This window comes from Pseudomonas sp. P9_2 (genome assembly GCF_034008255.1).
Lineage (GTDB): Bacteria > Pseudomonadota > Gammaproteobacteria > Pseudomonadales > Pseudomonadaceae > Aquipseudomonas > Aquipseudomonas synxantha_A.
On the sequence record NZ_CP125376.1, the window covers coordinates 6,038,075 to 6,094,395 of the forward strand.

The 56,321-nt window shown below is 59.8% G+C and carries 53 protein-coding genes (2 of these 53 running past the window's edge); 27 read left to right on the forward strand and 26 right to left on the reverse strand.

The window, feature by feature from the left end; translation table 11 throughout:
- The 3 genes from ubiG to QMK52_RS26485 form a co-directional block, all read left to right on the forward strand.
- Window positions 1–216 carry the end of a bifunctional 2-polyprenyl-6-hydroxyphenol methylase/3-demethylubiquinol 3-O-methyltransferase UbiG gene (gene ubiG / locus QMK52_RS26475; protein WP_003172645.1) on the forward strand. It extends 483 nt beyond the left edge of the window, so 216 of the gene's 699 nt are visible here — the last part of the coding sequence; the start codon falls outside the window, past its left edge; the stop codon is at window positions 214–216.
- Window positions 217–220: 4 nt separating this feature from the next.
- Window positions 221–892 (forward strand): N-acetylmuramic acid 6-phosphate phosphatase MupP, encoded by a 672-nt coding sequence (gene mupP / locus QMK52_RS26480; RefSeq protein WP_320403664.1) that lies wholly within the window; start codon window positions 221–223, stop codon window positions 890–892.
- Between the two features lie 177 nt (window positions 893–1,069).
- The gene (locus QMK52_RS26485) at window positions 1,070–1,810 is read left to right on the forward strand and encodes a YciK family oxidoreductase (protein ID WP_005786287.1); all 741 of its coding nucleotides are present in this window, start codon (window positions 1,070–1,072) and stop codon (window positions 1,808–1,810) included.
- Window positions 1,811–1,927: 117 nt separating this feature from the next.
- Here the strand turns inward: QMK52_RS26485 and QMK52_RS26490 are convergent, their stop codons facing one another.
- From QMK52_RS26490 to QMK52_RS26515, 6 genes are read right to left on the reverse strand one after another with little or no spacing between them, the layout of a single operon-like run.
- Complete coding sequence (locus tag QMK52_RS26490) at window positions 1,928–3,442, reverse strand: ABC transporter substrate-binding protein (protein WP_194440331.1); 1,515 nt, start codon at window positions 3,440–3,442, stop codon at window positions 1,928–1,930.
- 31 nt (window positions 3,443–3,473) lie between these two features.
- The gene (locus tag QMK52_RS26495; RefSeq protein ID WP_320403665.1) at window positions 3,474–4,445 is read right to left on the reverse strand and encodes an ABC transporter ATP-binding protein; all 972 of its coding nucleotides are present in this window, start codon (window positions 4,443–4,445) and stop codon (window positions 3,474–3,476) included.
- A complete protein-coding gene (locus QMK52_RS26500) occupies window positions 4,442–5,398 on the reverse strand; it encodes an ABC transporter ATP-binding protein (protein ID WP_320403666.1) in 957 nt (318 codons plus the stop codon). The genes QMK52_RS26495 and QMK52_RS26500 overlap by 4 nt, the downstream gene beginning before the upstream one ends.
- Window positions 5,395–6,252, reverse strand: coding sequence for an ABC transporter permease (locus QMK52_RS26505; RefSeq protein WP_005786281.1), 858 nt, complete (start codon window positions 6,250–6,252; stop codon window positions 5,395–5,397). Before QMK52_RS26505 ends, QMK52_RS26500 begins: the two co-directional genes overlap by 4 nt.
- The gene (locus tag QMK52_RS26510) at window positions 6,249–7,196 is read right to left on the reverse strand and encodes an ABC transporter permease (protein WP_005786280.1); all 948 of its coding nucleotides are present in this window, start codon (window positions 7,194–7,196) and stop codon (window positions 6,249–6,251) included. The genes QMK52_RS26505 and QMK52_RS26510 overlap by 4 nt, the downstream gene beginning before the upstream one ends.
- Window positions 7,197–7,199: 3 nt before the next feature.
- Entirely contained in the window at window positions 7,200–8,087 is an 888-nt protein-coding gene (locus tag QMK52_RS26515) for a proline iminopeptidase-family hydrolase (RefSeq protein ID WP_005786278.1), read from the reverse strand.
- A gap of 183 nt (window positions 8,088–8,270) precedes the next feature.
- Here QMK52_RS26515 and QMK52_RS26520 point away from each other — a divergent pair, with 183 nt between their 5' ends.
- Both QMK52_RS26520 and QMK52_RS26525 read left to right on the forward strand, forming a co-directional pair.
- A complete protein-coding gene (locus tag QMK52_RS26520; protein WP_122733262.1) occupies window positions 8,271–9,035 on the forward strand; it encodes a LuxR family transcriptional regulator in 765 nt (254 codons plus the stop codon).
- Between the two features lie 90 nt (window positions 9,036–9,125).
- Complete coding sequence (locus QMK52_RS26525; protein ID WP_320403667.1) at window positions 9,126–10,058, forward strand: proline iminopeptidase-family hydrolase; 933 nt, start codon at window positions 9,126–9,128, stop codon at window positions 10,056–10,058.
- A 100-nt stretch (window positions 10,059–10,158) separates the two neighbouring features.
- On the opposite strand, the gene QMK52_RS26530 is transcribed toward QMK52_RS26525, so the two are convergent.
- Window positions 10,159–11,661, reverse strand: a complete 1,503-nt coding sequence (locus QMK52_RS26530; protein ID WP_320403668.1) for a nucleobase:cation symporter-2 family protein — start codon at window positions 11,659–11,661, stop codon at window positions 10,159–10,161.
- Window positions 11,662–11,818: 157 nt separating this feature from the next.
- On the opposite strand from QMK52_RS26530, the gene QMK52_RS26535 reads away from it, so the two are divergent.
- On the forward strand, window positions 11,819–12,652 hold the full coding sequence (locus QMK52_RS26535) for a nucleoside-binding protein (RefSeq protein ID WP_320403669.1): 834 nt from the start codon (window positions 11,819–11,821) through the stop codon (window positions 12,650–12,652).
- Between the two features lie 127 nt (window positions 12,653–12,779).
- Here QMK52_RS26535 and punC read toward each other — a convergent pair whose 3' ends face one another.
- Complete coding sequence (gene punC / locus QMK52_RS26540; protein ID WP_005786270.1) at window positions 12,780–13,964, reverse strand: purine nucleoside transporter PunC; 1,185 nt, start codon at window positions 13,962–13,964, stop codon at window positions 12,780–12,782.
- Between the two features lie 122 nt (window positions 13,965–14,086).
- On the opposite strand from punC, the gene punR reads away from it, so the two are divergent.
- A complete protein-coding gene (gene punR / locus QMK52_RS26545; RefSeq protein ID WP_320403670.1) occupies window positions 14,087–15,001 on the forward strand; it encodes a DNA-binding transcriptional activator PunR in 915 nt (304 codons plus the stop codon).
- A gap of 25 nt (window positions 15,002–15,026) precedes the next feature.
- Here punR and QMK52_RS26550 read toward each other — a convergent pair whose 3' ends face one another.
- Window positions 15,027–16,196, reverse strand: a complete 1,170-nt coding sequence (locus QMK52_RS26550; RefSeq protein WP_194440326.1) for an aspartate aminotransferase family protein — start codon at window positions 16,194–16,196, stop codon at window positions 15,027–15,029.
- Between the two features lie 102 nt (window positions 16,197–16,298).
- On the opposite strand from QMK52_RS26550, the gene QMK52_RS26555 reads away from it, so the two are divergent.
- Complete coding sequence (locus QMK52_RS26555) at window positions 16,299–17,204, forward strand: LysR family transcriptional regulator (RefSeq protein ID WP_005786265.1); 906 nt, start codon at window positions 16,299–16,301, stop codon at window positions 17,202–17,204.
- Here the strand turns inward: QMK52_RS26555 and QMK52_RS26560 are convergent.
- Window positions 17,182–17,823 carry an HAD family hydrolase gene (locus QMK52_RS26560; RefSeq protein WP_194440325.1) on the reverse strand — a complete coding sequence of 214 codons (642 nt, stop codon included), beginning with the start codon at window positions 17,821–17,823 and terminating at the stop codon, window positions 17,182–17,184. The genes QMK52_RS26555 and QMK52_RS26560 overlap by 23 nt on opposite strands.
- 214 nt (window positions 17,824–18,037) lie before the next feature.
- On the reverse strand, window positions 18,038–19,231 hold the full coding sequence (fabV, locus tag QMK52_RS26565; RefSeq protein ID WP_194440324.1) for an enoyl-ACP reductase FabV: 1,194 nt from the start codon (window positions 19,229–19,231) through the stop codon (window positions 18,038–18,040).
- Window positions 19,232–19,508: 277 nt separating this feature from the next.
- Between fabV and QMK52_RS26570 the strand changes: the two genes are divergently transcribed.
- The 4 genes from QMK52_RS26570 (at window position 19,509) to QMK52_RS26585 (ending at window position 22,675) form a co-directional block, all read left to right on the forward strand.
- Window positions 19,509–20,333 (forward strand): aspartyl/asparaginyl beta-hydroxylase domain-containing protein, encoded by an 825-nt coding sequence (locus tag QMK52_RS26570; RefSeq protein WP_320403671.1) that lies wholly within the window; start codon window positions 19,509–19,511, stop codon window positions 20,331–20,333.
- A gap of 148 nt (window positions 20,334–20,481) precedes the next feature.
- On the forward strand, window positions 20,482–21,855 hold the full coding sequence (ppnN, locus tag QMK52_RS26575) for a nucleotide 5'-monophosphate nucleosidase PpnN (protein ID WP_005786258.1): 1,374 nt from the start codon (window positions 20,482–20,484) through the stop codon (window positions 21,853–21,855).
- 170 nt (window positions 21,856–22,025) lie between these two features.
- A complete protein-coding gene (locus tag QMK52_RS26580; protein WP_032892812.1) occupies window positions 22,026–22,283 on the forward strand; it encodes an AbrB/MazE/SpoVT family DNA-binding domain-containing protein in 258 nt (85 codons plus the stop codon).
- Window positions 22,280–22,675 (forward strand): type II toxin-antitoxin system VapC family toxin, encoded by a 396-nt coding sequence (locus QMK52_RS26585; RefSeq protein WP_320403672.1) that lies wholly within the window; start codon window positions 22,280–22,282, stop codon window positions 22,673–22,675. Before QMK52_RS26580 ends, QMK52_RS26585 begins: the two co-directional genes overlap by 4 nt.
- Before the next feature lie 129 nt (window positions 22,676–22,804).
- On the opposite strand, the gene QMK52_RS26590 is transcribed toward QMK52_RS26585, so the two are convergent.
- Both QMK52_RS26590 and QMK52_RS26595 read right to left on the reverse strand, forming a co-directional pair.
- Complete coding sequence (locus QMK52_RS26590) at window positions 22,805–23,134, reverse strand: YXWGXW repeat-containing protein (protein ID WP_005786252.1); 330 nt, start codon at window positions 23,132–23,134, stop codon at window positions 22,805–22,807.
- 170 nt (window positions 23,135–23,304) lie between these two features.
- The gene (locus QMK52_RS26595) at window positions 23,305–24,201 is read right to left on the reverse strand and encodes a LysR family transcriptional regulator (RefSeq protein WP_320403673.1); all 897 of its coding nucleotides are present in this window, start codon (window positions 24,199–24,201) and stop codon (window positions 23,305–23,307) included.
- Between the two features lie 99 nt (window positions 24,202–24,300).
- Between QMK52_RS26595 and QMK52_RS26600 the strand changes: the two genes are divergently transcribed.
- Window positions 24,301–24,972 (forward strand): NADPH-dependent F420 reductase, encoded by a 672-nt coding sequence (locus QMK52_RS26600; RefSeq protein WP_320403674.1) that lies wholly within the window; start codon window positions 24,301–24,303, stop codon window positions 24,970–24,972.
- Window positions 24,973–25,036: 64 nt separating this feature from the next.
- Here the strand turns inward: QMK52_RS26600 and mqo are convergent, their stop codons facing one another.
- The gene (gene mqo / locus QMK52_RS26605) at window positions 25,037–26,683 is read right to left on the reverse strand and encodes a malate dehydrogenase (quinone) (protein ID WP_320403675.1); all 1,647 of its coding nucleotides are present in this window, start codon (window positions 26,681–26,683) and stop codon (window positions 25,037–25,039) included.
- A 482-nt stretch (window positions 26,684–27,165) separates the two neighbouring features.
- Between mqo and QMK52_RS26610 the strand changes: the two genes are divergently transcribed.
- A complete protein-coding gene (locus QMK52_RS26610; RefSeq protein ID WP_320403676.1) occupies window positions 27,166–28,353 on the forward strand; it encodes an MFS transporter in 1,188 nt (395 codons plus the stop codon).
- A 328-nt stretch (window positions 28,354–28,681) separates the two neighbouring features.
- On the opposite strand, the gene QMK52_RS26615 is transcribed toward QMK52_RS26610, so the two are convergent.
- Together QMK52_RS26615 and QMK52_RS26620 are read right to left on the reverse strand one after the other, a co-directional pair.
- Window positions 28,682–28,900, reverse strand: a complete 219-nt coding sequence (locus tag QMK52_RS26615) for a hypothetical protein (RefSeq protein WP_320403677.1) — start codon at window positions 28,898–28,900, stop codon at window positions 28,682–28,684.
- A 145-nt stretch (window positions 28,901–29,045) separates the two neighbouring features.
- Window positions 29,046–29,336, reverse strand: a complete 291-nt coding sequence (locus QMK52_RS26620; protein WP_320403678.1) for a DUF6124 family protein — start codon at window positions 29,334–29,336, stop codon at window positions 29,046–29,048.
- A gap of 292 nt (window positions 29,337–29,628) precedes the next feature.
- On the opposite strand from QMK52_RS26620, the gene QMK52_RS26625 reads away from it, so the two are divergent.
- The 4 genes from QMK52_RS26625 (at window position 29,629) to tal (ending at window position 34,101) form a co-directional block, all read left to right on the forward strand.
- A complete protein-coding gene (locus QMK52_RS26625; protein ID WP_320403679.1) occupies window positions 29,629–30,789 on the forward strand; it encodes an ATP-binding protein in 1,161 nt (386 codons plus the stop codon).
- The gene (locus QMK52_RS26630; protein WP_320403680.1) at window positions 30,786–31,286 is read left to right on the forward strand and encodes a hypothetical protein; all 501 of its coding nucleotides are present in this window, start codon (window positions 30,786–30,788) and stop codon (window positions 31,284–31,286) included. Before QMK52_RS26625 ends, QMK52_RS26630 begins: the two co-directional genes overlap by 4 nt.
- Window positions 31,287–31,421: 135 nt before the next feature.
- Window positions 31,422–32,417 carry a tRNA dihydrouridine(20/20a) synthase DusA gene (gene dusA, locus QMK52_RS26635; protein WP_320403681.1) on the forward strand — a complete coding sequence of 332 codons (996 nt, stop codon included), beginning with the start codon at window positions 31,422–31,424 and terminating at the stop codon, window positions 32,415–32,417.
- 757 nt (window positions 32,418–33,174) lie between these two features.
- Entirely contained in the window at window positions 33,175–34,101 is a 927-nt protein-coding gene (tal, locus tag QMK52_RS26640) for a transaldolase (protein ID WP_014717528.1), read from the forward strand.
- 199 nt (window positions 34,102–34,300) lie between these two features.
- On the opposite strand, the gene rssC is transcribed toward tal, so the two are convergent.
- From rssC to QMK52_RS26655, 3 genes are all read right to left on the reverse strand, one after another.
- Window positions 34,301–34,783: an anti-sigma factor antagonist RssC gene (gene rssC, locus QMK52_RS26645; protein WP_003172602.1), complete on the reverse strand. Its 483-nt coding sequence runs from the start codon at window positions 34,781–34,783 to the stop codon at window positions 34,301–34,303.
- Window positions 34,783–35,964: a two-component system response regulator RssB gene (gene rssB / locus QMK52_RS26650; protein ID WP_005786210.1), complete on the reverse strand. Its 1,182-nt coding sequence runs from the start codon at window positions 35,962–35,964 to the stop codon at window positions 34,783–34,785. Before rssB ends, rssC begins: the two co-directional genes overlap by 1 nt.
- Window positions 35,965–36,296: 332 nt before the next feature.
- Window positions 36,297–36,986 carry a VacJ family lipoprotein gene (locus QMK52_RS26655; RefSeq protein WP_005786208.1) on the reverse strand — a complete coding sequence of 230 codons (690 nt, stop codon included), beginning with the start codon at window positions 36,984–36,986 and terminating at the stop codon, window positions 36,297–36,299.
- Window positions 36,987–37,181: 195 nt separating this feature from the next.
- On the opposite strand from QMK52_RS26655, the gene QMK52_RS26660 reads away from it, so the two are divergent.
- Window positions 37,182–37,790 (forward strand): HAD family phosphatase, encoded by a 609-nt coding sequence (locus QMK52_RS26660; RefSeq protein ID WP_320403682.1) that lies wholly within the window; start codon window positions 37,182–37,184, stop codon window positions 37,788–37,790.
- 110 nt (window positions 37,791–37,900) lie between these two features.
- Window positions 37,901–38,167: a DUF4404 family protein gene (locus QMK52_RS26665; RefSeq protein ID WP_005786202.1), complete on the forward strand. Its 267-nt coding sequence runs from the start codon at window positions 37,901–37,903 to the stop codon at window positions 38,165–38,167.
- A gap of 76 nt (window positions 38,168–38,243) precedes the next feature.
- On the opposite strand, the gene queF is transcribed toward QMK52_RS26665, so the two are convergent.
- Window positions 38,244–39,074: an NADPH-dependent 7-cyano-7-deazaguanine reductase QueF gene (gene queF, locus QMK52_RS26670; RefSeq protein ID WP_005786200.1), complete on the reverse strand. Its 831-nt coding sequence runs from the start codon at window positions 39,072–39,074 to the stop codon at window positions 38,244–38,246.
- Window positions 39,075–39,140: 66 nt separating this feature from the next.
- Complete coding sequence (locus QMK52_RS26675; RefSeq protein ID WP_122735645.1) at window positions 39,141–39,662, reverse strand: plastocyanin/azurin family copper-binding protein; 522 nt, start codon at window positions 39,660–39,662, stop codon at window positions 39,141–39,143.
- Between the two features lie 158 nt (window positions 39,663–39,820).
- On the opposite strand from QMK52_RS26675, the gene QMK52_RS26680 reads away from it, so the two are divergent.
- Both QMK52_RS26680 and QMK52_RS26685 read left to right on the forward strand, forming a co-directional pair.
- Window positions 39,821–40,501 (forward strand): heavy metal response regulator transcription factor, encoded by a 681-nt coding sequence (locus QMK52_RS26680; protein ID WP_005786195.1) that lies wholly within the window; start codon window positions 39,821–39,823, stop codon window positions 40,499–40,501.
- Window positions 40,498–41,844, forward strand: coding sequence for a heavy metal sensor histidine kinase (locus tag QMK52_RS26685; RefSeq protein WP_320403683.1), 1,347 nt, complete (start codon window positions 40,498–40,500; stop codon window positions 41,842–41,844). The genes QMK52_RS26680 and QMK52_RS26685 overlap by 4 nt, the downstream gene beginning before the upstream one ends.
- Before the next feature lie 117 nt (window positions 41,845–41,961).
- Here QMK52_RS26685 and QMK52_RS26690 read toward each other — a convergent pair whose 3' ends face one another.
- Genes QMK52_RS26690 through QMK52_RS26700 form a run of 3 tightly spaced genes read right to left on the reverse strand, consistent with a single transcriptional unit; the run spans window position 41,962 to window position 45,208 of the window.
- A complete protein-coding gene (locus QMK52_RS26690) occupies window positions 41,962–43,206 on the reverse strand; it encodes a lipoprotein-releasing ABC transporter permease subunit (RefSeq protein WP_320403684.1) in 1,245 nt (414 codons plus the stop codon).
- A gap of 60 nt (window positions 43,207–43,266) precedes the next feature.
- Window positions 43,267–43,950 carry a lipoprotein-releasing ABC transporter ATP-binding protein LolD gene (gene lolD, locus QMK52_RS26695; protein WP_019818240.1) on the reverse strand — a complete coding sequence of 228 codons (684 nt, stop codon included), beginning with the start codon at window positions 43,948–43,950 and terminating at the stop codon, window positions 43,267–43,269.
- 7 nt (window positions 43,951–43,957) lie between these two features.
- Window positions 43,958–45,208 (reverse strand): lipoprotein-releasing ABC transporter permease subunit, encoded by a 1,251-nt coding sequence (locus QMK52_RS26700; RefSeq protein ID WP_005786187.1) that lies wholly within the window; start codon window positions 45,206–45,208, stop codon window positions 43,958–43,960.
- A gap of 94 nt (window positions 45,209–45,302) precedes the next feature.
- Between QMK52_RS26700 and QMK52_RS26705 the strand changes: the two genes are divergently transcribed.
- Window positions 45,303–45,881, forward strand: a complete 579-nt coding sequence (locus QMK52_RS26705; RefSeq protein WP_194440310.1) for a PilZ domain-containing protein — start codon at window positions 45,303–45,305, stop codon at window positions 45,879–45,881.
- Between the two features lie 44 nt (window positions 45,882–45,925).
- Window positions 45,926–46,648: a glycerophosphodiester phosphodiesterase gene (locus QMK52_RS26710; protein WP_003172585.1), complete on the forward strand. Its 723-nt coding sequence runs from the start codon at window positions 45,926–45,928 to the stop codon at window positions 46,646–46,648.
- A gap of 42 nt (window positions 46,649–46,690) precedes the next feature.
- Here the strand turns inward: QMK52_RS26710 and sthA are convergent, their stop codons facing one another.
- Both sthA and QMK52_RS26720 read right to left on the reverse strand, forming a co-directional pair.
- Complete coding sequence (gene sthA / locus QMK52_RS26715) at window positions 46,691–48,085, reverse strand: Si-specific NAD(P)(+) transhydrogenase (RefSeq protein WP_005786183.1); 1,395 nt, start codon at window positions 48,083–48,085, stop codon at window positions 46,691–46,693.
- 426 nt (window positions 48,086–48,511) lie between these two features.
- Window positions 48,512–49,975, reverse strand: a complete 1,464-nt coding sequence (locus QMK52_RS26720; RefSeq protein WP_032803369.1) for a glyceraldehyde-3-phosphate dehydrogenase — start codon at window positions 49,973–49,975, stop codon at window positions 48,512–48,514.
- Window positions 49,976–50,315: 340 nt separating this feature from the next.
- On the opposite strand from QMK52_RS26720, the gene mfd reads away from it, so the two are divergent.
- The 3 genes in view from mfd to QMK52_RS26735 are tightly spaced (at most 11 nt apart) and all read left to right on the forward strand, a layout consistent with a single transcriptional unit that may run on beyond the window.
- Entirely contained in the window at window positions 50,316–53,765 is a 3,450-nt protein-coding gene (gene mfd / locus QMK52_RS26725) for a transcription-repair coupling factor (protein ID WP_320403685.1), read from the forward strand.
- Window positions 53,766–53,776: 11 nt separating this feature from the next.
- Window positions 53,777–54,343 (forward strand): CsiV family protein, encoded by a 567-nt coding sequence (locus tag QMK52_RS26730; RefSeq protein WP_320403686.1) that lies wholly within the window; start codon window positions 53,777–53,779, stop codon window positions 54,341–54,343.
- A 9-nt stretch (window positions 54,344–54,352) separates the two neighbouring features.
- Window positions 54,353–56,321, forward strand: the 5' portion of a protein-coding gene (locus QMK52_RS26735; RefSeq protein WP_320403687.1) for a DEAD/DEAH box helicase. The gene runs 722 nt beyond the window's last position; the window shows 1,969 of its 2,691 coding nt (coding positions 1–1,969); it begins with the start codon at window positions 54,353–54,355; its stop codon lies off the right edge, out of view.

Here is a 56,321-nt window from a genome sequence, read left to right on the forward strand (position 1 = left end):
ATCATTGGCGCCGAATACATCATGAAGCTGCTGCCGCGTGGCACCCATGACTTCAAGAAATTCATCCGCCCCTCCGAGCTGGGTGCGTGGAGCCGTCAGGCCGGGCTGACCGTCAAGGACATCATCGGCCTGACCTACAACCCGCTGACCAAGCACTACAAGCTGGCCAGCGATGTTGACGTCAACTACATGATCCAGACCCTGCGCGAGGAGTAAGCCTGTGAAGTTGCGAGCGGTTCTCTTCGACATGGACGGTACCTTGCTGGATACCGCACCGGACTTTATCGCCATCTGCCAGGCCATGCGCGCAGACCGCGGCCTGGATCCGATCAACCCGCAGCACATCCGCGATGAGATCTCCGGCGGTGCGCGGGCGATGGTTGCCGTGACCTTTTCAATGGACCCTGAATCACCCGGCTTTGAAGAGCTGCGCCAGGAATTCCTGGAGCGCTACCTCAAGGACTGCGCGGTGCACAGCAAAGTGTTCGACGGCATGGCCGAGTTGTTGGAAGACATCGAGAAGGCCAAGCTGATCTGGGGTGTGGTCACCAACAAGCCCGTGCGCTTTGCCGAACCGATCATGCAGCGGCTGGGCCTGGCCGAGCGCTCGGCCGTGCTGATCTGCCCGGACCACGTGAAGAACAGCAAGCCGGACCCGGAGCCGATGATTCTGGCGTGCAAGCTGCTCGACCTCGACCCGGCGAGCGTATTGTTCGTGGGCGATGACCTGCGTGATATCGAATCCGGCCGCGATGCCGGTACGCGCACGGCGGCGGTCACCTACGGCTATATCCACCCGGACGACAACCCGCGTCACTGGGGCGCTGACGTGGTGGTGGATCACCCGCTGGAATTGCGCAAGGTGCTGGATAACGCGCTGTGCAGTTGCTGATTGTTCGAAGATCTCAACAACAATGAGATCAATGTGGGAGCTGGCTTGCCTGCGATAGCGGTCTGCCAGCCAGCACATCTGCCGACAGGTACTCCGCCATCGCAGGCAAGCCAGCTCCCACAGGAAATGGATTCCACTTTGAGTGGTGTATCACCTTGAATTTTGTCGAGGCTATTTATGTTTGATTATTCTGCCCCTCCAGAACTGCTCAAAGGCCGGGTCATCCTGGTCACCGGCGCCGGCCGCGGGATTGGCGCAGCAGCGGCAAAGACCTATGCCGCCCATGGCGCGACCGTGCTGTTGCTGGGCAAGACCGAAGCCAACCTGGCCCAGGTATATGACCAGATCGAAGCCGCCGGCCAGCCGCAACCGGTGGTGATCCCGTTCAACCTGGAGACCGCCCTGCCCCATCAATACGATGAGCTGGCAGCGATGATCGAAAAAGAATTCGGCCGCCTCGACGGCCTGTTGCACAACGCCTCGATCATCGGCCCACGCACGCCGATCGAGCAGTTGTCCGGCGAGAATTTCATGCGCGTGATGCATGTGAACGTCAACGCGATGTTCATGCTGACCAGCACCTTGCTGCCGCTGCTCAAGCTGTCCCAGGATGCATCGGTGGTGTTCACCTCCAGCAGCGTCGGGCGTAAGGGGCGGGCGTATTGGGGGGCTTATGGTGTGTCCAAGTTTGCTACCGAAGGCTTGATGCAAACCCTGGCCGATGAGCTGGAAGATGTAGCGGCAGTGCGCGCCAACAGCATCAACCCGGGCGGTACACGCACGAGTATGCGAGCCCAGGCGTATCCCGGTGAAAACCCGATGGAGCGGCCAGCACCGGAAGAGATCATGCCGGTGTACCTGTACCTGATGGGGCCGGACAGTGCCGGCATCAATGGACAGGCATTTGATGCGCAGTAAGCCCTGACACACTGCAAAAAATGTGGGAGCTGGCTTGCCTGCGATAGCGGTGGTGAATGTTCCATCGCCATCGCAGGCAAGCCAGCTCCCACATTGCTTTGTGGTGTTGTTAAAAACTCAGTTTTTGACCACTTCCTCCAAGGTGAAGCGCCCCAGCGGGTTCTGCAGGAAGTTACTCACATTCTTGCGTGAAATATTGATGTACGGGCTGTAGTACAGGTCAATCCAGTTCACATCCTGTTTCGCCAGTTTCTGCAACTCGACATACATCTGCTCACGCTTGGCCGGGTCTGCCTCGACTCGCGCCGCAGCTACCAGCGCCTTGACCTTGTCGTTCTTGTAGCGGGTCATGTAGTTCTGGTTGGTGTCGTGGCCCAGCACGAAGGTGGTTTTCTGGTCCGGGTCGAGGATGTCGTTGGTCCAGTACATCACCGAAATATCGTACTCACCGTCCACCAGCATCTGCCAGCTTTGGGTCGGGTCGACCTTTTGCAGGTTGGCGGTGACGCCGACCTTGGCCAACTGGTCCTTGATGATCACCGCAATCTGCTCGTCGGCCTCGTTGCCGGCGTTGACCACGTAGTTGAGCTTCAAGTCCTTGGCACCGGCCTCTTCCAGCAGTTTCCTGGCCTCAGTCGGGTCATAAGGACGTTGCAGGTTGTTGGCGTAGTGGTACAGCGAGCCTTTGGGAATGTAGGAATACGCCACGGTGCCTTGACCGTAAGTAGCGGTTTTCACCAGCGATTGTTTGTCGATGGCCATGTCCAATGCCTGGCGCACCTGCGGCTTGGCGAGCAAACCGTGCTCGTGGTTGATCAACAAGTGATCTTCACGGGTAGACGGGTCGGCGTGGATCACCACGTTCTTGTCTTTCTTCAGCTCTTCGACCCGCGAGAACGGTACGAAGATCGCCGTGTCGAGTTCGTTGTTCTGCACCATGCGCATACGGGTGTTGTCGTCGGTCACCGACACCCATTCCACGCCGTCGAGACTGACGTTATTGGCCTGCCAGAAATCCGGGTTCTTCTTCAGGATCACCCGGTCGCCCTTGCGCCACTCTTGCACGGTAAACGCACCGGACGTCACCGGGTTTTCCGAGTAGGCGTCTTCGCCCATCGTGGTCATGGCTTTTTCCGACAGGATCGACACCGTCGGCGACGCCAGTTGCGAGAGGAAGGCCACCGCCGGGGTTTTCAGAGTGACCACCAGGGTCTTCGCATCGCTGGCCTTGGCGGTGTTGATCAGGCTGAACGGATCGCTCCACAACGACGCCTTGTTGTCACGAATGCGCAGCAGGCTGAACGCCGCATCGGCAGCGGTGATCGGCGAGCCGTCGGAGAACTTCGCTTCGCGCAGTTTGAAGGTATACGTCAGGCCGTCTTTGGAAATGTCCCAGCTTTCGGCCAGGCCCGGTTCCATCTTGGTGCCCAGGTTATCCACGCGCACCAGGGTGTCGTAGACGTTGGCAAATACCCAAGTGTCGCGGTTTTGCGCGCTTTTGATCGGGTCAAAGGTGGTGCTGTCTTCACGGCAGCCGATGGTGAGGACACCGGCGGCCTGGGCCAGGCCTGCGGTCAGCGACCAGGCGGTCAGCGTAGCGGCGGCGAGCAACTTCAAGTGGCGCGATTGCATATCACAACTCCTTGTTAATGAATGGCAGAGGTCAAGGCAAAGGTTCTTCAAGCACGCAACTGTACCGATGCTCGTGCAGGAAATGGGTCGGCGGCAACACCGCGGAACACACGGCTCGCGCATACCGGCAACGCGGGTGAAACGCACAGCCTGTAGGCAGATTCAGTGGACTGGGTGGCTCACCCGGCAAGGGATGCGCGGGCAACGGCCGATGCGGGTCAATCTCGGGAATCGCCTCGATCAACGCCGCCGTGTACGGATGACGCGGCGTGGTGAACACCGCTTCCACCGGCCCTTCTTCGACGATCTTGCCCAGGTACATCACCGCCACGCGGTCGCACAGGCGCCGCACGATGGCCAGGTCATGGGCGATAAACAGGATCGCCAGGTTCATGCGTTGTTGCAGTTCCAGCAGCAAGTTGATGATCTGGCCCTGGATCGACACATCCAGCGCGGCCACGCATTCATCGGCAATGATCAGGCGCGGCTCCACCGCCAGTGCCCGGGCGATGCCGACGCGCTGGCATTGGCCGCCGCTGAGGGAGCCCGGTTTGCGCCCGGCCAACTCGGGGCGCAGGCCCACCAGTTCCAGCAGCTCGTTGACGCGTGCCGGGATCTGCTCCACAGCCACCTTGCGCTGCACGCGCAACACCTCGGCGAGGGTTTCGCCGATACTGTGCCGGGGGTTCAGCGCGGCGTACGGGTCCTGGAAAATCATCGCGGTTTCATGGCGCAGGCGGGCGATGTCGATGGCGCTGCCTTGAGCCATATCGATACCGTCAAACAGCACCTGGCCGGCGCTGATCGGGTTGAGGTGCAAAATCGCCCGGCCCAGGGTGCTCTTGCCGCTGCCGGACTCGCCCACCAAGCCGAGGGTTTCACCGGCGGCAAGGTTCAGCGACACCCCGTTCACCGCCCTCACCCACTGCTTGTTCAAACCGAACAGGCCACTGCCGGACGCGGCAAAACGTACCTCCAGGTCCTTGATCTGCAACAGGCTCATGGTCGCCCTCCCAACGGATAGTGACAGGCCACGCGTGCGCCTTGGGGCAACAGCTCGGCGCATAAGGCCCCGGCCTGCGGGCAACGCGGATTAAAGCGGCAACCGTCAGGCAAGGCATCGAGCAACGGCGGCTGGCCAGGGATGGTGCGCAACAAGGCATGACCGCTGCTGTGGGCCGGCTGGCAGTCGATCAGCCCAGCGGTGTACGGATGCTGTGGCCGCGCCAGCAGTTCGTATTTGCTGCCGTGCTCGCACAGGCGCCCAGCGTACATCACCGCGATGGAGTCGCAGGTTTGCGCGACCACGCCCAGGTCATGGGTGATCATGATGATCGACAGGCCACGCTGGTCACGCAGGTCGAGCAACAGGCGCAGGATTTGCGCCTGCACCGTCACATCCAGAGCCGTGGTCGGCTCGTCGGCAATCAGCACTTTCGGGTTGCAGCCCAGGGCCACAGCGATCATCGCGCGCTGGCGCATACCGCCGGAAAACTCATGGGGATAGTTGTCGACCCGCGCCTGCGGGTCCGGGATTCCGACCTGGCGCAATACCTCGATAGCCTGCGTGCGCGCGTCCTTTTTTGTAGCACCTTGATGCAGGCGGATGCCCTCGGCGATCTGCTCGCCAATGCGCATCAGCGGATCCAGGTGGCTGCTGGGGTTCTGGAAGATCATGCCCAGTTGCCCGCCCCGCACGGCGCGCATACCGGCGTCATTCAGTTGCAGCAGGTCCTGGCCGGCCAGGCGTACGGCGCCACCTTGCACACGCAGGCCGGGCGATGGCAGCAGGCGCATCAAGCCGCGGCAGGCCATGGTCTTGCCCGACCCGCTCTCACCCACCAGGCCGAGAATCTCACCTTCGGCCAGGTCAAAGGACACACGATCTACCAAGGTGACATCACGCCCGCTGTTGTTGGCGATCACGCTGAGGTCGCGCACTTGCAGCAGGCTCACGAGCGGTCCCCCAACACTTGCGCGACACCGTCGGCCAACAGGCTAAAGCCCATGGCCAGGGTCACAATGGCCAACCCCGGGAAGGTGCAGATCCACCAGGCCGTGGTGATAAAGGCTTGCCCCTCGGCCACCATCGTCCCCCACTCCGCAGTAGGCGGTTGCACGCCCAGGCCCAGGTAACTCACGGCGGCGCCGTTGAGCAACACCAGCACCGCGTCAGACATGGAAAACACGATGGAGCCAAACAGGGCATTGGGCAGCAAATGCCGGAACAGAATGCGCCCATGGCCAAACCCCAGGCTCTTGGCGGCCAGGGCAAACTCGCTTTCCTTGAGCACCAGGATCTGCGAGCGAATCAACCGCGCATACGACACCCAGCCCACCAGTGCCATGGCGATATAAAAGCTCTGCAAGCCAGGCCCCAGAATGGCCATGATCGCCAGCATCAGCACCAGGAACGGGAACGCCAGCACCACATCGATCACGCGCATACAGAAACTGTCGAAACGCCCACCCACATAACCGGACACCGCGCCGACGAAAGTGCCGATGATGAACGGGAAGATCACCCCGACAATCGCCAGTTGCAGGTCGATGCGCGCGCCCCAGATCACCCGCGATAACACATCCCGGCCGTAATTGTCGGTACCCAGCGGATGGGCAAGGCTGGGCGCCAGCAAACTCATGTCGGTGTTTTGCGCGATGGGGTCAAACGGTGCGATCCACGGCGCAAACAGCGCCAGGGCCAGCCACGTCAACAGGATCAGTAGGCCCCAGGCGGCGGTCAGGCGGCCATTGCGAAAGCCAAAGCGCAGGCGCAAGCGCCAGGGTGCAATCAGTGGGCGGCTGCTCATTGCATCTTCACCCGTGGGTCGAGCGCTACCGTCACTATGTCGGCGACGAAGTTGACCACCACCGTGGCACAGGCCAGCACCATCGCCACGCCCTGCACCACCATGTAGTCACGGGTGAAAATACCGCGCACCAGCAATTGGCCGATGCCCGGAATCGCAAACAGGCTTTCGATGACCACCGTACCGCTGATCAGCCAGCCGATGTTGACCGCCAGCAGGTTGACGGCCGGCACCAGGGAGTTAGGCAGTACATGCCGACGAAACACCGCAGCCTCGGACAAGCCTCGGGCCCGGGCGGCGGTGACATGATCGGCCTGCAGCTCCATCAACATACTCGCCCGCAGGTTGCGCACCAGCACCGCCGAAAGCGCCAGGGCGATGGTCAGGCACGGCAACACCATATGGTGGGCCTTGTCCAGCCAGGTCCGCCCATAGCCAGACACCGGGAACAGGCCCCATTGCACGCTCAGCAGCAGGATCAGCATCAAGCCCAGCCAGAACGCCGGCATCCCCAGGCCGACCGTGGTGAAAACGCGGATCAGGTTGTCCGCCCAACCGCCTTTGTGACGCGCCGCTACTGTCGCCAGCGGCACCGCGATCAGCAACGCCAGGGCCACGCTGCCCAGCACCAGCATCAGCGTCGGCTCGATGCGGGTAACGATCAGCTTCAGCGCGTCGACCTTGTACAGCAGCGATTGGCCGAGGTCGCCCTTGAGCAGGTTTTTCAGGAAGTAGAAGTATTGCAGCCACAAGGGCTGGTCGAGGCCGAACTGGGCACGGATTTTCAGCAGCGCATCCGGCGTACTGCGCGAGCCAAGCAAAGCCCGCGCTGGGTCGCCGGGGATCGAGCGCACCAACACAAAAGTGATCAGGCTGATGCCAAACAGCACCGGCAGCAGTTGCAACGGCCGGGACAGGACAAAACGGTAACGCGCCAGGTTCATCCGTCAGCCTCGGTGGCGAGCGAGAAAGTCCAGCAGCACCGGGAAGTACGCTTGAGGTTCCTCATAAAACGGCATATGGCTGCTATTGGGGAATACGTGCAGTTCGGCGTGTGTGGCGGCCAGCTTCATGCGCATGGCGCAGGCGGGGGTCAGTTCGTCGTGCTGGCCGGTCGTGATCAGGATCGGCATCCGGAATTCAGCCATCTCCTTGAGGCGGTTCCAGTCCTTGAGGTTGCCGATATAAAGGAACTCGTTGGGGCCCTGCATGGTTGCGTAGGGCCCCATGTTCCAGTCGCCCAGGGAGCGTTTGAGCGGCTCCGGCCACTCGTCGAGGCGGCACACATGGCGGTAGTTGAGCAAGGTGATGGCGGCCTGATATTGCGGGTGGTCGAGGGCGCCCATGGCTTCGTGGCGCTGCATCATGGCCACGGTTTCGCTGCCCAGGGCGCCACGCAGGCGTTCGAGTTCCTGGGACAGATGAGGAATGTCGCCGACGGTGTTTTCCAGGATCAGGCTTTTCAGCGCATCGGGATAATGGATGGCGTATTCGATACCGAGCCAACCGCCCCAGGAATGCCCGAGCAAATGCACGCGGCCCAGGCCCAGGGCTTGGCGCACGGTCTCGACTTCCTCGACATAACGGCGGATTTCCCACAGCGCAACATCGGTCGGTCTGGCTGATGCGCCCGTGCCAAGCTGGTCGAATGCAACCACTCGCAGGTTATGCGCTTTGAGCCAGCCATGAGCGTCACGCAGATAGTCACACGGCAGGCCTGGGCCGCCGTTGAGACACAGCAGCACTTCATCGCCTTCGCCAAAGCTGTAGACCACGAGGTTATGGCCGTCGACTTGTACGTTGTACTGCTGGTCGGGGGCAATTTCACGCCACATGCATACATTCCTTGTGTTGTATCGGCCTGGCGGGTAGCGGCCGTTTATCAGGTCAACACTACCGAGGATACCGTGCGTCCATAACCTAGTATTTCTTATAGGTTTGGCCTGGCTGTCCTTCGCCGGGGCGTGGCATTCTACTTGCAGCAAGTCGAGATTCAAATGAATTCGGGAGCAGAACGGATGCTGGCCAAGCTGACCGCCTTCAATAATCGCCTCATGCCGGGCAGGAGCCTGGATGAACAGATGGACAATACGTTTATTCTTGCCCAACAACTGGGCTTCGATGCGCTGGTGTACGACTACACGCCGGTGCCCATCGACCTCAATGGCACACTGATTACCCCCTCGGTGTTGCAACTGCGCAACACACCGCCCGACTGGCACGCCTTATGGTGCAGCGAAGGGTTTTACCAGATCGACCCGGTGCAGCACCTGGCGTTGAGCACGGTATCGCCGTTTGTCTGGTCCTATGAAGCGAAAACCGAGACCGCCCTGCAAAAGATCATCGACCCCTGCCACGCCCCCGTTTCCTCGTACCTGCACGAACGTGAACTGACCTGCGGCGTCAGCGTGCCCATTCACTTGCCCCGTGGTGGCTTCGCATCGCTGACCGGCCTGCGCACCGGCAAGGCGCGCACGGTGTTGAAGGACGCACAGCACACACTGGCCGACTTCAGCCTGATTACCCACGCCCTGCAGGAAGCGGCTTACCCGTTGTTCAGCAAGGAACTGCGCACGTACCCGCACATCCACCTGACCAAGCGCGAACGCGAATGCCTGAAATGGGCCTCCGACGGGCTGACCGCCGCCGAAATCGCCACCAAACTGAGCCGCTCCCTGGCAGTCGTCACCCTGCACCTGGCCTCGGCCATGCACAAACTGGGGGCCAAGAACCGCGTCCAAGCGGTGGTGCGGGCCACCCATTACCGCTTGCTGGAAGGTTGAGTTTTCGCAAAAACCTAGCTGTTTTGCTAGTTACCTAAACTTTTTGTTCAGACTATCGTAACCCTGATCATTTTTTTCAGAGGGTACGAAATGGAATTCATCGAAAAAGTTCGCGAAGGCTACGCACCCTTTGGCGCCTACCAGACCTGGTATCGCGTCACCGGTGACCTGGGCACGGGCCGCACGCCGCTGGTGATCATCCATGGCGGCCCGGGCTGCACCCACGATTACGTCGATGCCTTCAAGGATGTCGCCGCCAGCGGCCACGCGGTGATCCACTATGACCAACTGGGCAACGGTCGGTCCACGCACCTGCCCCACAAAGATCCTTCGTTCTGGACCATCGGCCTGTTCCTCGACGAGTTGAACAACCTGCTGGACCACCTGCAAATCAGCGACAACTACGCGATCCTCGGTCAATCCTGGGGCGGTATGCTGGGCAGCGAACACGCGATCTTGCAGCCCAAGGGCCTGCGCGCGTTTATCCCCGCCAACTCACCGACCTGTATGCGCACCTGGGTCAGCGAAGCCAATCGCCTGCGTAAACTGCTGCCCGAAGGCGTGCACGAAACCCTGCTCAAACATGAACAGGCCGGCACTTATCAAGACCCGGAATACCTGGCGGCCTCGCGGATTTTCTATGACCAGCACGTGTGCAGGGTCAACCCATGGCCCGAGGAAGTGGCGCGCACCTTCGCCCAGGTCGACGCAGACTCGACGGTGTACCACGCTATGAGCGGGCCGACTGAATTCCACGTGATCGGCAGCTTGAAGGACTGGAACGTGATTGGCCGCCTGGACGCGATCAAAGTGCCGACCCTGGTGATTTCCGGTAGGCATGACGAAGCCACACCGCTGGTGGTAAAGCCGTTTCTGGATGAGATCGCAAACGTGCGCTGGGCACTGTTTGAAGACTCCAGCCACATGCCCCATGTGGAAGAACGCCAGGCGTGCATGGGGACCGTGGTGAAGTTTCTGGATGAGGTGTGTTCAATGCCGCACAAAGCCCGCAAGGCTGGCTAGGTTCCAATGTGGGAGGGGGCTTGCTCCCGATGACGGTGTATCAGTCAATATCTTCAGTGGCTGACACACTGCTATCGGGAGCAAGCCCCCTCCCACATTTTTAGACCTCAGTGGTTTCGGGTTTTGCAGCTTTCTTCGAGGTATCCGCTACCAGGGGAATCTCCTTACCCTCTGCATCAAACAACTTCCCACCCCGGTAGTAATCCCCATCACGCAACGCGGCCACATCGCGAAAGCACAAACTACGCTCAGTCCCCGCCACAAACACTGACTGCTGGTCCGAGTTACCGGCGGTGAAGTGGTTGAACGCCAGGTTCAGCAGGATCGCCATGATCGCCGACGAACTGATGCCCGAGTGGAAGATGGTCGCGAACCAGCTCGGGAACTGATCGTAAAAGCTCGGCGCGGCGATGGGGATCATGCCAAAGCCGATGGACGTGGCAACGATGATCAGGTTCATGTTGTTGCGGTAATCCACCTTGGACAGCGTACGAATGCCACTGGCCGCGACCGTGCCGAACAACACGATCCCCGCGCCACCCAGCACCGAGGTGGGCACCGCCGCGATCACCCGCCCCATAAAGGGCAACAGGCCCAGCACCACCAGGAACACCCCGCCGGTGGCCACCACAAAGCGGCTCTTCACACCGGTCACCGCCACAAGGCCGACGTTCTGGGCGAACGCGCTTTGGGTGAACGAACCAAAGATCGGCGCGAACATACTCGACAGCATGTCAGCGCGCAGGCCATTGCCCAGGCGCTTGGAGTCAACCTTGGTGTCGATGATCTCGCCCACTGCGAGGATGTCCGCCGAGGTTTCCACCAGCGTCACCATCACCACGATGCACATGGAAATGATCGCGGCCACATGAAAGGTCGGCATACCAAAGTGGAAAGGTGCAGGAAAGCCAAACATCGGCCCTTGCGTGACGCTGGAGAAGTCAGCCATGCCAAGCAGTACGGCGATTACTGTGCCGATCACCATTGCCAGCAGGATCGACAAACGCGAGATCGTGGCGCTACCGATTTTGCTCAATAGCAGCACCAGCACCAGAGTCAGGGCAGCGAGGCCGACATTCGACATGCTGCCGAAATCCGCCGCACGGCTATTGCCGCCCATGGCCCAGCGCGCAGCCACTGGCATCAGCGTCAGACCGATAGTGGTGATCACGATGCCGGTCACCAGTGGCGGAAAAAATTTGGTAATGCGTGAAAACACCGGGGTGATCAACAGGCCGATCAACGACGCGGCCATCACCGCACCGAGAATTGCCGGAATACCTCCCGCACCGTCGCTGCCGACAATCGCCACCATGGTCGCCACACCCGCGAACGACACGCCCTGCACCAGTGGCAACTGACAGCCGAAGAACGGCAGGCCAAGGGTTTGCAGCAACGTGGCCAAGCCACCGGCAAATAACGACGCGGCAATCAACAGACCAATATCCGCCGGCGACAACCCGGCGGCCTGGCCGACGATCAACGGCACGGCGACGATGCCGCCGTACATGGTGAGTACATGCTGCAGGCCGTAAGCCATGTTGGCGGCAACGCCCAGATTTTCATCTTCGGGCCGCTGCGGTGACGCCTTCGGGATAGTCATGGTGAGGGGTTCTCTGTTTTTGTTGTGCGCTCACTGTATGCAATGTTCAGACTGTATGTCCATAGAGTTGTATACAATCAATCGAACAAGATACCCTCCCGCGGCGTTACAAAAACAATCCGGCCGTCATGAGCCAGAACGCCAAAGGACAAAAATAATGAAAAAGGCACTACAGGGCGCAACCGTTGCATTGACCCTTCTGGGCGGTGGTGAGGCTGTGGCAGTGGAATGGATGAACAACAGCGTAGGATTTCGCTACGGCCAGCACTTCACCAATCCGAACAACCCCGACGATTTCAGCAAGCGCATCTACAGCTTCACCCACGCCAGCGGCTACCGCTACGGCAGCAACTTCCTCAACCTCGATGTGTTTCTGTCCGATAGCCGCGACCCACGCAAGGGCACCGACCATGGCGGCAGCGAGGTGTATGCCGTGTACCGGCACCAGCTGTATGCCTCGCGCGTGTTCGATCTGCCGCCGGGCACCGGGTTGATCAAGGATTACGCCCTGACCCTGGGTTTCGACGCCAACCGCAACAACAACTTCGCCTCAGCCAAAAAGCGCGCGCTGGTGATCGGCCCGACCTTGAAGTTCAACACCGTCGGCGTGCTGGACCTGAGCCTGATGTACTACAAGGAAAAGAACCACACCGGCATTCCCGGCGCGCAAGAGTCGAACCACACCTTCGACGACACCTACATGCTTAACCTGACGTGGATGCGCCCGTTCGAGGTCGGCAACCATGCGGCGAAATTCCAGGTGTTTATCAATTACGTCGGGGAGAAAGGCGAGGACTACCATGGCCGCGATACGGCACCGGAAGCGCTCATGCGCACGGCGCTGATGGTGGCGGTACGGCCGGGTAAAAGCGTCAAGCCGAACCTGTACCTGGGGGTGGGGTATGAGTACTGGCATAACAAGTTCGGCGTGGACGGTGGCCGTGGCAGCCGCACCTCAACGCCGACGCTGAACATGGAAGTGACGTTCTAACTGAAGAAACTCAAAAAAATGTGGGAGCTGGCTTGCCTGCGATAGCGGTGTATCAGTGCCAGATGGGCTAACTGACAGACCGCTATCGCAGGCAAGCCCCCTCCCACAGTTTGATCGTATTGTCAGCTCAGGCGCTGGCCAGTTCGGAAGTATTGCGCTTCGGCCGTGCCAGCCAATACCCCAACACCGCCAGCGGCGCCGTCGCCAACATCACAATCACCGTGATCATCAGCGGTTGCTCGATCATCGACGACACCAACAAGCTGGCCAGGAAGCACAGGCCCAGTTGCAGGGTGTTTTGCAGGGCCGCGGCCTTGCCGGAGTTTTCTGCAAACGGCATCAGCGCATTCGCCACCACGATCGGGTAGCTGGCGCCGTTGCACAGCGCCATCAGGCAGAACGGAATCAGTAAGGTGGTCAGGGTCGGCACGCTCAAGGTGGCCACCAGGTACAGCGCCACCATGCTCAGGCAATAGGCGCCCAGCAACCACGGCAACAGGGTTTTGCCCGCCAGGTGCTGCAAGGCGCTGCGGCAACTGTAGCCGCCAACGAGAAACGCCAGGGTCGGCAGTACGTAGCTCAGGCCGATGTCATTCGGGCTGTAGCCCATGCCGCCGAGGATGAACGGCGAGGCCGTGAGCCATGCGAAGAAGCTGGCCGAACAGGCGGCGAAAATCATCACGTTGCCGGTAAACACCCGCGAGGTGAGCAACTGTCCGTACCCCAGACGCGTGGGTCCGCCCTTGTGCTCCACACGCTTGGGCAGACTACGCAGGAACAAGGTCGGCAACAGCAGCAATAGCGAGACCACCAGCAACACGCCGAAGATCGCCTGCCAGCCAAAGTGATTCAACACCATGGCGCCCAACAACGGTGCAAGAGCCGGCGACAGCGACATCAATGGCATGATGCTGGCGAAGACGCGATGGGCCTTGTCGGCCGGGTAGCGATCAATCACCAATGCCTGCCAGCTCACGGCTGCGGCACACACGCCAATCGCCTGTATAAAGCGCAGCGCCAGCAGTTGTGGGGTGGTCTCGACCCAGAACATGCCCAGGCAACCGAGCACAAACAGGCTCAGGCCGGCAAGCAGGATGGGTTTGCGCCCCAAGCGGTCCGAGAGCGGCCCCCACACCAACTGCCCCACCGCAAAGCCGGCGAGAAAAATGCTCAAGCTGGCGCCCACCGCGCCAGCACCAATATTCAACTGCTCGCCCATGGCGCCAAACGCCGGCAAGTACATGTCCATGGCGAGATAGCCGAGCATACTCAGCCCCGCCAGATACCAGGTAAAACCAAAAGAATTTTTCATCGAAGCCTTGTAAAAACTGCCATCAAACTATTTGCTGACTGGCGCCCATTATGAAGCTGACAAAATCTGTGTGAAGCGATAATAATTGGACACTCTCATCAATAATTTTGAAGGCAGCCCACATGTGGTCGGAATATTCTCTGGATGTGGTCGACGCCGTCGCCCGTCACGGCAGCTTCAGCGCCGCCGCCCAGGAACTGCACCGCGTACCGTCGGCCATCAGTTACACCGTACGCCAACTTGAAGAATGGGTGGCCGTGCCCTTGTTTGTGCGCCGGCATCGCGACGTGGAACTGACCCCCGCAGGCCGCCTGTTTATCGACGAAGCCCGCAGCGTGATGAAGAAAATGCTCGGCACCCGACGCTTGTGCCAGCAGGTGGCCAATGGCTGGAGCGGCCAGTTGAAGGTGGCGGTGGACTCCATCGTCAAACCCCAACGCTGCCGCCAACTGGTGCTGGACTTCTATCGGCAGTTTCCCGAGGTGGAACTGCTGCTCGAATACGAGGTGTACAACGGCGTATGGGATGCGCTGGCCGATGAGCGCACCGACATCGTGATCGGCGCCACCAGCGCGGTGCCGGTGGCGAGTCACTTCAGCTTCCGCGACATGGGCCTGCTGAACTGGCTGTGTGTGGTCAGTGTTCGGCACCCCTTGGCGGCGGTGGAAGGCTTGCTCAGTGATGACCAATTGCGCCCTTTCGCCTCACTGTGCATGACCGACACCTCGCGCAATCTGCCCAAGCGTGACACCTGGACCCTGGATAACCAGCGCCGCCTAGTGGTGCCCAACTGGGCTTCGGCCCTGGATTGCCTACGCGATGGGCTGTGTGTAGGGATGGCGCCGGCCCATCAGGTATTGCCATGGATCGAGCGCGGCGAGTTGGTGGCGCTGCAATTGAGCAGGCCCTTTCCAGCCAGCCCATCATGCGTGGCGTGGGCGCAGAGCAAGCTTTCGCCGGCCATGGCGTGGTTGCTGGAATACCTGGGAGATACCGAAACCATGAACCAGGAATGGCTGAATGGCCCCTCCCTCTGAACCCCTCCCACACTTTGATTGCATTTCAAGCCAGTAGTCGGGTGATGGCACGTACGATCATTTCGACTTCCTTGCTGTGCAACGTCAGCGGCGGCAACAGGCGAATGATCTTGCCCCGTGTGACGTTGATCAGCAGCCCGTGCTCCTGGGCGGCACGTTGGGCCAGGTCGCGATAAGGGCTGGCCAGCTCAATCCCGATCATCAAGCCTTTGCCACGAATTGCCCGGACGTGCGGGTGCCCGTCCAGCTCCATGCGCAAGCGCGCCAGCAAGTGTTCGCCCTGGTGTGCGGCGTTTTGCAACAAGCCTTGCTCATGAATGATATCCAGCACGGTGCAACCGACACGGCACGCCAGCGGGTTGCCACCAAAGGTACTGCCATGGCTGCCTGGAGTGAACAGCGCAGCAACCGCGGCACGGGCCAGACAGGCGCCGATGGGCACGCCGTTGCCGAGGCCTTTGGCCAGGGTCATTACGTCTGGCACGATGCCTTCGTGCTGGAAGGCAAACCAGGCGCCAGTGCGCCCGATGCCGGTCTGGATTTCGTCGAGCATCATCAGCCAGCCGTGGCGCGTGCAGTGATCGCGCAAGGCTTTGAGATAACCCACTGGCGCCACCACCACACCACTTTCACCCTGGATCGGCTCAAGCAGCACGGCTGCGATGCGCGTGCCGAACTGCGCAGTGATCACCTCCAAAGCCTGCATATCGCCAAAGCCTACCTTGATGAAATCCCCCGGCAGGCGCTGAAAGCCCAGGCGCACCGATGGCCCGTCACTGGCGGCCATGGTGCCCAGCGTGCGGCCGTGAAAGGCGTTTTCCATCACCACCACCAACGGCTGTTCAATGCCTTTTTTCCAGCCATGCAAGCGCGCCAGTTTCAGGGCTGTCTCGTTGGCCTCAGCGCCGGAGTTGTTGAAGAACGCGCGATCGAGCCCCGACAGCTGCGCCAGGCGCTGGGCCAGCTGTTGTTGCCAGTCGATGCTGTAGAGGTTGGAGGTGTGCAGCAGCAAGCCGGCCTGTTCACTGATGGCCGCCACCAGCCTGGGGTGGGAATGGCCGACATTGGTCACTGCCACGCCGGCGACAGCGTCCAGGTATTCGCGGCCCTGCTGGTCCCAGAGGCGCGTGCCCAGGCCACGGGTGAAGCTCAGGGCCAAGGGTTGGTAGGTGCTCATCAGGCAGGCGGCGGTCATGGTAGCGGCTCCAGTGCATCGTTGCGGTGATGGAAGTATCGTTAACCACCTGCGCTGGATAAACTGCGAATATCTGCAATGACTTTAAATCAGGGCTTGATAATGGATCTGTTCCAGGCAATGTCGGTGTACGTGAAAGTGGTTGAAACCGGCAGCATGACTGCCGCCGCGCAAGAATGCGGGATGTCGACCACCATGGTGGGCAACCATCTGCGGGCGCTGGAGCAACGGCTGGGCGTGAGCTTGCTCAAACGCACCACGCGTAAGCAGAACCTGACCGAATTTGGCGGGCAATATTACCAGCGCTGCCTGGAAGTGCTGGGGCTGGTGGCGGACTCCGAACTGCTGGCCGAGCAGATCCACAGCGAAGCCCCTAAAGGCAGCCTGCGTATCACCGCGCCTCCTGTGTTCGGCACCGAACGCCTGGTGCCGGCCTTGAGCGAGTTTTCCCAGCGTTATCCACTTATCGACCTGTACGTAGTGCTGGGCAATGAACGCATGGACCTGGTCGACAGTGGCTTCGACGTAGCGATCCGTCTCGGTGAACTGGGGACCTCCAGCCTGATCGCCCGGCCCATGCAGCCCTACACGCTCACCCTCTGCGCATCACCTGCCTACCTGGCGCGACGCGGCACGCCGCAGACCCCGCAGGACCTGCAACAACATGACTGCCTGGCGTTCGCCTACCCTGCGAACGACAACTGGCGTGACACCGACAAACTGTGGCGCATGAGCGAGGATAGCAGCGAGGTGGAGGTTCCGGTGGCGGGTTCATTGACCATCAACAGCTCGCAAGGCTTGCGCCAGGCGGCCGTCAACGGCATGGGCATCACGATGCTGGCCGATGCCCTGGTGCAACCGGACCTGGAGAGCGGCAAGCTGGTGGCCCTGTTAACCACGTATAAATTGCCCAGCCGCCCGATGCACCTGCTGTATCGCCATGACCGTTACCGCCTGCCCAAGCTGCGGGCATTCGTCGATTTCGTCATGGAAAAGTGGGCACATTAAAGGCCACGCCCAACGCCCGCAGACGCGCGGCGGTACGCTCGGCAGATACATGATGAATGCCCTGCCAGCCCAACGCGATAGCAGCCTCGGTGTTGCCGGCGACATCGTCAATAAACACCACTTCACTCGGTTTTATGTCCGGCAGGTGAGCGCGGACCTGATCAAGGCTGGCGTGGTAGATCGCCGGGTCAGGCTTGATCAATTTCAATTCGCCGGACACGACGATGTTTCGAAAGAGTTGCAGGAACGGATAGTGGGCCCGGGCGTAGGGGAAGGTCTCCGCCGACCAGTTAGTAAGCCCGAACAACGGCATATCGGCCTTGTGCAAGGCCTTGAGAATCGCCACGCCGTCGGCTAACTCACCGCGCAGCATCTCGTGCCAGCGCTCGTAGTAAGCCTGGATCAAGGGTTCGTGATCGGGATGCAGGTCAATCAGGGTGCGGGTGGCTTCGGCCAGGGTACGACCGGCATCTTGCTCGGTGTTCCAGGCCTGGGTGCAGATGTTGTCGAGAAACCACTGCCGCTCTGCCTCATCGGCAATCAGCTTGCGGTACAGGTGCTGCGGGCTCCAGTCGAACAGGACACCGCCGAAATCAAAAACTACTGCACGAATCGTCATCAGATCCTCCGTTAGCGTGGCTTGATAGCAGCTGGAGTCTGGCAGATCTGGAAGAGAGAGGCGCGCGTCGGGGCGTAAGAAGTGTCTGAAAAGACTCGGATCAAATGTGGGAGGGGGCTTGCTCCCGATAGCAGGGTGTCAGCCACTGAAGATAGTGACTGATACGCCGCCATCGGGAGCAAGCCCCCTCCCACATTTTGGTCCGGATCAGACCTTAAGCTTGAATCAGGCCGTTGATTTTGACGGTCGGGTTCACATCCGCGTCGTAATCCACGCCATCGACTTCAAAGCCGAACAAGCGCAGGAACTCGGCCTTGTAGCCGGCAAAGTCGCTGATCTCATTGACGTTGTCGTCGGTAACCTGATTCCACAGCGCGGCCACGGCGTCCTGGACCTTGGGTTCCAGCTCAGCCAGGTCGGCGCGCAAGCGGCCATCGGCGTCGAGCTTAGGTTCTTTACCGTACAGGCTGTCCTTGAACAGGCCGTAGACTTGCTCGATGCAGCCTTCGTGGGTGCCCTGCTCTTTCATCACCTTGAACAGCAACGACAGGTACAGCGGCATGATCGGGATCGCCGAGCTGGCCTGGGTGACCACGGCCTTGAGCACCGACACGCGGGCGTCGCCCTTGAGCGCCGCGAGGTTTTCGCGCAGGGTCAGGACTTTCTTGTCCAGGTCTTTCTTGGCTTCGCCGATGGAGCCGTTCCAGTAGATGTCCTGGGTCAGCTTCTCACCGAGGTAGGTGAAGGCGGTGGTCTTGGCGCCTTCGGCCAACACATCGGCGTCACGCAGGGCATCGATCCACAGCTGCCAGTCTTCGCCGCCCATGACCTTCACGGTGCCGTCGATTTCTTCCTGGGTTGCAGGCTCAAGCGTGGTGTCGACCACCACGCCCTTGTCGGTGTTGATACCGCGCAGGGTGACGGCCTTGCCGATTGGCTTCAGGGTGGAGGTGTGCACCACGCCTTGCGGGTCGGTACGGCGCGGCGCGGCCAGGCTGTAGACCACCAGGTCGATCTTGCCCAGGTCTTTCTTGATGGTCTCGATGGTCAGGCGCTTGATCTCGTCGGAAAACGCGTCGCCGTTGATGCTCTTGGCGTACAGGCCTTTTTCCACGGCAAACTTCTCGAACGCCGCGCTGTTGTACCAGCCGGCGGAGCTCAGTTTGCCTTCTTCGCCTTCTTTCTCAAAAAACACGCCCAGGGTGTCGGCGCCGCAGCCAAACGCAGCACTAATGCGCGCGGCCAGGCCGTAGCCGGTGGAGGCACCGAGGACCAGTACCTTTTTAGGGCCGCCTTCGATGACGCCGTTTTTGGTTACGTAGTCGATCTGCTCTTTGACGTTCGCTTCACAGCCAACAGGGTGGGCGGTCACACAGATAAAGCCACGAACCCGCGGTTTGATGATCATAAAAATTTCTGCCTCTTCCAAGGTGCCGAAGGCCAATGGTGGCCATTCAACTTCAATCGTACCGGTCTATGACGTCCAAAAAACCGAAGCGTCACGATAGTCGCAAATCTTCTGTTCTCAAAATTCAATCCACAACGCCCCCGGCTCGCCCCAGCAGGGGGTTAAAAATTGTGCAGAGGCTTCACAATTTTCGAACCATTTAAAACGCCTGCGCGGCCCATAAAGCCCTATCATGACGATATTGTTTCATTATGTTTCAAAGTTGGAGCCATGTTTCATGAGCAAAAGTGCTGTCGGCAAGAAGCTGGTGTCCCTCGCCTGGGTACTCGGTGTGTTGCTATTGATGGGCTGTTTTCCGCGAACCTGCCTGGTGTTTCTGCTGCTGGTGGTGGTGTGCGGTGTCTATGATTTCTTGCGCAACGGCCTCTACGACCGCGCCACCATCAAGAAATACTTCATCGGCAACGGTCGCAATACCTGGGTGCTGGCACCGTTCAACACCCTGCTCGATCTGCTGAGCAGCCGCAACCGGCATGTCTATACGATGCAAGACCTGCCACCGGCCTGGCGCGAAGACCTGCAACAGGTGATCGACGACGCCATGGCCCGCAAGGATGAAATCATCGGGTACCTGGACGCACGCATGGCCGAGAAGAAACGCGGCATGTTGTTTTTCCAGTGGTACGGCCGCCCCATCGAGACCACGCTGGATATCCCGCAACTGCGCAAGAAACTGCCATTCGTGAAGACCATCGGCGTCTCGGTGTTCAACGAAAACCGTTCCACGTCCTTTCACTTCGGCCCCCTGCGCATGATGTTCCGCGTGCTCTACAACATGGCCCCGGCGCCCCACCACGAAGGCGTGTATATCCAGGTAGGCAAGCACAAGCACTACTGGCACGACGACCCGCTGTTTATCTTCGATGACACCCTGATGCATGCGTCCTTCAACAAAAACGACGCCAAGCGCTACTGCCTGTTCATCGACATCGTGCGCCCGACCTTGCTGCCGTCAGTGCTCAACGCTGTGATCGCAGGCTTTGCCGGGCTGGTCTTTACCCTGCGTCGGGTTTTCTACAAAAACTGGAAGCTGATTCAGTAAGTTCTGCGGCATGATGGTGCTGGACGGTATTTGCGCTGGGCCTCGCGCCTGAGGTAAATAACCGTCTCGTGCGACCTTAATTGGCGCTCACCATTCTCAAGCCATCGCCCCGAAACGGGCGCGGTGGCTGTGCTTTCAAGGAATCAGAATGCCCCAACGTCAAGTCATCAATGCCTCCGTCAGCCCCAAGGGCAGCCTCGAAACCCTGTCCCAACGTGAAGTGCAGCAACTGAGTGAAGCCGGCACCGGCAGCATCTACACCCTGTTCCGCCAATGCGCCTTGGCCATCCTCAACACCGGCGCGCATATCGACAACGCCAAGACCATCCTCGACGCCTACAAAGACTTTGAAGTGCGTATTCACCAGCAGGACCGCGGCGTGCGCCTGGAACTGCTCAACGCCCCGGCCGATGCCTTTGTCGATGGCGAGATGATCGCCAGCACCCGCGAGATGCTGTTCAGCGCCTTGCGTGACATCGTCTACACCGAGAACGAACTGGACAGCCAGCGCATCGACCTGAGCAACTCCCAAGGCATCACCGACTACGTGTTCCACCTGCTGCGCAACGCCCGTACGCTGCGCCCGGGTGTGGAGCCCAAGATCGTGGTGTGTTGGGGCGGCCATTCGATCAACACCGAAGAATACAAATACACCAAGAAAGTCGGGCACGAACTGGGCCTGCGCAGCCTCGACGTGTGCACCGGTTGCGGCCCTGGCGTGATGAAAGGCCCTATGAAGGGCGCGACCATTTCCCACGCCAAGCAACGCATCACCGGCGGGCGTTACCTGGGCTTGACCGAGCCAGGCATCATCGCGGCCGAAGCACCGAACCCCATCGTCAATGAGCTGGTGATTTTGCCGGACATCGAAAAACGCCTGGAAGCCTTCGTGCGCGTCGGCCACGGCATCATCATCTTCCCCGGCGGCGCCGGCACGGCAGAAGAGTTTTTGTACCTGCTGGGCATCCTGATGCACCCCGACAACCGCGACGTGCCGTTCCCGGTGGTGTTGACCGGGCCCAAACACGCCGCGCCTTACCTGGAACAATTGCACGCGTTCGTCGGCGCCACCCTCGGCGAAGCGGCTCAGCAGCATTACCAGATCATCATCGACGACCCCGCCGAAGTGGCGCGCCAGATGACGGCCGGCCTCAAGGCGGTGAAGCAGTTCCGCCGTGAGCGTAACGACGCGTTCCACTTCAACTGGCTGCTGAAGATCGACGAAGGCTTCCAGCGCCCGTTCGATCCTACCCACGAAAACATGGCCAGCCTGCAACTGAGCCACGCGCTGCCGCCCCATGAACTGGCAGCCAACCTGCGCCGGGCGTTCTCGGGGATCGTGGCGGGTAACGTCAAGGACAAGGGCATCCGCCTGATCGAGGAAAACGGCCCGTATGAGATCCATGGTGACCCGGCGATCATGAAACCGCTGGATGAACTATTGAAGGCGTTCGTGGCCCAGCACCGCATGAAACTGCCGGGCGGCGCAGCGTATGTGCCGTGCTATCGCGTGGTGCAGTAAGCCAGCGGCGGTCGGTCATAGTTTGTATCTGTTTGGGGCGTAGCCAACGGTGTGAGTATCGAGCATTCGGACTAGGGTTTTACTACCGACTGACTCACACCTGCGAGCGACCTATGGACCAACGGATATTGTCCTCTGTCATTCCTTACCCTAAGGTAAGGAATATCACGATGGAGATCTTCACTATGGCTACCGCCACACTCACTTCAAAAGGGCAAATCACCATCCCTGTACAGGTCAGGACAGCCCTGGGCCTGGAAACCGGCGACCGGGTGGAATTCGTCGAGATGGAAGACGGCAAGTTTTCCATGATCGCCGCCAGCAAAACCGTCAAGGACCTCAAGGGGTTGATCCGCAAGCCTGCCCATGCCGTGTCTATCGAAGACATGAACCGCGCCATCGCGGCCCAGGGAGCAACCGCTGGATGATCGGCCTGGATACCAACGTGCTGGTGCGTTATGTGACCCAGGACGACCCGGTTCAATCCGCCAAGGCGTCCCAACTGATCGAATCGCTCACCGCCGCCTCGCCCGGCTTTGTCAGCCTGGTGACGCTTACGGAGTTGGTGTGGGTGTTGCAGTCCTGCTACCAGTCGGCCAAAAGCGACGTGGTGACGGTGCTGGAAACCTTGTTGCACACACGGGAACTGACCGTCGAGCACGCCGACATCATCTGGCAGGCATTGCGCAAGTTCAGCGCAGGCAAAGCCGACTTTGCCGACTGTCTGGTTGAACGCTGTGGCCATGCGGCCGGTTGCGAGTACACCGCCACCTTTGATCTGAACGCGGCCAAGGCAGCGGGGATGAAACGGCTCGGCTAAGCCGATTTTTGTGTAGGAGCGAGCTTGCTCGCGAAAAACGTCAACGATTACGCGAGCATTCAGAAAGCCCGCGGTGCCCGTGAGTTTTTCGCGAGCAAGCTCGCTCCTACAATGGGAGATTGCGTTGGGTCAGCGAACCCAGCCGCCGATCTGCCAGTGGTAGCCATCATTGCGCTGCACCCAGTGCGGGTGTACGTAACGATAGCCTTGGCGCACCGGCTCCCAATGGCCGTGCACCGCCACATAACGCCCGCCTTCCCAACGCCAGTAACCGCGTGACCAGATATAACCTTCGCGCACCGCCGGCTCGACTTCGATCACCTGCACCGGCGGCGGTTGCGGCGCCACCACATCAACATACTCATGCTGTACCGGCCTGCGCTCATGCACAACGCGCTCTTGCACACACCCGGAAGCGGCGACCACCATGGCGGCCAATGCTGCATAACGTAGCAACATACAAAACCCTCGGGCGCGAACGCCCAACACCTGCATCAGAAAGAAATCCTTCCTTTGTTGCAGCCGGGCCCTGCTTGGGCCTGGGTTATTTTTAACAGGAGATGTCTGTCGGGTTGCTGAACCTGTAGACCTTTAACGTGCCTCCCGGCGACCGCCATGGTGATGAGTCTTCATACCGGACCAAAACGTCCCAGCACAGTCTCGACAAAGCGCCGCAACTTGGCGGTGCGCTGGCGGTTTGCGGTATAGACCAAATGCATCGACCGGCTCGGAGCCTCAAATTCCGGTAGCACCCGCACCAACTCGCCACTCGCCAACGCCGTTCGCAGAAAGTCTTGCGGGCCGAGCACAATGCCAAAGCCATCCAAAGCCGCCGACATCAAGGCCCGGCTTTCATTGATGAGCAAACGACTGGCCACCTGTACCTTGTAGGAAACCGTGCCCTGGAAGAACACCCACTCTCGATCCGCCGGACGCGATGAAAAGGCGTACCCCAGGCACTCATGATGTTCAAGATCTACCGGCTTCTGCGGCGTACCTCGCGCCATCAGGTAAGCCGGCGCAGCGCAGGCCACCAACCGATAAGGTGCAAGGGGCCTCGCCGTCAGGCCGCTCGTGCCCAGCGGACCAATGCGAAACGCGGCGTCGTAGCCCTCCTCCACCAAGTCAACGAAACGATCCGTCAGGTGCAAATCGACTTCTACCTGTGGGTTGTCACGTAAAAACCCGGTAATCAACGGCATCAGGCTGTAGGAGCCAAAGGTCACCGGGGCAGTGACCTTCAGCTTGCCGCGCGGCGTGTCGTTCATGACCTGTGCCAGGGAGTCGGCGGCCTCGGCCTCCGTCAGGATATGCTTGCAGCGTTCGTAATACTCCCCTCCCAGTTCAGTCAGGCTTTGTCGACGCGTAGTGCGGTTGAGCAATCGCGCACCCAAACGTTGTTCCAACGCGGTGACATGCTTGGCCACCATCTGCGGCGACATGCCCAAGCGTTCGGCGGCCCTCGCATAGGAGCCCAATTCAGCGGCTATCACGAAGGCGTTCATGCTTGATAGGCGGTCCATCATTCCCAACTCCCAGTAACAACACCCACACCGAAATGCTGATTTATCACGTTATGGTTGCCAATCATCATAGCCACTTCCTACTTCCACTGGAGCAAGCACATGAAGATTGGCGTGATTGGAGCAGGTTTTATCGGGCGTGCCGTGGCGCAACTGGCGCTTGCCGCCGGGCATAAGGTGATGTTGAGCAATTCCCGCGGCCCACACACCATGAGCAGCGTGGTGAGCGGCATACTCGGCGTGCAAGTGGGCAGCGCGGATGATGCCGCCAGGTTTGGCGATGTGGTACTCGTGGCGATTCCGCTGGAGCACTACCGCAGCGTCCCTGCCCAATGGCTGGAGGGCAAGACGGTGATGGACGCCAACAATTACTACCCCGATCGCGATGGGCATATCCCGCAACTGGACCGGTTTGAAACCACCACCAGCCGATTGCTGGCCGACCATTTGCCGCAATCACACGTGGTAAAAGTATTTAATGCGATCTTCGCCCCAGACCTGACGCAGGATGCCCGCCCGCGCGGCGCTCCTGACCGCCGCGCATTGCCAGTGGCAGCAGATGACGCTGCGGCAAAGGCGCAAGTGATTAGGTTACTCGACGAACTGGGTTTCGATGCCGTGGATGCCGGAGGGCTGGATGAAAGCTGGCGATTCGAGCGGGCTAAACCGGGGTATTGCGTGCCCCTGAACCAAGCGGGTTTGAAGGCTGCGCTGGCAGCGGCCGAGCGTACGGCTGAGCTTCCCCCGGTGGAGCGACACCCACCGCGCGCCTGATCATTCACGCACAAAAAAGCCCGCTGACCGTCACCGGTTCAGCGGGCTTTTTCGTGGGTATTGCTTACAGCGCCAGGTCAGACGCCGGCTTGCTTGGCTCAGCCGCAGGCTTGGCAGCCTCGGTAGCCTGTGGAGCAGCCAGTTGCGGGATCGCAGGTGGCGGGGTCAGTTGCAGGATACCGGCGGTGTAGGCCCATTCCTTGGCAACCGCTTCAGGGCTGTCGTTCAGCTTGGTGCCGTAGCTTGGCACGATCTGGTGCAGTTTTTCCTGCCAGGCCGGGCTTGCTACCTTGTCCTTGAAGACTTTTTGCAGCACGGTCAGCATGATCGGAGCTGCGGTGGACGCGCCTGGCGATGCACCCAACAGGCCGGCAATGGAGTTGTCGGCAGAACTGACCACTTCGGTACCCAGTTTCAGCACGCCGCCCTGCTCTTCGTCACGCTTGATGATCTGCACGCGCTGGCCGGCTTGCCACAGGCGCCAGTCGGACTGCTTGGCGTTCGGGAAGTACTCTTGCAGCGCCTTGAAGCGGTCGTCGTCCGACAGCATCAGTTGGCCGGCGAGGTACTCGACCAGTGGGTATTCACGAATACCGACTTTGGTCATGGGCCAGATGTTGTGGGTGGTGGTGCTGGTCAGCAGGTCCAGGTACGAGCCTTCTTTCAGGAACTTGGTCGAGAAGGTTGCGAATGGGCCAAACAGGATCACGCGCTTGCCATCCAGCACGCGGGTATCCAGGTGCGGAACCGACATCGGTGGCGAACCGACCGAGGCTTTACCGTAGGCCTTGGCCAGGTGCTGCTCGGCGATGGTCGGGTTCTCGGTCACCAGGAACGAACCACCGACCGGGAAGCCCGCGTATTCCTTGGCTTCAGGAATGCCCGACTTCTGCAGCAGGTGCAGGGCACCGCCGCCGGCGCCGATGAACACGAACTTGGCGTCGGTTTCAGTCTTGGTGCCGTCTTTGAGGTTTTTGTAGCTCACGCGCCACGAACCGTCGTCGTTGCGGGTGATGTCCTGCACTTCGCTCGACAGCTTCAAGTCAAACTTCGGCGTGGTTTGCAGGTGAGCGACGAACTGGCGGGTGATCTCGCCGAAGTTCACGTCGGTACCGATCGGGCTCCAGGTGGCCGCGATCTTCTGCTTCGGATCACGCCCTTCCATCATCAGCGGAACCCACTTGGCGATTTGCGCCGGGTCTTCGGAGTACTGCATGCCAGCGAACAACGGGCTGGCCTTCAGGGCTTCGTAGCGCTTTTTCAGGAACTTGATGTTGTCATCGCCCCACACAAAGCTCATGTGCGGTGTGGAGTTGATGAACGAACGCGGGTTCTTCAACACGCCCTGCTGAACCTGCCAGGACCAGAACTGACGGGAGATCTGGAACGCTTCGTTGATCTCGACCGCCTTAGGGATCTCAACGTTGCCGTTCTTGTCTTCCGGGGTGTAGTTCAGCTCAGCCAGGGCCGAGTGACCGGTACCGGCGTTGTTCCAGCCGTTGGAGCTTTCTTCGGCCACGCCATCGAGGCGCTCGACCATCTCCATCGACCAGTCCGGTTCCAGCTCATTGAGCCAGACACCCAGGGTCGCACTCATGATGCCGCCGCCGATCAGCAGCACATCGACTTTCTTTGCCTCTTCCGCGTGAACGGACGTGATCCCCATCGACAAAGCCAGCCCCAGCAGGGCAGTGTTTACTTTTTTAAACATCAGTAGCACCTATGATAAAACGCCATCCGCCCTACCGCCCCCGATCATGAGTAACCCTCGTTCACGCTACGTCAGGCAACGTACCGCGGGGTCTGCACATTCACATGAAGGCTGCAGGGTGGGCACACAAGGCCGATGGATCGACCTCACTGTTATGTCCCTTCTGCGCTGACTTCTTATCGTTATTGGCTTCAGCTACCTGGGCGACAGCCAACCGCTGGGACGTATACGGGTGTACGCACCAGGGAAAGACTAGACCAAGACGGCGCGCAGAATATCACGCTAAACAGCGTTTATGCGCCGTTTGGCCAATTGACAGGCCTAAATCGCGGGTTTTAATGCGCCGGTGTCAAGCCTGACAGCCGCGACCTGCGGTCACAGGCCCGGAACTCTCACGCAAATGGCGGTTCTAGACACCTTCGCCGTTGCCTGCGTAGCATCGGCAGCTGTCCTTCGTGCACACCTTCCACACAGAGTTACCCATGACTACCCAGCAAACACCCGGGCACGTACTGCCCGCGCGCAGCGCCGCGAAAATGGAAGCGGCCATGGCCGTAGGCGCCTTCGCGATCGGCACCGGCGAATTCGCCATCATGGGCCTGATGCCCGACATCGCCCAGAACCTGGGCTTGAGCGAACCTCAAGTCGGCCACGCCATCAGCGCCTACGCCCTGGGCGTGATGGTCGGCGCTCCACTGCTGGCCATCCTCGGCGCCAAGCTGCTGCGCAAACACATGCTGCTGTTGCTGATGGGCCTGTACGCCCTGGGCAACTTCGCCACCGCCTTCACCCCTACCTTCGGCTCGCTGGTGGCCTTCCGCTTTATCAGCGGCCTGCCCCACGGCGCCTACTTCGGCATCGCCGCCGTGGTTGCCTCCAGCATGGTGCCCACCGACAAACGCGCCGGCGCCGTAGCCCGCGTGATGATGGGCCTGACCCTGGCCATGCTGCTCGGCAACCCCATCGCCACCTTCCTCGGCCAACACCTGGGCTGGCGCTCGGCGTTCGCCCTGGTCAGCGTGATCGCCCTGCTCACCATCGCCCTGGTCTGGCAATTCGTGCCCCACCGCCACGACGAACAACGCAGCGACCCGCGCAAGGAGCTGCGCGCCTTCACCAAACCCCAGGTCTGGATGGCCCTGTCCATCGGCGCGATTGGCTTTGCCGGTATGTTCTGCGTATTCAGCTACCTGGCGCCGACCATGCTGGAAGTGACCAAGGTCTCGCCGCAGTGGATTCCCTTCGGCCTCGCCGCGTTCGGCGTCGGCGGCATCATCGGTAACATTGCCGGTGGCAAGCTGTTTGATCGCATGCAGTTTCGGGCGGTGGGCTTGATATTGGTGTGGTCGATGGCCGTGCTGCTGTTCTTCCCCTTCGCCGCGGCGTCGCTGTGGGGCGTGCTGCTGAGCATGGGACTGGTTGGCACCATGGTTGCGCTGGCAGCACCGTTGCAGATTCGCCTGATGGACATCGCACACGAAGCGCCGAGCTTGGCGGCGGCTTCGAACCATGCGGCGTTCAACCTGGCAAATGCCCTGGGCCCGTGGTTTGGCGGCATGGCCATCACTGCCGACCTCGGCTGGACCAGCACCGGCTACATCGGCGCCGCAACAGCCATGGTCGGCCTGGGCCTCTACCTGATCGCCCGGCGTATGAAAGGCGGCCACTAGGTTCTCTGTAGGAGCGAGCTTGCTCGCGAAAATCGCCAACGATAACGCGGGCATCCTGATTCACCACCGCGCCCTCAAGTTTTTCGCGAGCAAGCTCGCCCCTACACGTCATCACTCAAGCGGGCTGCAGCAGCCCAGCGCGGCATCAATCATCACGCAACAACCCCGAACCATACTCCCCGCCCACTGCCAACAAAATTCATCTTGGCAGCTTCGCTGGAGCTACGGTCGCCAAACGCCTGACCACTGAAGATCAAACTGTGGGAGGGGGCTTGCTCCCGATTGCCATGTGTCAGTCAACACACCACTGACTGCCTCACCACCCTCATCAATCATCATGCAACAACCCCGCCCCATACTCCCCATAACTACTTCCCAACCCACTGCCACCAAAATTCATCTTCGCTGCTTTGCTGGGGCTATGGTCCCCAAATGCCTGGCATCCACCTGAAAAGCACGGGTCACTGCTCACGGCGGGTGAAGATGAACAAGCACTCAACATCAACGTGCCGGTGATCATCACAACTCTGACGAGATTCGAGATCATGGTTTCAACTCCCTATGGGCTGGAGGCGCGGGGGTCCTCTCTTGCAGGGAATCGTAGACCTCAACTGCGCAGGGAATTATGAAACTTTGCTGGGGGACAGCATGAGTTCAGGTTGCCGCCTTGGGTAAGGCGGCGGAGTTGGTTATCAGGCTTTGACTGGGGCGGTTACAGGCGCAACCTGCTCCTGGGCTCGGTCAACGAGCAGCGAGCTCAACTCGATTAACTGCTGAATGCCCAGGGCGATAGCGCGCTGGGAGTCGTCGAGGTCGAACGCCAAGGTGGCGGCCATTTCGTTGGCGGATGCCAGGTTTTCGGCGGCGTTAGCCAGGAGGGTTTCGGGGTCGAGGGTCGGGTTTACAAGGAATAGGTTGTTGCTTGGACATTCGATGGACGATTTACTTTGATCAAGTGAAGGACTGCGAGTGTTGTGGTGCATGGGCGAAGCTCCAATATTCGGGAGTTAAAAACGCCTTAGCAATACGGACTTCCACCTCCGGCCACTGGCTTTCCAATGACTTGAGGAGCTTAGCCACGTCACGTCCGACAGGCAAGCTGACAAACGCGCAGGAAATATTACCGAGAATATTGCAACCTCCCTCTCCAGACCTAAATCGGGATGATTGGACCTGATCAATGGCAGTCCAAAATTTTAGCTGGATCTCTTCCAAAGCATGTCATATCCTTGTTTCGTGGCGTTTTTGACGCGAAACAGAATTAAGGCAATTTTGATGATTTACTCCTTTGGTGCAAGCAATTACTTTTCCTTCAAGGATGGATTCGATGTTTCATTCGAATTCAATTCAAAAGTGCCAAAAAATATCTCTAAGGGTAGAAAACTCTCAACTGTGATGGGCATCAAGGGTGCAAATGCTTCCGGCAAAACTAGTATTCTAAGGTCACTAGAGTATCTCACTGCTTTTTGCACCCGATCTTTTAAGCGTGCTGAAAAAGACTTAAACTTGGTAGCTCCATTCTTTGAAAACACTGCGCCATGCGAATTCTACATTGACTTCGAAGCAAACGGCGTTCGCTACATCTACGAAACCTCAATAACCACTTCAGCAGTTGAGAAAGAGGTTTTGTACAAAAAAATATCAAGAAAAACAAAAATTTTCGAAAGAAAAAAAAACGAAATTACATATCGAATTTCAGAGCTTGAAGAGCTCGATCTTATAATTCTAAGAAACAATGCATCAGTAATAGACACTCTAAATTTTTACAAGCTAGACCTAAAGACCCCCGACATCAGTAACGTTCAGAGCTTCTTCAATGCTGTCAGAGGAAACGTATCTGCCTTAACAGTTCTGGACGATAAAGATTTCTCATCCTATGAGGATGTAAACAAATATTACCACCAGGTCCCTAGCGCACTTGAATTTGCGAAAAACATAATAATCAAATGCGACCTTGGGATTTCCGACATACAATTATATGAACACACCAACAAGCAGGGTGAGATAGAGCATTTCCCCATTTTTTTCCATTCTGGCGGTTCAGAAGGCACCAGAGCTCTTAGCTACTTTGCAGAATCCCATGGCACAACCGCCCTATATAGAAGATTAAAAACTTATTGGGCCACTTTATATTGGGGCGGAACTTTAGTCATGGATGAGTTTGATACAAATCTTCATCCAGATTTGCTACCAATAATCATTGACCTTTTTCTAAACCCCGAAACAAATCCTAAATCAGCTCAATTCATTTTCACCTCGCACAACCTAGAGGTCATTGACCACCTAGGAAAATATAGAACAATTCTAGTCGGCAAAGAAGATGGGGAAAGTTTCTGCTACCGCTTGGATGAAATCCCAGGGGATATAATCAGGAATGATCGGTCTATTTCTTCGCTATACAGAGACGGAAAAATAGGCGGAGTTCCAAAACTATGAGCCGCCACAGCAAAAATCCTCGCCGAGTAAGCTTTCTCGATAGTTTCGTTGAAATAAAGCTATCCAATGGAGATATAAGAGAGCGCTGCCGATTTAATTTTTCCTATTTCGACGACACTCAGCTTCATGCTTCAGCATTCAGCTCTTTATCGACAGAAGAAATGAGTTCATTTTTTGAAAAATTGCGCCATTACTCAAAGAGCAGCTTAAATTTTTGGAGAAATGAAAGATGCGGAGGTGCCCGAGGCCTAAGAGTACTAGCCGATTACGATTCATTCCCAGAAAATAGCGACTTTACACACCCAAAATTTGTTCCTATAGATGCAAGATGGGGGCGTTTTAGGATGGAGAATTTTACGCGCTTAGTAGGCTTTACCATACCGGGTTTATTGGGTTCAGAAGCACCGAAAAAGGATGGCTTCCCTTTTGACATGAACACCTTCTACATAGTTTTTATAGACTTAAATCATCGTTTCTATAAGGTCGAAAAAAATTAATCTTAAGATAAAAGTGGGGAGAAGGGGACAAATTTATTTAACATTTTGGTCTCGCAACGCACGATCAACACCCAGCCCCCTCCGACCCATTCCTGATAAACTGCCCACCCTTCGCATTCTCCATCCAAGACTCCAATGCCTTCAGCCATAGCTCCACCGCAAGCCCTCTCCCGCCGCTTCTCCGTCGCCCCCATGATGGACTGGACTGACCGCCACTGCCGGTTCTTCCTGCGCCTGCTCTCCAAACACGCCCTGCTCTACACCGAGATGGTCACCACCGGCGCGATCCTCCACGGCGACCACGAGCGCTTCCTGCGCCACAACGAAGCCGAGCACCCGCTGGCGCTGCAATTGGGCGGCAGTGTTCCGGCTGATCTGGCCGCCTGTGCCCGGATGGCCGAGGCCGCCGGTTACGACGAAGTGAACCTGAACGTCGGTTGCCCCAGCGACCGGGTGCAGAACAACATGATCGGCGCGATCCTCATGGCGCACCCGGCCCTGGTGGCGGACTGTGTGAAGGCGATGCGCGATGCGGTGTCGATCCCTGTGACGGTGAAGCACCGCATCGGCATTAATGGCCGAGACAGTTATGCCGAGCTGTGTGATTTCGTCGGGACGGTGAAGGACGCCGGTTGCACCAGTTTTACCGTGCATGCGCGGATTGCGATTCTGGAGGGGTTGTCGCCCAAGGAGAACCGGGACATTCCGCCGTTGCGCTATGACGTGGCGGCGCAGTTGAAGCGGGATTTTCCGGAGTTGGAGATTAATCTCAACGGTGGGATCAAGACGTTGCAGCAGTGCCAGGAGCATTTGCAGACGTTTGATGGGGTGATGCTGGGGCGGGAGGCTTATCACAATCCGTATTTGCTGGCCGAGGTGGATCAACAGCTGTTTGGCAGCACTGCGCCTGTCATCACCCGCGCCGAGGCGCTGGCACAGTTGCGCCCGTATATAGCCGAGCACTTGGCAACAGGTGGCTCGATGCATCACATCACGCGCCATGTTCTGGGGCTGGGAACCGGTTTCCCGGGGGCGCGTAAGTTTCGGCAATTGTTGTCGGTGGATATTCATAAGGCGGTGGATCCGTTGGCGTTGCTGGATCAGGCGGGGGAATTGTTGGAGGGACGGTGACGGGTTGGGTGTCAGTGGGGGTATTTGGGGCTGACAGGCTGCTTTCGCGAGCAAGCCCGCTCCCACAGTTTTGAGCGATGTGTGTCAGGTGAATATCAGTGGCTGGACTGGCTTCATCGCAGGCAAGCCAGCTCCCACAGTTTGACTGATGGGGGTCAGGTGAATGTCAGTGGCTGGGCTGGCGTCATGCAGGCAAGCCGGCTCCCATAGTTTGACTGATGGGGGTCAGGTGAATGTCAGTGGCTGGGCTGGCGTCATCGCAGGCAAGCCAGCTCCCACAGTTTGACTGATGGGGGTCAGGTGAATGTCAGTGGCTGGGCTGGCGTCATCGCAGGCAAGCCAGCTCCCACAGTTTGACTGATGGGGGTCAGGTGAATGTCAGTGGCTGGGCTGGCGTCATCGCAGGCAAGCCAGCTCCCACAGTTTGACTGATGGGGGTCAGGTGAATATCAGTGGCTGGACTGGCGTCATCGCAGGCAAGCCAGCTCCCACAGTTTGACTGATGGGGGTCAGGTGAATGTCAGTGGCTGGGCTGGCGTCATGCAGGCAAGCCGGCTCTCACAGTTTGATTGGGGTGGTTATCGGGCAGTTGGGTTGAACCTGCCAGCGATTTTGCTCTCCTATTGAGCACCACTGCCGGTAATTCAAACGGCCGTTTCCAGGTTATTGCCCTCGCAAACGACCTAACGCATTTGCGCCCTTGAGCGCCTGCCAGCGCTCGGGTAATGTCACTAGACCCACAGGACAGAGCACGCCCATGACTTCCAAGCTGGAACAACTCAAGCAATTCACCACCGTCGTAGCCGATACCGGCGATTTCTCTACCCTCGCCAAGCTCAAGCCGCAAGACGCGACCACCAACCCTTCCCTGCTGCTCAAGGCTGCATCGATTCCAGGCTATGCCAAGCTGCTGGATGAGTGTGTACAGGACTGCAACGGCGACGTGGGCCTGGCCAGTGACCGCTTTGCGGTGGCGGTGGGTCAAGAAATTCTCAAAGTAGTGCCGGGCCGTATTTCCACCGAGGTGGATGCGCGTCTGTCGTTCGACGAGGCGGCCATTCTCAAGCGTGCGCACCGTCTGATCGACCTGTACGACAAAGCCGGTGTTGGCCGTGACCGTGTGCTGATCAAGATCGCCTCTACCTGGGAAGGTATCCGTGCCGCCGAGAAGCTGGAAAAAGAAGGCATCCAGACCAACCTGACGCTGTTGTTCTCCTTCGCCCAGGCCGTTGCCTGTGCTGAAGCGGGTGTATTCCTGATTTCGCCATTCGTGGGCCGTATCTACGATTGGTACAAGAAGGCCAACGGCAACGACTACACCGGTTCCGAAGACCCGGGCGTGCAGTCGGTGACGCGCATCTACAACTACTACAAGGCCAATGGCTACAAGACTGTGGTGATGGGTGCGAGCTTCCGTAACCTGAGCCAGATTGAAGAGCTGGCCGGGTGTGATCGCCTGACCATCAGCCCGGACCTGCTGGAGAAGCTGGCGGCGGATGAAGGCAAGCTGGAGCGCAAGCTGGCGCCAGGCCATGCCGGTGAGGCACGGGTGCATATGACTGAAGCGCAGTTCCGTTGGGAGTCCAACGAGGATGCGATGGCGACCGAGAAGCTGGCCGAGGGCATTCGTCAGTTTGCTCGGGATCAGGAGAAGCTGGAAGCGTTGTTGTCGGCCAAGCTGTAAGGGCAGATAGCAGCAGAAAGGGCGGCACCTGTGAGGGTGCCGCCCTTTTTTATGTTGCCAATTTGAAGCCAGTCGCAGATCAACTGTGGGAGGGGGCTTGCTCCCGATTGCGGTGGGTCAGTTATGAATTTACTGACTGTCACCCCGCTATCGGGAGCAAGCCCCCTCCCACATTTTGATCACATTTTTGAATTGGGGATCAGTGGCGTTCCAGGGCGTTGACCAAGTCGTGGAAGGCTTCGCGGTTGGACTCGTTGAGGCCCATGAGGATCTTGTGCGCTTCCAGCACCTTGACCCGTACGACTTCCTCGGACTGGTCCTGGGACGGCAGGTCGGTGAGGCATTCCGGGCAGGGGATTGGGCGGTCAACGATGTTGAACACCTGATCGAAGCCCATGGACTGCAGCAGGCGGGTGATGTCTTCGTGGGTGGTGACCACGGTCGGCAACAGGCCGACCTTCTGCCGCGACAGAATGGACAACTTGGCCAACAGGCCCAGGGTGGTGCTATCGATGCTGCGGGTTTCGGTCAGATCGATCACGATCGCCGAGAAGTTCAGCGCTGTGAAGATCCGCTCAATCGTCGCATCCAGCGCCGAACACAAGGTCAGGCGCACTTCACCGACAAACTTCAGGACGAAGGTCCCGTCTTGCTCGGCGAATTGGATTCTTCCGGTACTCATCAAAGATTCCTGCTCAACACCAATAGGGCGATATCATCCGGCATCTCCCCTAGCGTGGCCAATCCAAAAACCTGCCGCAGGCCATCCAGGCTGCCGCCCGCCGACTTGACCTTTTGGGGCAAGGCGGCTTCTTTCTCTTTGAGTGTAGGCTCTGGAAGAAGGTCCAGGATGCCATCGGACATCAGCGTCAGGCTGAAGGTCGGCGGCAGTTCCAGGATGTGGTCTTCGTAGGTGGCTTCATTGAACAAGCCCACCGGCAGGCCACGCCCTTCCAGGTAGCGCACACTGTCAGGAGTGTATAAAACAGGCATCGGCAGGTGGCCGCCAATGCTGTAGGTCAAAAGACCGGTTTCTTCGTCGATCACGCCGCCGACCATCGTCACGTGCTTGCCCAGCTTGCAGCTGATCAGGCCCCGGTTGATGTGGCCCAGCACCTCGGAGGGGGTGAACTCCGGCAAGGTGCCATTGCGCTTGGACTCGAACAACAGCCGTGTGGTCATGAACTTCAACAACACGGTCACAAAGGCAGAAGAGGCGCCATGGCCGGAAACGTCGGCCAGGTAGAACGCCACACGTCGCTCATCCACACGGAAATAATCGACAAAATCACCCGACAGGTACAACGACGGGATGATCTGGTGGGCAAACTTGAACTCGTCGATGCTCCAGGGGCTCACCGGCAGCATGTTCATCTGCACCTGGCGACCGGCGTTCTGGTCTTCCTGGAGCAGGTTCAGGCTGGCTTCGAGTTCGCGGTTGGCGGTCTCGAGCTTTTCGCGGTAGCGCTGGTTTTCCAAGAGCAGGCGGGCACGGTCCAGGGCGCGGCGCACCGAGTGCTCCAGCACGGCCAGGTCTTCCAGGGGCTTGATCAGGTAATCGGCAGCGCCCAGGCGCAGGGCTTCGACGGCGTCGTTCATGACACCGGCACCGGACACGACAATCACCGGCGTTTGCGGGGCAAGCTCGGTCACCTGGCGAATCAGCTCCAGGCCGCCCATCTGGGGCATGCGCAGGTCGCAGATCACAAGGTCGGGCTTGTCGCGCTCGAATACCTGGAGACCCTGTTGGCCATTACTGGCCTGCAGGACGCTGAAGCCACTGTCTTCCAAGTAGGCCGCGAGGCTCGCGCGCACTACTTCGTCGTCATCGATTATCAGCAGCGTGGCACTGGTTTTTTGCATGTGGGCAAACGGCGCCAGAATTAGGTTGGCGTAGGCGGCTCGGCAATGGCCGGGCTCACGTACTGGATTCGCTTTCTAGCCTCTCTGTCCTACAAAGCATTGGGATTTCGCCCATGCACAACGGTAAAGCAGAGGTGCCCTTCTAAGGCGCAGACGGTACTCCCATCCGTGAGGGGTTTCAAGCTCATGGCGATGGTCGCCGGGCGTCTTTACCCTACAAATCACCGGGAGTTATAAGAACCGCTTGGACCACAACACAAAGTAAGGTTGTGGCACCCATAAAAAAGGCGACCATCAAGAGGCCGCCTTATTTCATTTCAAGATGTCACGGCTTAAAAGTCGTCGACAACCTTGCCGTCCTTGACCTTGAACTCACGGTTCTGCAGGTAGGCGTTACGGATAAAGGTGTACTTGTCGCCGCTGATCAGCTTCTCGCTGTCGAGCAGGCTGGCGCGCACGTCAACGACGTTGAGGCCGAAGGTGCTGTTACGCCAGCCGATGTCGTTCATGTAGCGGTACGGCTGGGTGTAGCTGTCGACGTACTTGGACGGCGCATCACGCAAGGTGCTTGGGCCCAGCAAGGGGATCATCACGTAGGGACCGCTGCCGACGCCCCAGTAGCCGAGGGTCTGGCCGAAGTCTTCGTCGCTGCGCTGCAGCCCCATTTTGGTGCCGACATCGATAAAGCCCAGCACGCCAAAGGTGGTGTTGACCAACAGGCGAGCGGTGTCGACACCGGCATTGTGCGGCTTGAGTTGCAGCACGTTGTTGGCCAGGTTGCCGACATCGCCGATGTTGCGGAAGAAGTTGTGAACGCCGTCCTGCACAAACTGCGGGGTGACGAACTGATAGCCCTGGGCGATCGGCTTGAGGGCGTAGGTATCAACGGTGTCGTTGAAGGTGAAGATCGGGCGGTTGACGCTTTCCCATGGATCATCTTCCGACGCGGCTTGAGCGGCGAACGGTGCCAACAGGATGGTGGCACACACCGATAGCTGAGCGAAGTAGTGGCTCCAGCGCATAGCTTTTGCTCCTTGAATGGTCTGTCATGGGCGCTATGCCCTGAATAAGGCCGTCAGTATATGACGGAAGTGTGTGTTTAGGCAGCAACAACGAAACGACTTACTTAAAATGAACAAATTTCCTACACATATCGACAGTGTCATGCCCTTGTCATGGCGCCCCGATATCGTGGTTGCTATTTCAGGGACGTTCAGATGCCACACGCCGAGATTGCCGTCACCACCGCCCCCTCGCTGACTGCCGTGTTATTTGGCCTGAGTGGCTGCCTGGTGGATTTTGGTTCCCAGGCCCGCGGCGACTCGCCCTCCCCCGACGCCGAAGCCACGCCTGGCGCACTGAAAGTTCTGCGTAGCCTGAAAGAACAAGGCGTGCCCTGCGCCTGGCTGGATGAACTGCCCCCCTCCGTGACCACGCCCCTTTCCGCCAGCCTGCCGAGCTGGATCAAGGCCGCTTCGCCCTCCTCCATCCGCTGGCCCGCGCCCCACGCCTGCTGGCAAGCCTTGATGGAGTTGAACATTGAGCGCCTGGAAGGCTGCGTGCTGGTCAGCGGCGAGCCGCGCCTGCTGCAATCGGGCTTGAATGCCGGGTTGTGGACTATCGGCCTGGCCTCCTGTGGCTCGCTGTGCGGCCTGTCACCCGCGCAATGGCAGGCACTGACCGCGCAGCAACGCGAATACAAGCGTGGCAAGGCGACGGTGGCGCTCTATGGCCTGGGCGTGCACTCGGTGATCGACCACCTGGGCGAGTTGGGCAGTTGCCTGGCCGACATCAGCCTGCGCCGGCTCAAAGGCGAGAAGCCCTGATCAAGATCATGCACGGTTGGCCGCAGTGGATTAATCTACAGGCCAGCCCGTAGACCTTTCACGGCGTGCCGTGGTCTATGCCAGTGACTATCGATAAAAGGAAAGACGTCATGCCTGATCGCAAAAAGCTGGAAGAACAGGTCGAGATTCTGCGTGGGCAGTTGGAACAGGAGCCGCCGCTGTCGGAAGAAAAACGTGAAGCGCTGGAAGCCCTGATTGCCAAGTTTGAATTACAACTCGAACTTGAACCGGCGACTCAGACGCCCAGTATTTCCGACGATGTGAATCAAGCGGCCATAGAGTTCGACGCTGAGCACCCGGTCATTTCCGGGACATTGCGCAATATCATGATCACCCTGGGCAATATCGGCATCTAACCTGCCCGCCAGCCAAGCAAAGACCCACATGTGGGAGGGGGTTTGCTCCCTCCCACATTTGCTTGTGTGTACAGGCTTACTGACGCGCCAGGCGCACGTTCAGGAACTGGGTATTTTCAGTACTGCGGTACGGATTGATATCCAACCCTCCCCGACGCACATACCGCGCATACACGGTCAATTTCTCCGGCTTGAGCAAGCGCTGCAAGTCCAGGAAGATCCGCTCCACGCACTGCTCATGGAAGTCCGAGTGCTGGCGAAAGCTGACGATATATTCCAGCAGGCTGGCGTGATCCAGCGCCGCGCCACGGTACTCCACCACCACACTGCCCCAATCGGGCTGGCTGGTCACCGGGCAGTTGGATTTGAGCAGGTGGCTGTGCACGCTCTCCTCAACAACACGCGAGTCATCACAGCGCAGCAGCTCCGGGCGCGGGTGCTCGTAGCTGCTGACATTGATATCCAGGCCGTCAATGCACGCACCCGGCAACGCCATCACACCTTCGGCCTCGATGTCGGCCAGGCTGCGGATGCGCACAGTCACCGGCTTGCCGGCTGCAAAGCTGAGGTCAGTGCGCAAGGTAGCTTCAAGGCTTGGCGTATCGGCAAACGCAGTCTGGTTCAGCGAGTTGAGGTACAGCTTGAACGACTTGGACTCGATGATGTTCGGCGAGTCCGCCGGAATGCTGAACTCACCGATGGCCACCACCGGCTTGCCCGACGGCAGCAACCAGGACAGTTCGAAGCAGTTCCAGAAATCCACGCCCTTGTACGGCAGGGTGTCGGCGCTCAGGCCCAGTTCGGCCCATTTGGCGGCGCGCGGAATCGGGAACAGCAACGAAGGCGTATAGGTAGAGATGTATTCACTGGACTTGCCCAGCGGCGAATGTTCGGCTGCGGGATGCATGGCGGAAACCTGGCTAAATAAACCGCGCCAGTCTACCAGCCTTTGCCCCCGCCCTTAACAAACGCCTCACTCAACGGTCAGTTTGCCGACCATGCCCGCCTGATAATGGCCGGGAAGGTTGCAAGCGAACTCCAGGCCAGTGGTCTTGGTGAAGGTCCACGTCAGTTCGGCCGTCTTGCCCGGCTCCACCAGCACACTGTTGGGATCGTCATGCTTCATGCCGCCCATATCGCCGTGGCCCATGGCGCTGTGGTCCATCTTGCCCATGCCGGTGGCGGTGAGCATGCCGCTGGCTTGCATCTGCAGCATCTCTTTCTGGTGAGCGGCATGCATTGCCGCGTCGCCCAGGTTGAATTCGTGGAGCAAGCGGCCTTTGTTGACCAGTACAAACCGCACGGTTTCACCGGCTTTTACGTCCAGGCTCTTGGGCTCGAAGGCAATGTCCTGCAGGGTGACTTCCACGGTACGCGTGGCCTTGGCTGCCGGAGCCGGCTGGCCGAACGCGTAACCATGAGCCGCATCCGCCAGCGCATTGAAGCTCAGCGCCAATAAGCAGCCCGCCGTTAACAGGGATGTACGCAACGCCATTTCTCACGCTCCAAAAATAGGTGACCAGCTTGGGCCGCACTTTAAGATAGCCTCGCTGCCAGCCAGCTGACTGCTAGATTACAACTTTGTCAGCTTGCGCCCATACCCTTGCGCCCACGGTATAAAGGCCCGCGCTTACCCCTTGCCAAGAGCCCGATATGAAACTGCTGATCGTCGAAGACCAACCCAAAACCGGCCACTATTTGCGTCAAGGCCTGGCCGAGGCTGGCTTTACCACCGAACTGGTGGCCGACGGCACGACCGGCCAGCACCTGGCGCTGAGCGGGGATTATGACTTGTTGATCCTCGATGTGATGCTTCCGGGCCGCGACGGCTGGCAGATCCTGCAGGCGGTGCGCAGCGCCGGCCTGGACATGCCGGTGCTGTTCCTCACCGCTCGCGATGCCGTGGAAGACCGCGTACATGGCCTGGAACTGGGCGCCGACGACTACCTGGTCAAGCCCTTCGCCTTTTCCGAACTGCTGGCCCGGGTGCGCACTTTGTTACGCCGTGGCAGCAGCACACCGCAGGAAACCACCCTGCAACTAGCCGACCTGCGCCTGGACCTGATCCGTCGCCGCGTCGAGCGCGACGGCCAGCGCATCGACCTCACCGCCAAGGAGTTTGCCCTGCTGGAAATGCTGCTGCGTCGCCAGGGCGAAGTACTGCCCAAGACGCTGATCGCGTCCCAGGTGTGGGACATGAATTTCGACAGCGACACCAACATCATCGAAGTGGCGATCCGTCGCCTGCGCCTGAAAGTCGACGATAACTTCCCCAACAAACTGATCCACACCGTGCGCGGCATGGGTTACGTGCTGGAGGAGCGCTTCACGTGATCAAGCGCCTGTCGCTGACCAGCCGCCTGGCGCTGCTGTTTGCCGCCTGCACGGCGGTGGTCTCGTTGATCGCCGGCGTACTGTTCAACCGCGCCAGCGAAGCGCACTTCGTCGAGCTGGACCAGCAACTGCTCGACAGCAAGCTGGTGGCCCTGCGCAGCGCCTTGCTGGGTGTCGACTCACGTGAAGCCTTTGCCCTGCGCGGCCCGCAATTGCGCGCAGAACTTGATCACCAGCCCGACTTCACCGTGCGCATTACGGCGGCCGACCAGCGCTGGGTGGACGGTGCACCGTACCTCAGCGTGCCCGCAGCACCCGGCCTGCACAGCCTGCAAAACGCCGGCACCGACTACCGTGTGTACAACGCGCCATTGACGCCCGGCCAACCCGGTTCGCCACAGCTGAGCCTGATACTGGACATCACCCACCACCAGCACTTCCTGGAGCATATGCAACGCTTGATCTGGCTGACCGTCGGCCTCTCGGCCCTGGCTACCGCCCTGCTCGGCGCCTGGGCTGCGCGCAGTGGGTTGCGACCGTTGCGCCGCATGGGCGAGGTGGCCGCCAGCGTATCCGCCCACTCGCTGACGCAACGCCTGCCCCAGGCGCAAATGCCGGTGGAGCTGGCGGAACTGGCCCAAGCCTTCAACGCCATGCTGGGGCGCCTGGACGACGCGTTCCAGCGCCTGTCGGCGTTCTCCGCCGATATCGCCCACGAGCTGCGCACGCCGCTGTCGAACCTGCTGACCCAGACCCAGGTGATTCTCACCCAGCCACGCCCACTGGAGGATTACCGCGAGGCGCTGCACAGCAACCTCGAAGAGTTGCAATGGATGGCGCAACTGGTCAACGACATGCTGTACCTGGCCAAGGCCGACCACGGCTTGCTGATGCCCAACCGTGAAGCCCTGGATCTGGGCGATGAGGTCGACGCACTGTTGGAGTTTTTTACCCTGCTGGCGGAGGACGCACAGGTCACGCTGGTACGCGAAGGCAGCGCCCATACGCTGGGCGATCGCGGCATGTTGCGCCGGGCCCTGTCGAACTTGCTCGATAACGCGCTGCGGTTTACCCCACCGAGCGGTGAAGTGCGGGTGCGGATAGAGAGTGGCGTGACACTGACAGTTGAGAACACCGGGGAAGGTATTCCTGCGCAGCTGTTGCCGCGGCTGTTTGACCGGTTCTACCGAGCCGACCCGTCAAGGCAGCCAGGCAGCAATGAACATGCGGGGCTGGGGTTGGCGATTACCCAGTCGATTGTGCGGGCGCATGGGGGGAGGATTTATTGTGAGTCGCAGGCGGGCTGGACAAGGTTTGTGATTGAGTTGCCCAAGGGAGATTGATGCAAGCTGGGCCGGCCCCATCGGGGGCAAGCCCCCTCCCACACTGGACCGCGTTTATTCAGGAACAATGAGGTCAAAATGTGGGAGGGGGCTTGCCCCCGATAGCGGTCTAAGGCCTTACGAATATCTCAAGGCATGGGCCGGCTCAATCTTCGCCGCCCGATACGCCGGGTAAATCGTCGCCAAGAAGCTCAGCACAAACCCCGCCGAGCAAATCAGCAACACGTCTCCACCTTGCAGCTCCGAAGGCAGGTTGCTGACAAAATACACATCCGAACTGAAGATATGCTGCCCGCTCACCCGCTCCAGCCAACCTACCAGTTCACTCACGTTCAGCGCCGCAATCACCCCCAGCACGCCGCCGATCAAGGTGCCGACCACGCCAATCACCGTGCCCTGCACCATGAAGATCGCCATGATCTGCCGAGGCGTGGCGCCGATGGTGCGCAGGATCGCGATGTCCGCGCCCTTGTCGTTCACCACCATGATCAACGTGGCGATGATGTTGAACGCAGCCACGGCGACGATCATCAGCAACAACAGACCGATCATGGTCTTTTCCATTTTCATCGCGCTGAACAGGCTGCCCTGGGTGTGAGTCCAGTCATCGGGCTTGTAGGCTGCGCCCAGGCTGGCGGCGATATCCGCCGAGACGGTCGGCGCTGCGTACAAGTCCTTCACCGCCAGGCGCACGCTTTGCACCTGGTTGGGCTGCCAATGCTGGATTTCTGCCGCGTCGGCCATGTGGATCAGGGCCATGGAGCCATCCAGCTCGGCGCCGACCTTGAAGATGCCCACCACGTTCAACCGCTGCATACGCGGGGTGATGCCGCCCGGCGCGCTGCTCAGTTCCGGGACGATCAGGGTCAGCTTGTCGCCCACGTTCAGGCGAAAGCGCCGCGCGGTGATATCGCCGACCACCACGCCAAACTCGCCGGGTTTGAGGTCGTCCAGTTTGCCGCGCACGATGTGCTGGGTCACGATCGACACCTTGCCTTCCTGGGCCGGGTCGACGCCGCTGATCTCGATCGGCTGCATGGCGCCCTTGTAGGAGAACATGCCGTCCATCTGGGTGAACGGTACCGCAGCTGTAACTTGCGGATTCTTCATCGCCGCGGCCGCCACCGGTTGCCAGTCATCAATCGGCTTTACGCCGACGATGGTGGCGTGGGGCACCATGCCGAGGATGCGCGAGCTCATTTCGCGCTGGAAGCCGTTCATTACCGACAGCACCACGATCATGGCCAATACGCCCAGGGCGAGGCCGATCATCGAGGTCATCGAGATAAACGAGACAAAACGGTTACGGCGCTTGGCGCGGGTATAGCGCGTGCCGATGAAAATGGATAACGGTCTGAACATTCGCGTACACCGCCTGAAAAAATGAAAAAGCCCGACGCCAGGCGCCAGGCTTGAAACAGGTCAGATGGCGACCAGGTGACCTTCCTGCAGGTGCAACACGCGGTCCATCTGCCGGGCCATGCTCATGTCATGGGTCACCACCAGGAACGCGGTGCGCATCTGGGTGCTCAGTTCCAGCATCAAGTCCTTGATGCCCTGGGCGGTGTGGGAGTCGAGGTTGCCGGTCGGCTCGTCGAGCATCACCAGGCCAGGGTTGTTCACCAGGGCGCGGGCAATCGCCACACGCTGGCGCTCACCGCCGGACAGTTCGGCCGGCTTGTGCTCCAGGCGATGGCCGAGGCCGACGCGCTCCAGCAAGGCGGTGGCACGTTGGCGCGCCTCCGGGATCGCGGTCTTGCCGATCAACAGCGGCATGCACACGTTTTCCAGGGCGGTGAATTCCGGCAGCAGGTGGTGGAACTGGTACACAAAGCCCAGCGAGCGGTTACGCAGTTGGCCACGGGCCTTTTCATTCAACGCCGACAGTTCTTCGCCGGCCAGCCATACGCTGCCCTGGGACGGCGTATCGAGGCCGCCCAACAGGTTCAGCAAGGTGCTTTTGCCGGAGCCGGAACTGCCGACGATCGCCACGCGTTCACCCGGATGCAGTTCCAGTTGCAGGTTCGACAGCACAACCACCGATTCCGGGCCTTCCTCGTAGGATTTGCCCAGGTTGCGGCAGCTCAGGATTGCTTTTTCACTCATGCCCGATTCACTCATAACGTAATGCCTGTGCTGGCTGGGTACGTGCCGCGCGCCAGGCTGGATACAGGGTGGCAAGGAAGCTCAGGACCAACGCGGCGCCGCCCACCATCAGCACGTCCTGGGTTTGCACCTGGGACGGCAAGTAGTCGATGAAGTAGACGTCAGCGTTGAGAAACTTGTGGCCGATCACTTTTTCAAGCAGGGCGATGGCGGCGCTGACGTTCAGAGCGGCCAGAATGCCCACCGCAGTACCGATCAGGGTGCCGACCACGCCAATCACGGTGCCCTGCACCATGAAGATCGCCATGATCTGCCCCGGCGTGGCGCCCAGGGTACGCAGGATGGCGATATCGCCCTTCTTGTCGTTCACTACCATCACCAGCGTGGAAATGATGTTGAACGCAGCCACGGCGACGATCAGCAGCAACAGCAGGCCGATCATGGCCTTCTCCATGCGGATGGCCTGGTAGAGGTTGCCGTGGGTACGGGTCCAGTCGCGGGCGTAATACTCGGATTCACCCAAGTGCTGGGCGATTTCCCAGGCGCCGCGCGGGGCGTCGAACAGGTCGTTGAACTTCAGCCGCAGGCCCTGCACCTGGTCCGGCTGCCAGCGATGCAGGCGGGCCAGGTCGGTAAGGTTGGTCAGGCCGATGTAACCGTCGATCTCGCCGGCGCCGACGTGGAAGGTGCCGACCACGGTAAAGCGCTTCATGCGCGGGAACATGCCGGCCGGGGTCACGGTGACTTCCGGAGCGACGAAGGTCAGCTTGTCGCCAACCCCCACACCGAGCTTGGCCGCCGCCTTGTCACCGATAACGATGCCGAAACTGCCGGGGGCCAGGTCGTCGAGCTTACCTTGCTGCATGAACTTGTCGATGATCGAGACGTGGCGTTCCTGGGCCGGGTCGATGGCATTGAGCAGGATCTTCTGCACCTTGCCGTCGTTGGTCAGCAACCCCTGCATCTGGGTAAACGGCGCGACCGCCACCACCTTGGGGTTCTGCTTGACCTTGGCGGCCAGGCTTTGCCAGTCGTTGATGGGCGCATCGCCCTCGATGGTCGCGTGGGGCACCATGCCCAGCACGCGGGTACGCATCTCATGATCGAAGCCGTTCATCACCGACAGCACCACGATCATCACGACCACGCCCAGGGCGAGACCGATCATCGAGGTCAAGGAAATGAACGACACAAAATGATTGCGACGCTTTGCACGGGTATAACGCGTGCCGATAAATACGAAGAGAGGTCTGAACATGTCGGGGCTTGTTCGGAGGAAAAGAAGACGTCCCGGTGGCGGGGTCTGGTAAGCAGCTTTACACTCAGACCATTACCGTTACCTGGGGTTCGCCATGTCGACATTAGATGAAGAAGAGCGCCGCGAATACTACCGTATCGACGACATGATCGCACTTCAAATCAGCACATTGTCTGGCCCCGAAGCGGCGAGCAAGGAAGTGTTGCTGGATGATTCGCCGCTATTCAATCTGCTCAGCGAACTGCACCTGAGCGAATTCGAAGCCCAGCACCTGCTGCGTCAGATCAGCGAGAAAGACCGCAGCCTGGCGGCCTTCCTCAAAGTGCAAAACAAGCGCCTGGACCTGCTCAGCCAGGTCATGGCCCGCGGCCTTCTGGCTGAAGTGGGCGCGCCGCAACCGGTGATTCTTTCCGAGGGCGGCATCGACTTCCAGCACCCTACCCCGCTGGCACCCGATACTCACCTGGCGGTCAAGCTTGTGCTGATGCCCCAGGCGCTCGGCCTGTTGCTGCGCGCGCGGGTGACCCATTGCGATCCCAAGGGCGACAGCTTTGATGTGGGCACGGAATTCGAATCCATGACCGATGCCCAACGCCAACTGCTGGCGCGCTACATCCTGCAAAAGCAGGCGCAGGAACGCCGTCTGGCGCGAGAGCAAAGCGACGACCTCTGAATACCTATTCATTCCGCCAGCGATCCTGGCGCAAAGGAGCAACTGTGACCCTGATCTACGGCCATCGCGGTGCCAAAGGCGAAGCACCGGAAAATACCCTGACCAGTTTTCAGGAATGCCTCAAGCACGGCGTACGCCGTTGCGAGCTGGACCTGCACCTGTCCATGGACGGCGAGCTGATGGTCATCCATGACCCGACCCTCAAGCGCACCGCCGACCGGCGCGGCAAGGTCGTCGAGTACTCGGCGGCTGATCTGGTGAAGATGGACGCGCGCAAAGGCGGCCCGGGTTGGGTCAGCCCGTGCCCGATCCCACGCCTGGAGGAGCTGTTCGAAAAGTGCGACTTCGATCACTGGCAACTGGAAGTCAAAAGCGCTTCACGCACTCGCGCTGCGACTACCGTGCTGGCGATCCGTGAGATGGCCGTACGCTTTGGCCTGATGGACAAGGTCACGGTGACGTCAAGCTCGCGGGAAGTGCTCAAGGCCGCCGTGGAACTCACCCCGGACCTGTCACGCGGCCTGGTCGCCGAATACGCCTGGCTCGACCCGTTGAAGGTCGCGCAGAACTATGGCTGTGAATACCTGGCATTGAACTGGACGTTATGCACCCCTGAGCGCCTGGAAAAAGCCCAGCGCCAGGGCCTGCACGTGTCCGTGTGGACAGTCAACGAACCCGCGCTGATGCGCAGGCTCGCCGACTTCGGCGTAGATAGCCTGATTACAGACTTTCCCGGTTTGGCCACTGCCACCCTCGGGAATTACTGAAATCGGTCTCCCCGGCCGGCTCAGGCCACCGGCCGGAGCCGCTCAAAAAAGCCGGTTGAGGCCGTCGTAGGCGGCAACCCGATAGGCTTCGGCCATGGTCGGGTAGTTGAAGGTGGTGTTGACGAAATACTTGAGGGTATTTTGTTCGCCCGGCTGGTTCATGATCGCCTGGCCGATGTGCACGATCTCCGAAGCCTGATAGCCGAAGCAATGCACGCCGAGGACTTCCAGGGTTTCACGGTGGAACAGGATCTTCAGCATGCCTTGCGGCTCACCGGCGATCTGCGCACGCGCCATGCTCTTGAAGAACGCCTTGCCCACTTCGTAAGGCACCTTGGCCTTGGTCAGTTCGTGCTCGTTCTTGCCGATAGAGCTGATCTCGGGAATCGTGTAGATCCCGGTCGGCACATCATTCACGTAGCGCCAGCTGCCGTTGTCGACAATGCTGCCAGCAGCCGAACGGCCCTGGTCATGGGCGGCACTGGCCAGGCTTGGCCAGCCGATCACGTCACCGGCACCGTAGATATTGGTTACGCAGGTGCGGTAGTTCTCGTCCACCTCGATCTGGCCACGGCTGTTGACCTTGACCCCGATATTTTCCATACCCAGCTTGTCGGTGTTGCCGGTACGGCCATTGCACCACAGCAAGGCGTCGGCCTTGATCTTCTTGCCGGACTTGAGGTGCAGGATCACACCGTTGTCCAGGCCTTCGACCCGCTCGTACTCTTCGTTGTGGCGCACGGTGATGTTGTTGTTGCTGAAGTGGTAGCTCAACGCCTGGGAAATTTCCGAGTCGAGGAAGCTCAGTAACTGGTCACGGTTGTCCACCAGCTCCACCAGTACACCCAGGCCGCTGAAGATCGAGGCGTATTCGCAGCCGATAACGCCGGCGCCATAGATGATCAGTTTGCGCGGGGTGTGGCCCAGGCTGAGGATGGTGTCGCTATCGTAGATACGCGGGTGGTGGAAATCGATGTCCGCCGGGCGATACGGGCGCGAACCGGTGGCGATGATGATGTGCTTGGCCACCAGCTTCTCAACCACGCCATTGGCGCAGACCACTTCGACGGTTTGCTCGTCGGCGAAACTGCCGGTGCCGAAGAACAGGTCGACGCGGTTACGGGCGTAGTAGCCGGTGCGCGAGGCGACTTGTTTGGAAATGACTTTTTCAGCGCTTTTCAGTACGTCCGGGAACGAGAACCAGCGCGGCTCACCAATGGCCCGGAACATCGGGTTGGTATTGAACTGCATGATCTGGCGCACGGAGTGACGCAACGCCTTGGACGGGATGGTACCCAGGTGGGTGCAGTTACCGCCGACCTGGCGACGGCTATCGACCATCGCCACCTTGCGCCCTGCTTTGGCAGCGTTCATCGCCGCACCTTCTCCAGCCGGGCCGGAACCCAGTACCACCACGTCGTAGTTGTAGACAGCCATGCGTACTCCTCAGAACAGGCCAGGCGTACAGTTGGACGCCGGGCTAAATCATGCCGCGGCCAGCGGTCATGAAGGACAATTTGGCTCAAGTGTGTGAACCGGGGCACAGTCTATAGAAGGCCGAGCGCCGCGAACATTAACCCTTGGTCGCGTCGTAGGCCAGTGTTGCCATACTACAGGACGCAAATTAGCGCCGATTTCAGGATGAGCATTATGCGACAACTCTTATCTGTTTAATGTGTCGACTGAGCCATCGCTATCGGGAGCAAGTCGAATCGTCGCACCGCCCCTCCCACATTCTGATCTGCAAATACATTCAAATGTGGGAGGGGGCTTGCTCCCGAAGAGGCCCTACCCAGCAACACAAAACCCACAGGCATGAAAAAGCCCCGAACCAGTCGGGGCTTTCTCATTCAGCCCAAAGGCTTAGCGCGGGAACGCAGGCGGGTTGACCCCAGCCATGTCTTCCATCACGCGAACCACCTGGCAGCTGTAGCCAAACTCGTTGTCGTACCACACGTACAGCACAACACGGTTGTCCTGGGTGATGGTCGCTTCAGCGTCCACCACACCGGCGTGGCGCGAGCCAACGAAGTCGGTGGAGACCACTTCCTGCGAGTTGACGAAGTCGATTTGCTTGTGCAGATCGGAGTGCAGCGCCATGTAGCGCAGGTACTCGTTCATCTCTTCACGGGTGGCTGCTTTCTCAAGGTTGAGGTTGAGAATGGCCATCGACACGTTCGGCGTCGGTACACGGATCGCGTTACCGGTCAGCTTGCCGGCCAGCTCAGGCAGGGCCTTGGCAGCAGCGGTGGCAGCACCGGTCTCGGTGATCACCATGTTCAACGCGGCGCTACGGCCACGGCGATCGCCCTTGTGGAAGTTGTCGATCAGGTTCTGGTCGTTGGTGTACGAGTGAACGGTTTCAACGTGGCCGTTGACGATGCCGAACTTGTCATTCACAGCTTTGAGCACCGGCACGATGGCGTTGGTGGTGCAGGAAGCGGCTGACACGATCTTGTCGTCAGCGGTGATTTCAGCGTGGTTGATGCCGTGCACGATGTTCTTGAGCTTGCCTTTGCCAGGCGCGGTCAACACGACACGGTCGATACCCGGGCAAGCCAGGTGCTGGCCCAGGCCCTCGGCATCACGCCATACGCCGGTGTTGTCCACCAGCAGGGCGTCCTGGATGCCGTACTGGGTGTAATCCACCTCGGTCGGGTTCTTCGCGTAGATCACCTGAATCAGGTTACCGTTGGCGGTGATGGTGTTGTTTTCTTCGTCAATGGTGATGGTGCCGTTGAACGAGCCGTGTACCGAATCGCGACGCAGCAGGCTGGCGCGTTTGGTCAGGTCGTTTTCGGCGCCTTTGCGCACCACGATGGCACGCAGGCGCAGGCCGTCACCGCCACCGGTTTTCTCGATCAGGATGCGCGCCAGCAGGCGGCCGATACGGCCGAAGCCGTACAGCACCACGTCGGTGCCTTTGCGGGCCGCGGCGTTTTGCTGGCCAACCACATCGGCCATTTCTTCACGCACGAACTGCTCGGCACTGCGGCCGGCGCCTTCCTTGCGGAATTTGTAGGCCAACTTGCCCAGGTCTACCGAGGCCGCGCCGAGCTTGAGCTCGCTCATGGCTTTAAGCAGTGGGAATGTTTCGTGGACGGAGAGTTCGCTGTCGTCGGCGGAGCGATGGCGCGCAAAGCGGTGAGCTTTGAGAATCGCGATGACAGACTGGTTGATCAGGCTGCGGCCATAGATCGAGCTCACCACATTGTTATTGCGGTACAGCTGGCCGATAAGCGGAATCATCGCTTCTGCGAGTGCTTCACGGTCGATCCATTCACCAAGACACTGGTCGGGCTTCTGAGTCACGGGAACCTTCCACATGTAGGGGCAGAAAAAAGGGGCTACATTATGTCGCCCGACTGGCCGTTGAGCAATGCGCTAGGGGCAACAAAAAGCCCTTGCAAAAAAATACCGTCGCGCTACAGCCCAGTAAATACGCGGGTTCCAGAAGGCCACTAGTCCAGCGCCATCGCCGACTTGTCCGTAACCCTCCTAAACATTCGCGCATTTTGGCACTACATATTGAGTCAAAACCGGTCATTGTTTGTCTTAGCCACTACATTTCCTACAAACCGTAATAGGCACAGTCAGCAACTGACAGGCGGCACCTGGGGCCGTTACAATTACCGACTTTGTCGCAACGCTTGGAGCTCAACCTTCCGTGCCCGTTCTGCGTCTACCGCTTCTCCCTGCCGCGGCAGGTAAACAGCACTGGGGCAACCTGCCCGGTGCCGCCCTGAGCCTGGCCATTGCCGAGGCTGCCAGCGCAGCCAAGCGCTTTACCCTGCTGCTCACCGCCGACAGCCAAAGTGCCGAACGGTTGGAGCAGGAGCTGAGCTTCTTCGCCCCGGATTTGCCGGTGCTGCATTTTCCCGACTGGGAAACCCTGCCCTACGACCTGTTCTCGCCGCACCAGGACATCATCTCCCAGCGCATCGCCAGCCTGTACCGCCTGCCGGAACTGGCCCACGGCGTGCTGGTGGTGCCGATCACCACGGCGCTGCACCGCCTGGCGCCGACCAAGTTCCTGCTCGGCAGTAGCCTGGTACTGGATATCGGCCAGAAGCTCGACGTAGAACAGATGCGCACGCGCCTGGAAGCCAGCGGCTACCGCTGCGTCGACACGGTGTACGAGCACGGTGAGTTCGCAGTGCGCGGCGCCCTGATCGACCTGTTCCCGATGGGCAGCAAGTTGCCGTATCGCATCGACCTGTTCGATGACGAAATCGAGACCTTGCGCACCTTCGATCCGGAAACCCAGCGCTCCATCGACAAGGTCGACTCGATCAAGCTGCTGCCGGCGCGGGAGTTCCCGCTGCAAAAAGACGCGGTCACCCGCTTCAAGGCGCGCTTTCGTGAGCGCTTTGACGTGGATTTCCGTCGCTGCCCAATCTTCCAGGACTTAAGCAGCGGGATTACCCCAGCGGGTATCGAGTACTACCTGCCATTGTTCTTCGACGACACCTCCACCCTCTTCGACTACCTGCCCCAGGACACCCAGGTGTTCTCGTTGCCAGGTATCGAACAGGCGGCGGAAAACTTCTGGAACGATGTGCGCAACCGCTATGAAGAGCGCCGCGTCGATCCGTCCCGGCCTTTATTGCCGCCCGCCGAATTGTTCCTGCCGGTAGAAGACTGCTTCGCCCGCTTGAAAAACTGGCCGCGCGTGGTCGCCAGCCAACAAGATGTAGACGCCGGCAGTGGTCGGGAACGCTTCCCCGCGGGAACCCTGCCCGACCTGGCGATCCAGGCCAAGGCCACGCAACCGTTGGAAGCGCTGTCCAACTTCCTCGGTGACTTCCCTGGCCGCGTGCTGTTTACCGCCGAGTCCGCCGGGCGCCGCGAAGTGCTGCTGGAGCTGTTGGAACGCTTGAAACTGCGGCCCAAGACCGTCGACAGCTGGCCGGATTTTGTAAATAGCAAAGAGCGCCTGGCGATCACCATCGCCCCCTTGGACGAAGGCTTGCTGTTGGACGACCCGGCCCTCGCACTGATCGCCGAGAGCCCGCTGTTCGGCCAGCGCGTGATGCAGCGCCGTCGCCGGGAAAAACGCGCAGACGCCAACAACGACGCGGTGATCAAGAACCTCACCGAACTGCGCGAAGGCGCCCCGGTGGTGCACATCGACCACGGCGTCGGCCGCTACCTGGGCCTGCAGACCCTGGAGATCGACAACCAGGCCGCCGAATTCCTCACCATGGAATACGCCGAGGGCGCCAAGCTCTATGTGCCGGTGGCCAGCCTGCACCTGATCGCCCGTTACACCGGTAGCGACGACGCTTTGGCGCCGTTGCATCGCCTGGGCTCCGAGACCTGGCAGAAAGCCAAGCGCAAGGCCGCCGAGCAGGTGCGCGACGTGGCCGCCGAATTGCTCGACATCTATGCCCGCCGCGCCGCCCGCGAAGGCTACGCGTTCGCCGACCCGAAAGCCGACTACGCCACCTTCAGCGCCGGCTTCGCCTTCGAAGAAACCCCGGACCAGCAGACCACCATCGAAGCGGTGCGCGCCGACATGCTCGCGCCCAAGCCGATGGACCGCCTGGTGTGTGGCGACGTGGGCTTCGGCAAAACCGAAGTGGCCATGCGCGCGGCCTTTATTGCGGTACATGGCGGCAAGCAGGTGGCGATCCTGGTGCCCACTACCCTGCTCGCCCAGCAGCACTACAACAGCTTCCGCGACCGCTTTGCCGACTGGCCGGTGACCGTGGAAGTGATGAGCCGCTTCAAGTCCGCCAAGGAAGTGAATGCCGCCGTTGCCGACCTGGCCGAGGGCAAGATCGATATCGTCATCGGCACCCACAAGCTGCTGTCGGACGATGTGAAGATCAAGAACCTGGGCCTGGTGATCATCGACGAAGAGCACCGCTTTGGCGTGCGCCAGAAAGAACAGCTCAAGGCCCTGCGCAGCGAAGTCGACATCCTTACCCTCACTGCTACGCCGATTCCGCGCACGCTGAACATGGCCGTATCGGGTATGCGCGACCTGTCGATCATCGCTACACCGCCCGCACGCCGCCTGTCGGTGCGCACCTTTGTGATGGAACAGAACAAGAGCACGGTCAAGGAAGCACTGCTGCGCGAACTGCTGCGTGGCGGCCAGGTTTACTACCTGCACAACGATGTGAAGACCATCGAGAAATGTGCCGCCGACCTCGCCGAGCTGGTGCCCGAAGCACGCATCGCCATCGGCCACGGGCAGATGCGCGAGCGCGAACTCGAGCAGGTGATGAGCGACTTCTACCACAAGCGCTTCAACGTGCTGATCGCCTCGACCATCATCGAGACCGGCATCGACGTGCCGAGCGCCAACACCATCATCATCGAGCGTGCCGACAAGTTCGGCCTGGCGCAGCTGCACCAGCTGCGCGGGCGCGTCGGGCGCAGTCACCACCAGGCGTATGCCTACCTGCTCACACCGCCGCGCCAACAGATTACCTCCGATGCGGAAAAGCGCCTGGAAGCGATCGCCAACACCCAGGACCTGGGTGCCGGCTTTGTATTGGCCACCAACGACCTGGAAATCCGTGGCGCCGGCGAACTGCTCGGTGATGGCCAGAGCGGCCAGATCCAGGCAGTCGGCTTCACCCTGTATATGGAGATGCTCGAACGCGCAGTGAAAGCCATCCGCAAGGGCGAGCAACCGAACCTCGACCAACCCCTGGGCGGCGGCCCGGAGATCAACCTGCGCCTGCCGGCGTTGATTCCCGAAGACTACCTGCCGGATGTGCATGCACGGCTGATCCTGTACAAGCGCATTGCCTCGGCGACTGACGAAGAAGGCCTCAAGGACCTGCAAGTGGAGATGATCGACCGCTTCGGCCTGCTGCCCGAACCGACCAAGAACCTGGTGCGCCTGACCCTGCTCAAGTTGCAGGCCGAGCAGTTGGGGATCAAGAAGGTCGACGCCGGGCCGCAAGGTGGGCGTATCGAATTCGAAGCGCAGACGCCGGTAGACCCCTTGGTGCTGATCAAGCTGATCCAGGGCCAGCCCAACCGCTACAAGTTCGAAGGGGCTACGCTGTTCAAGTTCATGGTGCCGATGGAACGTGCCGAAGAACGCTTCAATACCCTGGAGGCGCTGTTTGAGCGCCTCCTTCCGAAATCCCCTTGAAGGACGCCGCCATGCGCCTGTTCCGCATTCTGAGCCTGTTGTTGGTGGTACTCGCGCCTTCGGCATTTGCCGACAGCCCGTACCAGGTGGAAATGATCCTAGTGCGCCAGAATGCCGAGCCGGTGATCAACAGCCGCGCCGCACCGGAGAACTGGGACGGCGGCGCCCGGCGCCTGGGCGAGCGGCTGAGCCCGCCGCGCCTGGGCAACATCGTCGAAAAATTGCGCGCCGACTCCAACTACACCGTGCTCGCGCACAAGGCCTGGGAACAGAACCTGGGCGAGCAGCCGGTAAAGATCGCGATCACCGACGGCCAGGAGCAATTCGGCCAGTTTCCTATCGAGGGTGTGTTGAGCCTGCAATTGGGTCGTTTCACCGACATCGATGCCGATTTCTGGATCAACCAGTTCGACGGCAACGGCAGCGTGATCGCCAGTGAACACCTGGCGCAGAAAGACGTACGCACCAAAAACAACCAGCTTAATTACCTGGACGGCGGCCACCTGGCGTTGTTGATCAAGATCACCTCGCTGACCGCCAAGCCGCCCAGCGCACCACCGCCCGACATGCAGGACTGATCCAGCGCCATGCCCCTCACTTCGCCTCTGACCAAACCCCTGGCCCCTTCGTGGGCCAATCGCTTCAAAGAGCAGAGCCTGGAGCGCGGGCGGCGTTACGCACTGGAAAACCGCGTGCGTATCGTCGAGTGCGGTGACAGCACCATTACCGCCAGTTGCGAAGGCTCCGGCGGTAACGTCTATCGGCAAACCATCTCGTTGCGTGAGTCGGCCAAGGGCCTGCTGATCCTGGTGGATAGCCGCTGTACCTGCCCGGTGCACACCAACTGCAAACACATCGCGGCGGTGCTGCTCAAGGTTCAGGAAACCCTGGCCTACCCGGCGGCAACCCAGGATGCGCAACTGCTGGAAAAACTCCAGGCCGTGCTGGATAACCGCGTGGTCCTGCCGCAGGTGGTCATGGAGGACGTGCGGCCCGTGCCTCGCCTGTGGCTGGCCAGCGTCGAGTTCAGCGCGTTCGAACCGCGCAACGGCAAGATGCAGCGCTATATCCAGCACCGTGCGGCGCTGTCGTTCAACTACCTGGGCAATTATGTCAGCGGGCAAAAGAATGCCGACATTATCGTGCGCCAGGAAACCCAGAGCCTGCGCATCAAACGCCATCCCGAGCTGGAACAACCCTATCGCGAGCAACTGCGCCTGCTCGGCTTCAAGATCGCCACGCGACAGAGCAAGGCCTTGCCTGAAAGCGCTGGCGAGCTGTTCGAGATGGTCAATGACAGCGCCTGGCTGAACTTCACGCTCAACTCATCGCCAACGCTGCGGGCCGAGGGCTGGGAGCTGCAAATTGATGAAGACTTCGGTTTCGACCTGAGCCCGGTGGACGACTGGTACGCCAGCGTCGATGAAGCGCCCGAGCGTGACTGGTTCGACCTGGAACTGGGCATCATCGTCAATGGCGAGCGGTTGAGCCTGCTGCCGATCCTGTTGAACCTGATGCGCTCCCACACCGAGATCCTCAACCCGGAAAAACTCGCACGGCGCCGCGATGATGAACTGATCCTGGTGAATATTCCCGGGCTGCCCAACGGCCACGGCCCGCTGCAAGTGGCGCTGCCCTACGGGCGCTTGAAACCGGTACTGGCGACTCTCGGCGAGTTCTACCTGCAGGAAACCGGCACCACGACGTTGCGCCTGGCCAAGGCCGACGCGATCAGGCTCAACCCGCTGGAAGACCTGCCGTTGCAATGGGAGGGTGGCGAGAAGATTCGTAACTTCGCCCAACGCCTGCGGGACATCAAGGACTTCACCTGCGTCGCCCCCGAGGGCCTGAACGCAACCTTGCGCCCCTATCAACTGGAAGGCTTGAGCTGGATGCAGTCACTGCGCCAGCTGGAAGTGGGCGGGATTCTCGCGGACGACATGGGCCTGGGCAAAACCCTGCAAACCCTCGCGCATATTCTCTCCGAGAAAATCGCCGGGCGCCTTGATCGGCCCTGCATGGTCGTGATGCCCACCAGCCTGATCCCGAACTGGCTCGACGAAGCTGCGCACTTCACCCCGCAACTGCGGGTGCAGGCGCTGTACGGCGCAGGGCGCAAGAAACACTTCGCCAATCTGCACGACTACGACCTGCTGCTGACCACTTATGCCCTGCTGCCCAAGGACATCGACACGCTCGCCGCCCTGCCCTTGCATGTATTGATCCTGGATGAAGCGCAGTACATCAAGAACCCGTCCAGCAAGGCCGCCCAGGCCGCACGCGAGCTGAACGCCCGCCAGCGCCTGTGCCTGAGCGGCACGCCATTGGAAAACCACCTGGGTGAACTGTGGTCGCTGTTCCATTTCCTGTTGCCGGGCTGGCTGGGCGACGTGAAGAGCTTCAACCGTGATTACCGCGTGCCGATTGAAAAACGCGCCAGTGACGTGCGCTTGCAGCACCTCAACGGTCGAATCAAACCGTTCCTGCTGCGCCGCACCAAGGAACAGGTGGCGACCGAATTGCCACCCAAGACAGAAATCATCCACTGGGTCGACC

Bases quoted from the DNA above. Each gene is read 5' to 3' on its own strand.
- QMK52_RS26485 (WP_005786287.1), top strand. From the start codon at position 1,070: ATGTTTGATTATTCTGCCCCTCCAGAACTGCTCAAAGGCCGGGTCATC.
- QMK52_RS26490 (WP_194440331.1), bottom strand. From the start codon at position 3,442: ATGCAATCGCGCCACTTGAAGTTGCTCGCCGCCGCTACGCTGACCGCC.
- QMK52_RS26495 (WP_320403665.1), bottom strand. From the start codon at position 4,445: ATGAGCCTGTTGCAGATCAAGGACCTGGAGGTACGTTTTGCCGCGTCC.
- QMK52_RS26505 (WP_005786281.1), bottom strand. From the start codon at position 6,252: ATGAGCAGCCGCCCACTGATTGCACCCTGGCGCTTGCGCCTGCGCTTT.
- QMK52_RS26510 (WP_005786280.1), bottom strand. From the start codon at position 7,196: ATGAACCTGGCGCGTTACCGTTTTGTCCTGTCCCGGCCGTTGCAACTG.
- QMK52_RS26515 (WP_005786278.1), bottom strand. From the start codon at position 8,087: ATGTGGCGTGAAATTGCCCCCGACCAGCAGTACAACGTACAAGTCGAC.
- QMK52_RS26520 (WP_122733262.1), top strand. From the start codon at position 8,271: ATGCTGGCCAAGCTGACCGCCTTCAATAATCGCCTCATGCCGGGCAGG.
- QMK52_RS26525 (WP_320403667.1), top strand. From the start codon at position 9,126: ATGGAATTCATCGAAAAAGTTCGCGAAGGCTACGCACCCTTTGGCGCC.
- QMK52_RS26530 (WP_320403668.1), bottom strand. From the start codon at position 11,661: ATGACTATCCCGAAGGCGTCACCGCAGCGGCCCGAAGATGAAAATCTG.
- QMK52_RS26535 (WP_320403669.1), top strand. From the start codon at position 11,819: ATGAAAAAGGCACTACAGGGCGCAACCGTTGCATTGACCCTTCTGGGC.
- punC (WP_005786270.1), bottom strand. From the start codon at position 13,964: ATGAAAAATTCTTTTGGTTTTACCTGGTATCTGGCGGGGCTGAGTATG.
- punR (WP_320403670.1), top strand. From the start codon at position 14,087: ATGTGGTCGGAATATTCTCTGGATGTGGTCGACGCCGTCGCCCGTCAC.
- QMK52_RS26550 (WP_194440326.1), bottom strand. From the start codon at position 16,196: ATGACCGCCGCCTGCCTGATGAGCACCTACCAACCCTTGGCCCTGAGC.
- QMK52_RS26555 (WP_005786265.1), top strand. From the start codon at position 16,299: ATGGATCTGTTCCAGGCAATGTCGGTGTACGTGAAAGTGGTTGAAACC.
- QMK52_RS26560 (WP_194440325.1), bottom strand. From the start codon at position 17,823: ATGACGATTCGTGCAGTAGTTTTTGATTTCGGCGGTGTCCTGTTCGAC.
- fabV (WP_194440324.1), bottom strand. From the start codon at position 19,231: ATGATCATCAAACCGCGGGTTCGTGGCTTTATCTGTGTGACCGCCCAC.
- QMK52_RS26570 (WP_320403671.1), top strand. From the start codon at position 19,509: ATGAGCAAAAGTGCTGTCGGCAAGAAGCTGGTGTCCCTCGCCTGGGTA.
- ppnN (WP_005786258.1), top strand. From the start codon at position 20,482: ATGCCCCAACGTCAAGTCATCAATGCCTCCGTCAGCCCCAAGGGCAGC.
- QMK52_RS26580 (WP_032892812.1), top strand. From the start codon at position 22,026: ATGGAGATCTTCACTATGGCTACCGCCACACTCACTTCAAAAGGGCAA.
- QMK52_RS26585 (WP_320403672.1), top strand. From the start codon at position 22,280: ATGATCGGCCTGGATACCAACGTGCTGGTGCGTTATGTGACCCAGGAC.
- QMK52_RS26590 (WP_005786252.1), bottom strand. From the start codon at position 23,134: ATGTTGCTACGTTATGCAGCATTGGCCGCCATGGTGGTCGCCGCTTCC.
- QMK52_RS26595 (WP_320403673.1), bottom strand. From the start codon at position 24,201: ATGATGGACCGCCTATCAAGCATGAACGCCTTCGTGATAGCCGCTGAA.
- QMK52_RS26600 (WP_320403674.1), top strand. From the start codon at position 24,301: ATGAAGATTGGCGTGATTGGAGCAGGTTTTATCGGGCGTGCCGTGGCG.
- mqo (WP_320403675.1), bottom strand. From the start codon at position 26,683: ATGTTTAAAAAAGTAAACACTGCCCTGCTGGGGCTGGCTTTGTCGATG.
- QMK52_RS26610 (WP_320403676.1), top strand. From the start codon at position 27,166: ATGACTACCCAGCAAACACCCGGGCACGTACTGCCCGCGCGCAGCGCC.
- QMK52_RS26615 (WP_320403677.1), bottom strand. From the start codon at position 28,900: ATGATCTCGAATCTCGTCAGAGTTGTGATGATCACCGGCACGTTGATG.
- QMK52_RS26620 (WP_320403678.1), bottom strand. From the start codon at position 29,336: ATGCACCACAACACTCGCAGTCCTTCACTTGATCAAAGTAAATCGTCC.
- QMK52_RS26625 (WP_320403679.1), top strand. From the start codon at position 29,629: ATGATTTACTCCTTTGGTGCAAGCAATTACTTTTCCTTCAAGGATGGA.
- QMK52_RS26630 (WP_320403680.1), top strand. From the start codon at position 30,786: ATGAGCCGCCACAGCAAAAATCCTCGCCGAGTAAGCTTTCTCGATAGT.
- dusA (WP_320403681.1), top strand. From the start codon at position 31,422: ATGCCTTCAGCCATAGCTCCACCGCAAGCCCTCTCCCGCCGCTTCTCC.
- tal (WP_014717528.1), top strand. From the start codon at position 33,175: ATGACTTCCAAGCTGGAACAACTCAAGCAATTCACCACCGTCGTAGCC.
- rssC (WP_003172602.1), bottom strand. From the start codon at position 34,783: ATGAGTACCGGAAGAATCCAATTCGCCGAGCAAGACGGGACCTTCGTC.
- rssB (WP_005786210.1), bottom strand. From the start codon at position 35,964: ATGCAAAAAACCAGTGCCACGCTGCTGATAATCGATGACGACGAAGTA.
- QMK52_RS26655 (WP_005786208.1), bottom strand. From the start codon at position 36,986: ATGCGCTGGAGCCACTACTTCGCTCAGCTATCGGTGTGTGCCACCATC.
- QMK52_RS26660 (WP_320403682.1), top strand. From the start codon at position 37,182: ATGCCACACGCCGAGATTGCCGTCACCACCGCCCCCTCGCTGACTGCC.
- QMK52_RS26665 (WP_005786202.1), top strand. From the start codon at position 37,901: ATGCCTGATCGCAAAAAGCTGGAAGAACAGGTCGAGATTCTGCGTGGG.
- queF (WP_005786200.1), bottom strand. From the start codon at position 39,074: ATGCATCCCGCAGCCGAACATTCGCCGCTGGGCAAGTCCAGTGAATAC.
- QMK52_RS26675 (WP_122735645.1), bottom strand. From the start codon at position 39,662: ATGGCGTTGCGTACATCCCTGTTAACGGCGGGCTGCTTATTGGCGCTG.
- QMK52_RS26680 (WP_005786195.1), top strand. From the start codon at position 39,821: ATGAAACTGCTGATCGTCGAAGACCAACCCAAAACCGGCCACTATTTG.
- QMK52_RS26690 (WP_320403684.1), bottom strand. From the start codon at position 43,206: ATGTTCAGACCGTTATCCATTTTCATCGGCACGCGCTATACCCGCGCC.
- lolD (WP_019818240.1), bottom strand. From the start codon at position 43,950: ATGAGTGAAAAAGCAATCCTGAGCTGCCGCAACCTGGGCAAATCCTAC.
- QMK52_RS26700 (WP_005786187.1), bottom strand. From the start codon at position 45,208: ATGTTCAGACCTCTCTTCGTATTTATCGGCACGCGTTATACCCGTGCA.
- QMK52_RS26705 (WP_194440310.1), top strand. From the start codon at position 45,303: ATGTCGACATTAGATGAAGAAGAGCGCCGCGAATACTACCGTATCGAC.
- sthA (WP_005786183.1), bottom strand. From the start codon at position 48,085: ATGGCTGTCTACAACTACGACGTGGTGGTACTGGGTTCCGGCCCGGCT.
- QMK52_RS26720 (WP_032803369.1), bottom strand. From the start codon at position 49,975: ATGTGGAAGGTTCCCGTGACTCAGAAGCCCGACCAGTGTCTTGGTGAA.
- QMK52_RS26730 (WP_320403686.1), top strand. From the start codon at position 53,777: ATGCGCCTGTTCCGCATTCTGAGCCTGTTGTTGGTGGTACTCGCGCCT.